The organism is Hymenobacter lapidiphilus, assembly GCF_013377885.1.
Taxonomy (GTDB): Bacteria; Bacteroidota; Bacteroidia; order Cytophagales; family Hymenobacteraceae; genus Hymenobacter; species Hymenobacter lapidiphilus.
The window spans coordinates 1-57671 of the sequence record NZ_JABKAU010000017.1; the positions used below are offsets into that span (position 1 = coordinate 1).

The following is a 57671-nucleotide window of genomic DNA, read 5'->3' on the forward strand; positions in this document are numbered from 1 at the left end:
GGGGGGGGGGGCTTGCCCCCGCCCGCCGTTGAACGGCTCAGGTCTGAATCGTTCAACGGCGGGCGGGGACAAGCCCCGCACCCTACATCGTTCGAATAGCAGTTCTACCTTCCCCAATCACAGCCGCAGCTCGCCTTGCACCACTACCACACCCTGGCCGCTGATGTGGACAGCCTCGATGGCTTCGGGAGGGCCCTGCACCGCTACATGGACTGTGCCGGGGCGGCCCATCCAGTGGCCCTGTTCGGCAATGAAATCGGGAGTGGAAAGCAGGCCGTAGTGCCAGAGGTAGGCGGCCATGCCGCCGGTAGCCGAGCCGGTTACCGGGTCTTCGGGCAGGTCGGGGGGTGTGCAGAAGTGGCGGGCGAAGGTGGTGCCGCCGGGCGTGGCCCCTTCGAGGCAAAACAGGTGGGAGCTGAAAAAGCCGCTGGCCCGGCGGTAAGCATCCAGCGCCATCGGGTCGGGTAGGTGGGCCCGCCGCAACGTGGCCGCGTCGCGCAGCGGCACCATAAGCTGGGGCGTACCGGTGCTCACCGTCTGCACCACGGCGCCGGGCAGCAGGTCGGCGGGCATTAGGCCGAACAGCGGCAGCACCTCGGCCGGCTCGTGCAGCGGCCCGAATTCGGGGCGGCGCTGGGTCATACGGATGAAGTGGGGCAGGCCGGCTTCGGCAGGCGAAACCCGGATGGCTACCGGGCCGTGCAGTAACTCCAGCTGTAGGTCGTGGGGGCGGCCATCGGTGGGGCGGGGCAGGCGGCCGGTGTGCAGCAGGGCCGTAATGGTAGCAATGGTGGGGTGGCCGGCCAACGGAATTTCCTCGCCCGGCGTGAAGTAGCGTACCCCGAACTCGGCCACCGCCGAGCGGCGTACAAAGGCCGTTTCCGACTGGTTGAACTCCTGGGCCAGGCGCTGCATTTGGGCGTGACTGAGGTCGTCGGCATCGAGCACCACGGCGCAGGGGTTGCCGCCCAACGCCGTATCAGTAAAGGCATCAACCAGCAAAAACGGGTAAACGGGCATGGTGTTAAAGCGAAAATGAGGCTTAAAGATAAACGGCCAGCTCTCCTTGCAGAAAGCCGGCCGACTTATGGAAACAGAACGTCATGCTGAGCGGAGTCGAAGCATCTCTCCCGCTTCGTTGAATTAGCACTGCAACCAAGCGGGAGAGATGCTTCGGCTGCGCTCAGCATGACGTTCCTTTTCTCACTTCTCACTTCTCACTTCTCACCTACGACGGGTCCGTCAACATGGCTACTTGGCGGCCGTTGGGGTCGTAGATTTCGCCCATCCGGCTGATGTAGAGGCGGCGTTGCTGGCCGTCGATAAGCACATAAGGGTAGCTGAGGCTTTCGGAGCGGGTGAGGCGGCCGACCACTTCGGCAGCCTGGCCGGCGCGGTCGAGGCGCACTACGCTTAGGCGGTCGGTCACGTAGAAATCGACCTCAGGCTTGGCCTGAAATGTTATTTTACCCAACACACTTACCGGCGCGGCGCGGCGGGCTACTACCTGCCGCACCGGCGCGGGCTGGGTAGTCATCATAGCAGGCTCGGCCGAAGGAGCAACTCCGCGAGTGCTGGCCGTAATTTGCTGGCTGGCCCGCTGCCAGCCCTGGCCGATAGCCGTCAGGCGGGTCCGACGGCCGGGGTGAGTGGGGGAGGCCTGCTCATCGGACACTACGGCCATGCCGGCCTGCGCCTGGGCGAGGCTGGCGCCCATCTTGCGCAGCACGAAGCCCGAAAACTCGTCGGCTTCCAACTCGTCGGTGGGGTTGGAGCCGCCGGCGCGCAAGGTGTGGCCGTTGAGGTGGTGGCCCATTTCGTGAGCCAGAATGCTGATGCCTGCCCAGTCGGTGCGGCCGGCCCGGTTCACGGCCGACACGAACTGCGGATTGTAGAGCAGATAGCGCTGACCACCATACACTACGGCCGCCGCGTTTTGCACCTCGCTGGTGGCACGCAGCTGGAAGCGGGGCTTCAGGCCCACCACATCGGTGATTTCGCGTAGCACATCGCGCTGGCCGCTGCCGCTGCTCTGGGCCGAAACGGTGCCGCCCAGCAGCAGGCCGGTAGCCAGCAGGCCGGCAAAGCGCCGGAAAAATCGAAGGTTGATAGTCATGGATAGGTGGAGTAGAGTGCGTTTGCAGGAAGGCAACTACCTTGCCGGAACGGCGCTAATAAGAGAGTATGGCAGTACCGGAAGGTTGTCAGTAGAACGACAACGGCGCCGAATTTATTCCGCCTCAGGCTGAAAAGATAGGTATGCAGAACGGGTAGGGTGCGGGGCTTGTCCCCGCCCGCCGCTAAACGAAACCACGCGTTACCGTTCAACGGCGGGGCGGAGACAAGCCCCGCACCCTACCCGTTTTGGCTCAGGTGGCCTCGCCGGCGGTGCTGGCAATCAGGCGGGTGCTGCCGGGCGGCATGGGCGTCTGGCCAGCTACCGGGTGGTAATGCTGGGCTAGCAGGTGCGACACGTGCGGCCGCCCGGGCCCCTCGTGCAGCTGGCGCAGACTCACTTTCAGCTTGGCCTCCTCGCGGCCCACCCCGCGCTGGTGCTGGCGCAAATACTCCTCCCACGACTCCGAGAGAAAGTATTCCATGAGCCGGTCGGGGTCGGCCAAATCAGCGTACAAGCCCCAGCCGATGGCTCCCTCGCGGCGGCGGATGCGCCCCAACTGCTCCATGTAGTAGGTGAAGGCCGCCCGGTTTTCTGGGGCCACGCGGTAGGTTGTAGTCGTGATGACCGGGCCCTCGGTGGGGTCGGGCTGCTCGGCCAGCACAGGCGCAGGGCGCTGGCGAGTGGGGGTATGGTCGAGGGCTTCGGGAGCCGTTTGCAGCGAGTAGCGACGGGCCAGCAGCAAGCTCAGCAGCAACCAGCCGGCCGAACCCGCCAACGCCACCGGCAGGCCCGCCCGCTCGGCAACCGCGCCCCACACCACGCTGCCCACCGCCATACCGCCCTGAATAACGAGCAGGTAAATACTGATGGTGCGCGCCTGCACCCAGCGCGGCACCACCGTTTGTACGCCCACACTGAACGAGTTGAGCACCAGCATCCAGGCCATGCCTACCAGCACCAGCGCCCCGTATAGTAGCCACGGCGCATCCACATAGCCCAGGCCCAGCAATCCGCCGGCAAACACGGTCGTGGCCAGCGCCACCCGACTATCAATGCTCAGGCGGCGGTTGAGGCGCGGCAGCAGCACGGCCGCCAGCACCGCGCCCAGGCCCATGCAGGTGAGCAGCAGTGAGTAGAACGACGTAGGTCGGAGCAGCCGCTGGGCTACCACGGCCGGCATCAGGGCAAACAGCGCACTACCCCCGAACGTGAAAGCGGCTCCGCGCAGCAAAATTCGCTGGACCGGGGGCGCGAAACGGGCGTAGCGCAGCCCGCCGCGCATGGCCATAACCAGCCGCTCGGTGGCCAGCGTGCTCACTGGCTGGGGCTGACGCTGCCAGCTGTACACCATGTAAATAGTGCCCAGAAACGACAGCCCGTTGAGCAGAAACGCCGCCCCGGCCGAGAAGTAGCCGATAACCAGGCCACCCAGCGCCGGCCCTATTGCCCGGGCCAGATTGAAACTGACGCTGTTGAGGGCAATGGCCTGGGGCAAATCGGCGGGCGGCACCACCTCGGGCGTTACCGACTGCCACACCGGGTTGTTGAGCGCCCCGCCCAGCCCCAGCAGAAACGTGAGGCTCAGCAGCAGCCAGGGCGAGGCAAATCCGCCGAAAGCCATGCCCGCCAGCAGCAAAGCCACCAAGGCCATCCAAGTTTGGGTGAGGATGAGCAGCTTGCGCCGGTCGAGCAAATCGGCCAGGGCACCGGCGGGTAAACTTAGCAGAAACACGGGCAGCGCCGAGGCCGTCTGGAGCAGGGCCACCAGCACGGGCGAATCCGTCAGCTCGGTCATCAGCCCCACGGCCCCCACGTTCTGCATCCAGGTGCCCACGTTCGACACGAACGAGGCAATCCAGAGCATCCGAAAAATCGGAGTTTTCAGTGGCGTAAACGGCGACGAAGAAGCCAAACGGTGAGTAGTAGGGTGATGAGGTGGTAAGTTTCTATTCAGGCGATGCCATAAGCTATGCGCACAACGCCGGCAGCTTCTAATACTTCCAAGCCCCACTCATACGGCTGTCAGCTCCTTTCGAACAATCCGCAACCACATCCACCGCAAAAAGGCCACCGTTACCCTTGCTGTAACACATGGCCCCTATCACCTCACCGCCTCACTGCTTAAGCAAAGTTGCACAGCTCGCCAGCACGACGTAGGGGCGGGGCTTGTCCCCGCCCGCCGTTCGCACCGCTACAACGGTAATCTTTCAACGGCGGGCGGGGACAAGCCCCGCCCCTACATCGTGCTGGCTACCGCGCAAAGTTATTCACCGGCCCACCGCTGCCAAGGGCCGCTCGCCGATTTGCTGGCGCCACATGGCGTAGTAGAGGCCGCGCTGTTCGAGCAGCTCGGCGTGGCGGCCGGCTTCCGCTACGTGGCCGCGTTCGAGCACAAAAATGCGGTCGGCGTGCAGCACGGTGCTCAGGCGGTGGGCTATGAGGATGGTGATGTGCTGGCGCGAGCCCGACAGTTCGCGCACCGTCTGGCTGATTTCTTCTTCCGTAAGTGAGTCGAGGGCCGAGGTAGCCTCGTCGAACACCAGCAGCGTGGGGTGGCGCAGCAGCGCCCGGGCGATGCTCAGGCGCTGCTTCTCGCCGCCCGAAACCTTCACGCCGCCCTCGCCAATCACCGTGTCGAGGCCCAGCGGGGCGCGGGCCAGCAACGACTCGGCTGCCGCCTGGTGTAGGGCTTCAATGCACTGCTCGTCGGTAGCGTTGGGGGCCACAAAGCGCAGGTTCTCGCGGATGGTGCCGGCAAACAGTTGCGTATCCTGAGTTACGAAACCGATCTGCTCGCGCAGGGTGTCAAGGTCGAGCTCGGGACCCGGGATGCCGTTGTAGAGAATCTGGCCCTCGGCGGGCGGATACAGGCCCACCAGCAGTTTCACGAGGGTAGTCTTGCCCGAGCCGGAAGGGCCCACGAAGGCAATGGTTTCGCCCAGCTTGGTGCGGAAGCTGATGCCGTCGAGGGCCGGCGCGCTGGCCGTGAGGTGCTGGAAACGCACATCGTCGAACTCCAGCGTTTCGATCTGGTCGATGACTTTGGGGTGGGTCGGCTTCACTTCCTTGGGCGTGTCAAGAATCTGCTGGTAATTGGCCAGCGAGGCCTCGGTTTCGCGGTATATATTGATGATGGTGCCCATCTCCTGGAGCGGCCCAAAAATGGCGAACGAGTAGATAAAGAACGAGAAAAACTCGCCCACCGAAATCGTCTGCTGTACCACCAGAAACAGCAGCATAAGCAGAATCAGGTTGCGCATCAGGTTCACGAACGTGCCCTGCACAAACGACAAGGAGCGCAGGTACCGCACTTTGCGCAGCTCCAGCTTCAGGATTTTCTCAGTCGTGGCATTCAGGCGCAGCGTCTCCTGCTGGGCCAGCCCCAGGCTTTTAATCAGCTCGATATTGCGCAGGCTTTCGGTGGTAGAACCCGCCAGCGCCGTGGTTTCGGCCACAATCGTTTTCTGAATCACCTTGATGCGCTTGCTCAGAAACAAACTCAAAGAGCCCAGCAGCGGAATGGTGAGGAAGTACACCGCCGCAATGGGCCAGTACACGCTCAGGGCATACCACGTTACGAAAACAATGCCCACCAGCGAGATAAACAGGATGTTGACGAAGCTCAGGATGATCTTCTCCACGTCGGTGCGTACCTTCTGGAGCTTGCCCAGCGTTTCGCCGCTCCGCTGGTCTTCGAACACCTGGTAGGGCAGCTCCAGGGAGTGGCGCAGGCCATCGGAGTACAGCTGGGCCCCGAGGCGCTGGGTGATGACGTTGGTATAATAGTCCTGGAAATTCTTGGCGATGCGACTCACCATCGCCACGCCCATCGCCTGCAGAATCAGCAGGCCCGCTCCACCGGTCAGGAAGGTCCAGAACCCGTTTTCGAGCACGTTGGTCCCGCCTTTCACCACATGCCGGTCAATAATCTGCCGGAAAATATAGGGGTCAAGGAGAGAAAAGACTTGGTTTATGGCGGCCAACAGCAGCGCCAAAGCCAATAGTCCCCGGTAGTGCCGGAGGTAGGAAAAAAGAATTTTCATGCAGAAGAGAGAGGAAGAATCGGAGAAAAAGCAGTAGGTCTGGCGGAAGGTTTTGCTATAGCTGTTCTGCTTTCACCCCAGCCGCAGACAATATCCGGCCGGCACGGCGAGGCTTCTGGTGGCAGCAAAGCTGTTTACAAAGTAGAAAGAACGTCATGCTTCGACTGCGCGGACGCCAGATGAAGCATGACGTTTCATAGGTGTCACTGAGTTTCTAAACAGTTTCAGCTTTAAACCGAAGATTTACTATATCCGTACCGTTGAGTAGCTGCGCACAAGTAATCGTACTGAATTCCGAACGTCATGCTCTGTCTGGCGGTCACTCAGTACCACGTTGCTGCCAGGCTGTGTTAAACGCTGTTGTTTCTATGAATGGGTGCTCAGGGTACCACCCAAACAACTTCTGCCGGATGCGCAGAGTGCTTTTCAATACTAATTTTGAAGCATTAAAGGTACCATCCGAATAGCTTCTACTTTCTCCCTTCATTGTTTGCTTCATGTTATTGAAAACCAAAATTCCCCTGCTTTATATATTTGGTGGAATAAAAACGGAATTGTTTTTTGTCTTTTTCTATGCCGGCCTTATTGCCCTCGAGGATAAATACATTCACCTGGTCACAATCTCCATTCCGCTGAGCGTGCCCATGGTTCTGGGCACGGTTCTGTCGTTGCTGCTGGCTTTCAAGTCCAACCAAGCCTACGACCGGTGGTGGGAAGCGCGCATTGTCTGGGGGGCCATCGTCAACGATTCCCGAACCCTGGTGCGGCAGATCCTGTGCTTCGCGGAAACCCCCTACGACTCCGATGAAATGCTGGAATGGCAGGCGCGGCTGACCAACCGGCAGATTGCCTGGCCTTACGCGCTGGGCATGACGTTGCGCAAGCAGATGGAGCTGGACAAAATCAGCCCCTATTTGTCGCCGGAGGAGTTGAAGTTCGTCGCCACGCACGAGAACATTCCTAATGCCCTGTTGCAGCTCCACGCCCAGGATCTGCGCCACGGCCTGCAACAGGGTTGGATCAACCGCTATCAGCAGATGGAAATAGACGGTACGCTGACCAAGCTGACCGACTCAATGGGGCGGTGCGAACGAATCAAGAATACGGTGTTCCCGGTAACATACTCTTTGTACACGCACTTTTGCCTGTTCTTTTTCGTAATGCTCCTGCCCTTCGCGCTCCTCGAAGTATTTGGCATACTGGAGGTATTCATCGTGCTGGCCATCTCGACGGCCTTTTTTCTGATTGAGAAAATGGCCATCCACCTGCAGGACCCCTTTGAAAATAAGCCCACCGATACGCCCGTAACGGCCATTGCCCAAACCATCGAGCGAAACCTGAAACAGATGGTTGGCGACCATCAGTCCGTGCATCAGGTGAAAGCACCCGATTCGCACTTTTATATGCTATAAACCGGCACTACCTAAAGCCTTACCCCGATGCCGGGGCCGAACAGGAAGAACATCTGGCCCTTGTTTACCAGATAGCCGGCCCCCAGGTACAGCGGAAATGTGAGTTTGGCGTCGGAGCGGGTGGGGTACACCGAGCCCAGCACCACGAGGCCCAGGTCGCGGGAGGCGTTGGCGTTGGAGCTGAGGTTGAAGGCGTTGAGGGCCACGAAGCCCGCGCCCACCTTGTAGGGCCGCAGCTTATTTATTTTGTTGGGGTTATAAAAGCTCAGCTGGGCCAGCGTGGCCAGGCTGATGCCGCTGAAGGCCGTGTAGTTGTTGGCTTCGCCACCGCCGAGCTGCTTGGTGAGCAAACCGGCCGGGAAACTGATGTCGATATCGAACTTCACGCGCCGCTGTAGTACCAGTTCCAGCCGCTGCGTAAAGCCGGGTTCCTGGTACTGGGCCTGCGTGTGCTTCACGGTAATAATAATCTTGCTCCAATCGTCGAGGTCGTAGCTTTTGCGGGCGCTCAGCAGGTTGTTGAGGCTGATGTTGCCCACCTGGCACTGCTTGTCCTGGTAGAACGGCGCGCGCACCGATTTGCCGTCGGGGCAGATGACCACATTATCAATAGTGCGCATCTCAATCAGGTCGCCCTTGGCGTTCTGGGTCCTGATTTCAAACGTCAGGTACTGCTTGCCATACAGCTGCTCGGGCGAGTCGATGGCCCCGGTATTGAAGCTGAACACCACGTCGCGGATGGTACGGTCGTAGAGGATAGGGCCGTTGAGGCGCGTAACGGGCCGAACGGCCTCCCCGAAGGTAACGCCCACAAAATCGAGCGGGTGGGGCTTCTGGAACTCACGCACCGCCAGCGCAAAACCGGTGTTCTGGCCGGCGTTATCAATGGCAATGCGCTTCTTGTCGATGCCCACCGGTACCTGCACCCGGTACACCACTGCCGCATCCGAGCGCACGCTGGAGTCGGAGGGCACTACGCGCACGTCTTCAAAATGAAAGCGGCCCCGCAGCAGGGCCACGCCTTCGAGGCGCACGTCCACGGTTTCGCCGGGGTTCACGGTGTTGGTGCTGGTCCAGTCGCCGCCGCGGTGGCGCACGCTCAGGCCCGTAACAGCCGTGGGGGGCGAAATATTGAAGTTGGTGATGTACTTGGCCTGGTCGTTTTCCTTGATGTAGAGGTAGCTGTCGGCCTGGCGGTGGGTGTTGTACACGCGCAACCAGCACAGCACCCGGTCGTTGGTCAAGTACTGGCGCGTAAACAGCTCGGCAATCAGCGTGCCGCCGGCCTCCTCCTGATCTTCGATGCGGTAGGTACGCTTAAGGTTGAAGCTGCGGCCGTTATCCAGAATCAGCTCCACGCCCTTGCGGCGCGACTCTTCATCGAGCGTAATCTCCTTTTTATCGACGCTCAGAAAGCGCAGGCGCGAGCTTTTTACGGTGAACTCCTGGCGCAGCGGGGGCAGGGCGTAGGTAACGCGGCGGTTACGGTCGGTGAGGAAGGGCTGCTCGGTTTGGGGCTGCAGCGTGAGCACCCGGCTGCCGGTGTTGTTGGGTAGCACGTGCAAGCGCAGGATGCCTTTCTCGCGGTCGAGGCGGTAGTCGATGTCTTGGCCACGGGTCCATTCGGGGCTCAGGCGAATGTTTTTGGAGTTGTTGCTGGTCAGCTCGAACACCTTTTCCTCACCCACAAACAGCTCCGTATCGGCGGGCCGCAGCTCCAGGGTGGTACTCGTTACGGGCAGCAGCTTCACTACCTGGGTGCGCGGGGCAAAGCCACCCGCCACGGCCGGCTGCTGAAATGTGAGGCTCAGGAAGCGGGCGTCGCCGAGACTGCGGAAGCGCAGCTTGGCCCGGTAATACTGCCCGCCGTCTACGGGTGTCAGCGAGTCGAGCAGCGTGAAATCGGCCGAGCGTTGCAGCTGCAAGGGGCCGGCGGCCGGGTCGGTGGGGGCCACCCGCAGCTCGGCCGCGTCGTCGCCGGGGCGGTAGCTGAAGTAGAGGTGGGGCTCCTCCTGCACTGTAGCCATATTGCGGCTCAGGTAGAAGGTGGTAGTATCGAGGCGCAGGCTCAGCTCGCGTAGCAGTGGGGCAGGGGCCTGCTGGGCGCGGGCGTTCAGGCACAGGCCAAGCACTAACAGCAGGGCGGGCAGCAGCTGGCCCGCCCGGAATCCGGACAAATAAAACACGGCAACAAGAGTAAAAACGGCTCCCGACCCACCGGTAGCCCGTGCAAAGGTAGGCGGCTGCGCCAAGCCGTTGCACAACAGGGCTCCTTTTCAACAGAAATCCCGTACCACAGGGCCGGAAAAGCAAAAAGGCTTTCCGCGTAGTGCGAAAAGCCTTTTTTGTAGTCCGTAGGGGAATCGAACCCCTGTTGGTAGAATGAAAATCTACTGTCCTAACCCCTAGACGAACGGACCGGTTAGAAAACGAAAGCGTTTTTCCGTTTTGGTGGTGCAAAGATACAGGCCAAATAATGCGGGGCAAGGGCAAGGCGTAAAAAAACCAGTAAAAGCCGATAAGTGATACAGAATCAGCGGAATTGTTTTGTCCGAACCAGCCCCGACAGCGCCCATCCGGGCAGGTGGGCGGAACTCGCACCGGCCCGAAACGGTACAAGTAGGGGGAAAGGCCACTTGGCCGGTGGGACATTACACCCTTTACCCCGACCTTTTTTGCACCTACTTATGATGAAACACACCTATGATATGGGCCTGATTGGCAACTGCGCCTTTCTGGGCCTGATTGGCACCGACACGGCCGTGCGCTGGCTCTGCTGGCCCCGCTTCGACAGTAGTTTCGTATTCGGCTCGCTGCTCGATGAGCAGAAGGGCGGCGAGTACAGCATCCGGCCCGTAACCGAGGGCGGCTTCGAGAGCCGGCAGTACTATGCGGCCAACACCAACGTGCTCGTAACCGAAATAACCACCGACGAGGGCCGCTACCGGGTTACCGACTTCGCTCCACGCTTCTCGCAGTACGAGCGTTATTATAAGCCGCTGATGTTTATCCGGAAGGTGGAGCCGCTGGAGGGCACGCCCCGCGTGCGGGTAACCTGCCGGCCAGTGGCCGAGTACGGCGAGCAGCAGCTCAGCCGCCGCCGCAGCTCCAACCACATTGCGTTTCTGGGCATGGAGGAGGAAATCCGCCTCACTACCAACCTGCCCCTGACTTACGTGCTCGACGAGGAAGCTTTCGGCCTCAACGAAACCAAATATCTGGTGCTCACCTACGGCGCGCCGCTCGAAGCCCCATTGGAAAGCACCTGTGAAACCTTTCTGCAGAACACGCTCGGCTACTGGCGGCAATGGGTGAAGAGCACCAGCATCAGCAACTTCCACCAGCCGGCCGTTATCCGCTCGGCGCTGGCCCTCAAAATGCACCAGTACGAGGACACCGGAGCTATTATTGCGGCCAGCACCACCAGCCTGCCCGAGGCCCCCGGCAGCACCCGTAACTGGGACTACCGCTACTGCTGGATGCGCGACACGTTCTACACGCTCACGGCCTTCAACAACATCGGCCACTTCGAGGAGCTGGAGCGCTACTTCCATTACATCGCCAACATTTCGAGCAGCATTACGGGTAAATACCAGCCGCTGTACGGCATCAGCGGCGCTTCGCAGCTCACAGAGCAGGAGCTGCCGCTGGCCGGTTACTTAGGCAACCAGCCCGTGCGCATCGGCAACGACGCTTACACCCACATCCAGAACGACGTGTATGGGCAGGTGCTGGTGGCTCTGCTGCCGCTGTACGTGGATGCGCGCTTCGTGAACCCCGAGCACCGCAACCCCGAAAAGCTGGTGTACGAGGCCCTGCATCAGATTGAAGCTACCATGGACCAGCCCGACGCCGGCCTGTGGGAGTTCCGCAATCTGGCCCAGCGCCACTGCTACACCTACCTGTTCCATTGGGCCGGCAGCCACGCCGCCTGCCACGTAGCCCGCTCGCTGGGCGATACTGAGATGGAGGCGCTGGCCTCCCGCCTCATGCAGGCCGCCGCCGACCGTATCGAGCAGTGTTTCAGCGAAGAGCAGCAAGCCTACACCAATGCCATCGGCTCGCCCCACCTCGACGCCAGCACCATTCAGCTGATCATGATGGGCTACCTCGACCCGGCCTCCGAGCGGGCCGCCCGCCACCTCGAAGCCCTGGAGCGCGCCTTGAAAACGCCCGAAGGCCTGTTCTACCGCTACCGCCACCCCGACGATTTCGGCACACCCGAAACCACCTTCCTCATCTGTTCCTTCTGGTACGTGGAGGCGCTGGCCTGCGTGGGCCGGGTAGATGAAGCTATTACCGAGTTCGAGCACCTGCTCACCTACACCAACCATCTGGGCCTGCTCTCGGAAGATGTGGACGCCAAAACCGGTTCGCAGTGGGGCAACTTTCCCCAGGCCTACAGCCACGTGGGCCTCGTCAACGCCGCCTTCCGCATCGCCAAAAAGCTGGATAGCCCAAGTTTCCTGTAGAACCCAGAACTGAGAAAAAAAGGTGTCATTCTGAGCTCCGCTCAGAATGACACCTTTTTTTCTCAGTTCTGGGTTCTACACCCTACATCAACATCTCCCGCAGCAGCTGGCGCACTTCGGTAGGCGAGTCTACGTGGTAGCGGGCCAGCGAGCGTGGGGCGGGGCCGACCTTGATGGTGTAGGCCTCGGGCGGCATCACGCGGAACGTGTCCTCGTCGGTGCGGTCGTCGCCGATGGCCAGCACGAAATCGGCGGGGTAGGTGGCCATCCAGCGGGCGGCGGCGGTGCCTTTGTTAATACCGGCCGTCTTGATTTCAATCACCTTGTTGCCTTCCATTACCTGTAAATCGGCATTGGCGGTGATAAAGGTGAGGTGGTTCATCAGCTCACGGGCCCGCATGTCGCCCAGCTCGGCATCGGCCCGGCGGAAATGCCAGACCAGTGAAAAGTCTTTTTCCTCGACGAACGAGCCGGCCGTGCGGGCCACGTACAGGTCGAGGATGGTGCGGATTTCGTCCTTCCAGTCGTTGTTGAGGGCCTGAAACAGCTGCCAGTCTTCGCCCACCGGCCGCAGCCACACACCGTGCTCACAAATAAAATCGACCGGTAGATGGCCCAGCCAGCCCTCCAGCGTGGCCCGGTCGCGGCCGCTGATGATGACAACGCGGTTTTGCGGAATTTCGGTGAGGGCGCGCAGCAACAGGCGCAGCTCCTCGTCGGGGCCCGCCTGCTGCGGGTCGTTATGGAAGGGGCTGAGCGTGCCGTCGTAGTCGAGCAGCAGCAGGCGGGCGGGGGCGGCGTGGTAGTCGCGCAGTAGTTGGGCAGTCAGGTCGGGGGAGAGCATGTCGGTATCGAGGGAAAGTTGCTGTTGTTTGGCGTAAGCCAGCCGGCTCATAAACAGGTTGGTCCAGGCAAATACGTCGTACTGGCGCACCAGCCGGCGCATGGCCCGCATGCGGCGCGCCTGCTCGTCGGCGGGCATCACCAGGGCCTCGTGCAGGGCGGCGGTCAGCTGGTCGAGGTCGGTGGGGTTGATGATGAGCGCGTCGGACAGCTCGCGGGCCGCGCCGGCCCGCTCGCTCAGAATCAGTACCCCGTGGTCGTTGGCCTTGGTGGCCACGAATTCCTTGGCTACCAGGTTCATGCCGTCACGCATGGGCGTTACCAGCCCCACTTCGGCCAGGCGGTAGAGCGAGGCCAGCTCATCGAGCGGGAACGAGCGGTAGAAGTAGTGGATGGGCGTCCAGCGCATGGTGCGGTAGGCGGCGTTGATGCGGCCCACCAGCTCGTCGATTTCCTCCTTCAGGGCCGCGTACTGGGCCACTTGGTCGCGCGAGGGCACCACCACCATAATCAGGCTTACCTGCCCGCGCCATTCGGGGTGGCGCACCAGCAACTGCTCGAAGGCTCGGAGCCGCTCGGCAATGCCCTTGGAGTAGTCGAGCCGGTCGATAGACAGAATCACCCGCATGTCGCCCAGCACCTGCCGGTAGCTGGCCTCGTGCTGCCGGGCCGATTCGGACGCGGCGGCCCCGGCGTATCGGTCGTAGTCGATGCCCATCGGAAAGGTATCGACCAGTACCGTGCGCTGCCCGACTTCAAGGCGACCATTATGGGCCGTAAAGCCCAGCAGGTGCGACACGGAGCTGAGGAAGTGGCGCATAAACCCGAAGGTGTGGAAGCCAATTAAATCGGCACCGAGCACGCCGGCCACCAGCTCGCGGGCCCAGGGCAGCACCCGGATCAGCTCGTAAGAGGGAAACGGAATGTGCAGAAAGAAGCCGATGGTGGCCCGGGGCCGGGCGGCCCGCAGCATGGCCGGCAGCAGCAGCAACTGGTAGTCGTGTACCCAAATGGTGTCGTCGGGGCCGGCCATGGCCAGCACGGCCTGGCAGAATTTCTCGTTCACGGCCACATAGGCAGCCCAGTGGGCGGGCTCGTAGGTGGCGTACTGCGGGAAGTAGTGAAAGGTAGGCCAGAGCGTGGAGTTGCTGAAGCCCTCGTAATAGTCGCGGATTTCGTCTTCGGTCAGAAACACGGGCTCCATGCTGTCCTGGCGCAGTTGCTCACGCACGTAGCCCTCCTCGGTGGCATCTTCCACAAACAGGCCCGGCCAGCCCACCCACACGTTGCCGGCCTGCTGGTAAATTGAACCGAGGCCCGTTGCCAGGCCGCCTTCGCTGGCCTGAAACGTGAGCGAATCATCGGTGCGAAGTACTTTGGTGGGCAGGCGGTTGGAAACGATAATAGTGCGGGACATCGGGCGGCGGTAAAGTAGTCGAATCCTTATGTTACGACACAAACCGGCGGGAGGTCATCAATTATCTTGCTTGTAGCCGCTACCTGGCCCGGCCAAAACGCTTGGTTCGGTACGGCCAACCATACCTAAGTGCGTGTGCCGGAAGCCGGTGGCGTATTTGAGGCCGTAGCCCAGCAGCCGGTCAAAGGCGGAGTGGAAAAGTAGCACCGTACCGGCCAGCAGCAGCAGAGGCTGGCCCAGCGCCCAGCCGGCCGTGCCCACTACCAGGGCCAGGGCTTTGTGATGGAGCAGATTGTAGGTAAAGGCCCCCAGGCGTGGGCCGGCCAGGTAGCCCACCATGCCCAAATCGGGCAGCAGGAACAGGGCTGGCAGCTGCCACCAGGGGTAGGGGAGGTGGGCGAAAACCAGGGTGGCCACCAGCAGTTCGGCCAGTTCTTCGAGTTTGAGCAGCGTTTTCATGGAGCGGCTAACCGGGGGTGAAACAACACCCCAAAGGTCCGGCCCGCACGGTACCTGAATCGTTAACAAACGCTAAGAAATACTGCCGTCGTGGCCCTGCACCCGCGCCCGGATGCGGCTCAGCGACACCGGCGTAACGCCCAGGTACGAGGCAATATAGTGCTGCGGAATACGCTCCAGAATTTTGGTTTTGTGGCTGGCCAGCAGGGCTTGGTAGCGCTGCTCGGGGCTCAGCAGCAGCAACTCGGCCAGGCGGGCATCGGTACCCAACAGGTGGTATTCAGCCAGCCGCCGCCCAAACCGCTCGTACACCGGAAATTCGTCGTAAAGCCCGCGCAGCACGGCGTACGGAAATATCAGCAGCTCGGTCGGGCCCAGGGCTTCGATGCCAAACGCGCTGGGCTGGCCGGTCAGGCAGCTGTGGTAGTCGCCCAGTAAATGATTTTCAAAGAAGAAGTAAGTGGTGCGCTCCTCGCCACTGGGGCGGGTATAAAACAGCCGGCAGCTACCAACCAGCACCAGGGCCAACTCCGCTGAGGGCGCGCCCTGCCTCACAAAAAGCTCCTTGCGCCGCAGCTGGCGCGGCCGCAGGGCGGCGGCCAGCGGGGCCCACTCGGCGTCGGTGAGAGGCACAAAACGGTGGATGTAGGCGCGCAGCGGGTGCATCGGGGCAAGGTACGCGGCCAGACCGAAAAAGCGAAAACCCGCTCCGTACTAGTACGGAGCGGGTTTTCAAGCGGTGGCCAAAACGAAGGCGGCGGAGTAGTCCGTAGGGGAATCGAACCCCTGTTGGTAGAATGAAAATCTACTGTCCTAACCCCTAGACGAACGGACCAGATAAGCAGGCCGCGGTGCGTTTTGGTGCTGCAAAGATAGATAGCCAATTGAGCGGCGCAAGGGGTAGGTTTGAAAAAAAGCGGCTCACCGACCTGAATAGACTGATTTTCAACCCGAAAAATTTGTTGTTGAGCGGCGGCTGGGCGTATTAGCCAAGGCCGGCGGTACGGTGGCGGCGGCGCAACCGGCTGCCGATTTGGGTATCCGCGCCCGGCCCATTACCTTCGTTGCGTGTTTTCACCCCGACCTTCGCGGTCGATAACCTTCCCACTTCCCCTACTACTATGGCCAAAATTAAAGTTGCCATCAACGGCTTCGGGCGCATCGGCCGCCTCACGTTCAAGGCGCTGCTCTCGCGCGACAACGTGGAAGTCGTGGCAATCAACGACCTGACCGACAACAAGACCCTGGCCCACCTGCTCAAGTACGACTCCGTACACGGCCGTTTCCCGGGTACGGTTGAGTTCGATAACGACAGCCTGACCGTAAACGGCCAGCGTATTGTGGCCCTGGCCGAGCGCGACCCCAAGCTGCTGCCCTGGGGCGACATGGGCGTGGACATCGTACTCGAATCGACGGGTCGCTTTGTAGATGAGGCCGGCGCAGGCCAGCACATCACTGCCGGTGCCAAGAAAGTTGTGATTTCGGCTCCCGCTAAAGGCAACATCCCCACGGTGGTACTCGGCGTGAACGAGGACATCCTGACCGGCGACGAAACCATCATTTCGAACGCCAGCTGCACGACCAACTGCCTGGCCCCCATGGCCAAGGTGCTCAACGACACGTTCGGCATCGAGAAGGGCTTCATCACCACGGTGCACGCCTACACCTCCGACCAGAGTCTGCAGGATTCGCCCCATTCGGACCTGCGCCGTGCCCGCGCCGCCGCTCTGAGCATCATCCCGACCAGCACTGGTGCTGCCAAGGCCGTTGGCCTAGTACTGCCCGAGCTGAAAGGCAAGCTCGACGGTATTGCCATGCGTGTGCCAGTTCCAGACGGCTCGACCACCGACCTGACCGTGCTGCTGAAGCGCGAGGCTACGGCCGAGGAAATCAACGCGGCCATCAAAAAGGCAGCTGACGGTGATATGAAGGGCATCCTGGAGTATAGCACCGATCCGTTGGTTAGCGCCGACATCGTGGGCAACCCCCACAGCTGCATCTTCGACTCGGAGCTGACTTCGGCCAACGGCACGCTGGTGAAAGTGGTAGGCTGGTACGACAACGAAGCCGGCTACAGCGCCCGCACCGCCGACCTCATTAAGATGCTGGGCGACAAAATGAACGCCTAGGTTTTTCTGAGCTGTTAGCTGAGAGCTTTTAGCTGTTAGCCTGACGTGCTGGATGAACCATACGTAGAACGTCATTCAGCGCGAAGCGAAGAATCTCGCGGACTATCATTGGAATAAGTTTCCAAGTGACGGCCTGCGAGATTCTTCGCTTCGCGCTGCATGACGTTCTTTTGTTGTCAGCTTTCGGCTCTCCAACGAAAAGCTGACAGCTACAAGCTCTCAGCTAACAGCTCCAAATAAAAATGCGTCTCTGCTTTATTCTCAACCCGACTTCGGGCACCAACCGCAGCCAGAACGTGGCGGCCCTGCTCACCGAGCACGCCACGGCGGCCGGGGCCGAGTTCGATATCATGCCCACGCAATATGCCGGCCATGCTGTGCTGCTGGCCCGCGAGGCTGCCGCGGCCGGTTGCCGGGTGGTGGTAGCGGTGGGCGGCGACGGGACGGTGAACGAGGTGGCCCGGGGCCTGCTGGGCACTGGCGCGGCGTTGGGCATCGTGCCCCGCGGCTCGGGCAACGGCCTGGCCCGCCACCTGCACGTACCCCTCGATTTGCCCGCCGCCGTGCGTCGGGTTTGCAACCCCACGTTTCAGCGCATCGACGCGGGCCAGATCAACGGGCACTGGTTTTTCTGCACCGCCGGGCTGGGGTTCGATGCCCACGTGAGCCGCCTGTTTGCCCAGGCCGGTACCCGCGGGCTGGCCACCTACGTGAAAGTGGCCCTGTGCGAATACCGCCATTACCGCCCTACGGCGGTGCAATTGACGCTGGAAAACGAAGCCGTGCGCGACACCCACTGCTACGTGCTGGCCTTCGCCAACGCTTCGCAATACGGCAACAATGCCTACATCGCGCCCCGCGCCAACATTCAGGACGGCCTGCTGGATCTGTGCCTGATTGATGCACTACCGCTCTGGCGGGCCGTGCGCGTAGGAGTGGGGCTGGCGCTGGGCACGCTGCCCAGCTCGGGCGGAGCGCAGTTCCACCGCAGCCGCCACATCCGGGTGCAGGCCGCCACTCCGCTAGGCTTCCACGTCGATGGCGACTACGTGGCCGACGCCACCGACTTCGAGGTGTTGCTGGAGCCACTGGTGCTGGAAGTGGCGGTGTAGGGAAGGTTGGTATAGGAGTGACCGAATGGATTGTTGAGCGACATTATAAAGCGTCTCTCATGCTGAGCGGAGCCAGAGGCGCAGTCGAAGCATCTCTACCGCTTCGTTGCCATCAACAGGAGTTACCATTGCAGTAGAGATGCTTCGGCTGCGCTCAGCATGAGAGGCGTATTATCCCTAATCCCTAATCCCTAACTCATGAAAATTAACCGACAGGGCGTGGTGTACTCCACGAATCCCGAATTCAGCTACGACGAACCCACTGAATCAACGGCTGCCACGCTGCCGCCCCAGCAGCAAAATTTACGTGTGCAGCTCGATAAGAAGGCCCGTGGGGGCAAACAGGTGACGCTGATAACCGGCTTTGTGGGCCAGGAAACCGATTTACAGGAGCTGGGCAAGCTGCTCAAAAGCCGCTGCGGCGTTGGGGGCAGCGCCAAGGATGGCGAAATCCTCATCCAGGGCGACTTTCGAGATAAAATGCTGGCCCTGCTGCTGGAAAAGGGCTACAAGGCCAAGAAAGCTGGCGGTTGAGGAAACTGACCGGTTGGCCGCAGATATGCTGTAACCGTACAATCACACCAACTTATCCCGCAATAGATGCCTGACGTTACGCTCCCGCCTGTTTCCAGTGCCTACACGCAGGTTGAGGAAGCCGTGGTGCATGTGGTGCTGTGGCTGAAGCTGGGGGCCGAGACGGTGGGAGCGGGCATTATTGTGCTGGGCATCGTGGTGGGAGGCTATCTGTTCGTCAAGGCGTTGGCCTCGCGCCGAACGGCCGATTTTACGGCCATCCGCCTCACCCTGGCCCGGTATCTGGCGCTGGCGCTCGAATTTCAGCTTGGGGCCGACATTCTTTCTACGACCATTGCGCCGAGCTGGGAGCAGATTGGCAAGCTTGGGGCCATTGCCGTCATCCGCACGGCTCTCAACTTTTTCCTCTCCCGCGAAATGAAGGATGAACACCGCGCTGCAGCCGAGCACCACGTGCAGCGCCAGGCTCGTCAGCACGACCAGCCAGAGTAGAGCTACTCATCGCCTAACTGGTCAATGGGGCGCGAAGAACGGGTAACGCACTGGTAGTCCGGGCAGCGGCGTCGGCCGAACTTGCGGCGGCAAAGGGCTACTTTGCCGATTACTGCTACTTCACCCCCTTCTTATGCCTACATCATCCTTTGTTTCCTGGCGCTTCGGCCGCGGCCTGTTGTTGCTGCTCACGTTTCTGTGGACCACTGCCACGCTGGCCCGCGCCGAAGAGCAGCTCCAGTCGCCCGATAAGCAGCTGACGCTGCTGGTGAACCTCACCGCCGACGGCACGCCCACGTACAGCCTCACGTACAAGGGCCGCGCGGTGCTCAAGCCCGGCCAGCTGGGCCTGGAGCTGAAGGGCACGCCCAGCCTCACCAGCGGCTTCACCCAAACCAGCGCCACTCGCAAGTCCATTGATGAAAGCTGGAATCCGGTGTGGGGCGAGGTGAAAACCATTCGCAACCACTACAACGAGCTGGCCCTCACGCTCACGCAGCCTGCCACCAAGCGCACGATGCTGGTGCGGTTCCGGCTGTTTGATGATGGCCTAGGCTTCCGCTACGAGTTTCCGCGCCAGCCCGAACTGGGCTACTTCGTGGTGAAGGAGGAGAAAACCCAGTTTGCCTTGGCCGGCGACCACAAGGCCTTCTGGCTGCCCGGCGACTACGACACCCAGGAGTACAGCACCGTCACCTCCAAGCTTTCGGAAGTGCGCGGGCTAATGAAGGCGGCCGTAACGCCCAACGCCTCGCAGCACACGTTTTCGCCCACCGGCCTGCAAACGCCGCTCATGCTGAAAAGCCAGGATGGGCTTTACATCAATATCCACGAGGCCGCGCTGGTCGACTACTCCACGATGTCGCTCGACCTCGACGACAAGACGTTCACGCTTAACGCTCACCTCACGCCCGATGCGCAGGGCAACAAGGGCAACCTGCAAACGCCCAACACCTCGCCTTGGCGCACGGTTATCGTCAGCGACCGGGCCGCCGGCATTCTCGAATCCAAGCTCGTGCTCAACCTCAACGAGCCCTCCAAAATCAAGGACACCAGCTGGATCAAGCCCATTAAGTACGTAGGCGTGTGGTGGGAGATGATTACGGGCAAAAGCTCGTGGTCGTACACCGACATGGAGAACATCAAGCTCGATTCCATCGACTACTCCAAGGTGAAGCCCAACGGCACGCACGCCGCCAATACGGCCCACGTGAAGGAGTACATCGATTTCGCTGCCAAGCATAAGATTGGGGGCGTACTGGTAGAGGGCTGGAATATCGGCTGGGAAGACTGGTTCGGCAAGCACAAGGAGTACGTGTTCGACTTTGTGACGCCGTACCCCGATTTTGATGTTGCCGAGCTCAGTAACTACGCCAAGGGCAAGGGCGTAAAGCTGATTATGCACCACGAAACCAGTGGCGCGGCTCGCAATTACGAGCGGCACCTGGACTCGGCCTTCCAGTTCATGAATAAGTACGGCTACGATGCCGTGAAGACCGGCTACGTGGGCGACGTGCTGCCGCTGGGCGAGTACCACTACAGCCAGTGGCTGATAAACCATTACAACTACGTACTGGAAAAGGCGGCCAAATACCGCATCATGGTTAATGGCCACGAGGCCGTGCGCCCCACCGGCCTATCGCGCACCTACCCCAACCTTATTGGCAACGAGGCGGCCCGCGGCACCGAGTACGAGGCTTTTGGCGGCAACAACGCCGACCACACCACCATTCTGCCCTTCACCCGCCTCGTGGGCGGCCCCATGGACTACACGCCGGGCATCTTCCAGACCAAGGTGAGTGCCTACAACCCGAAGAATAACTCCTTCGTGCACAGTACGCTGGCCCGGCAGCTGGCCCTGTATGTAACCATGTACAGCCCGCTGCAAATGGCCGCCGACCTGCCCGAAACCTACAACAAGTTCCTCGACGCGTTCCAGTTCATCGAAGACGTGCCCGTAGACTGGGATGACACCCGCATCCTCGAAGCCGAGCCCGGCGACTACATCACCATCGCCCGCCTGCAGAAGGGCGGCAGCAGCTGGTTTGTGGGCAGTACCTGCGACGAGCAGGGCCGCACCAGCACCGTTGACTTCAGCTTCCTGAAACCAGGCAAAAAATACGAGGCCACCATTTACGCCGATGGCAAGGGCGCCCACTACGAAACCAACCCGCAGGCCTACGCCATCCGCAAAATCACCGTCACCAGCAAGTCCAAACTCAAGCAGTACTGCGCCCCCGGCGGCGGCTACGCCATCAGTGTGGTGGAGAAGTAAGGATTCCAAGTTGTGGAGGTCGCTGTAGGGGCGGGGCTCGTCCCCGCCCGCCTTTGAACGACTGTTCGCATTCCCCGCACGTGTCGTTCAACGGCGGGCGGGGACAAGCCCCGGCCCCTACAGCGTACTGGCAAACTCACTCCGCAGCTTAAAATATCAAAGTAAAAATGGCCGTTGAGCGACTCCTAAAACGGAGCGTTCAACGGCCATTTTTAATGCCTGATTCAACTTCTGAGGAAACGAAGCGCCCGTTCCACGTCTTCCGGTGTGTCAATTCCTATAGTTTCCAGCGCTGTTTCGGCGGTTTGGATGGAGTAACCAGCTTCGAGCCAGCGGAGCTGTTCGAGGCTTTCGGCTAGTTCCAGGGGCGAGGGTGGGAGTTGGGTGAGGGCGCGTAGCACGGCGGGGCGGTAGGCGTAAAGGCCGATGTGGCGCAGGTAGCGGTGCTGGGCCAGCCACTCGCTTTGGGGGTACTGGCGCTGGTAGGGCAGGGGGTGGCGGCTGAAATACAGTGCCCGGCCCTGGCCATCGAGCACCACTTTAGGTAGGTGCGGGCTCAGCAGCTCATCCTCGCTGACAACTGGCTTCACCAGCGTCCCGATTTGGGTGGCGGGGTTGGTGAACAGGTCCAGCAGCGCGTTTATCTGGTCGGGATGAATGAACGGCTCGTCGCCTTGGATATTCACCACGCAATCGGCCGCTATGCCCAGCTGCTCGTAGGCGTCGCGCACGCGGTCGGTGCCGCTGGGGTGGTCGGGACTCGTGAGCACGGCCTCGCCGCCGAAGCCGCGCACGTGGTCGAGGATACGCTCGTCGTCGGTGGCCACTACTACCCGCTGCAGGTTGGCCTGTTGGGCCTGCCGCACTACGCGTTGTATCATGGTCTGGCCGCCGAGGTCAATCAGCGGCTTGCCGGGCAGACGGGTAGAGGCGTAGCGAGCGGGAATGATGCCGATGGCGAGCATAAGGAGAGGGGCAAGTGGATAGAGCGCAAGAAACGGCAAAAGCCGCGAACCGCCGGCCGTATTATGCCGGGCGGCCTCCGGGATAATCAGATTACAGGCCACACAGGTGGTGCTAAGGCCTGAATATGTAACTTTAGGCAAAGTTTATGCAGCTGCGCCGGTTCCGGTTTGCTCGTCTGCTTTGTGTACTGCTCTCCTATGTCCCGTTTTCCGTTGCTGACTGCTGCTCTCGTTTTCTCCGGCCTTTCTGCGTGGGCGGCTCCCGCGCCGGTAGCCCCGCCCGATTCCATCGGCGTCGAGTACCGCAACAACAAGCTGCTGATTCGCCACCGTGTAACGGCGGGCGAAACTATCTACGGCCTTTCGCGCCGCTACAAAGTGCCCGTTGAGGACATCGTAGAGGCCAATTCGGGCCAGAAAGGCCAGCTCAACATGGGCCAGATAGTACTCATTCCGCGCACTAGGGTGGTGCTTACGCCTGCCCCGGCTACCGCTGCCCGGGCTGCCACAACCGTTGCTGCTCCAACTGCGTCGGTGCGCGCGCTGCCCACCGATGCCGACGGCAACCGCTTGTACAAAGTGACGCCCGGCATGACGCTTTACGCCATTGCTCGCCGCTTCCAGACCACCCCCGCCGAGTTGGCTCGCCTCAACGGCTTCAGCGCCGACCATAGCGTGCGCGTTGGCGAAGTGGTGATTATAGCAGCTCCGGCCACCGGTGCGGCTGGCCCGCCCGCGCCCGTAACGGCTGCCGCCCGCCCCACGGCCCGCGAAAAAGCCGTGGCCCGCGACGCCGAGCGCGAGAAAGCTCGCGACGAGGCCAGCTCGCCGGCCGTAACGCCCGAAGCCAAGGACACCTCGGCACCCGCCCCAGCCCGCGTCAATGAGGCCGGCCGTCGCGTTACGGAAAGCGGCCTGGCCATGGTCATTCCCACCGATGCCTCGGACAAGTACCTGGCCCTGCACAAAACGGCTGCCGTGGGCACCATTATGGAGGTGCGCAACATCATGAACGGCCAGGCGGTGTACGTGCGCGTCATCGGCCGCCTGCCCGACACCGGCGAAAACGACAAGGTGCTGCTGCGCCTCTCCAAGCGCGCCGTGCAGCGCCTCGCCACTCCCGACCAGCGCTTCCGTGTAGAAACCAGCTACGTGCCGTAGGCTGGTGCTGAGTAGTGACATTACGCTTATCAGAACGCTGTAGGGGCGGGGCTTGTCCCCGCCCGCCGTTTGCGCCGGTTCAACGGTAATCGTTTAACGGCGGGCGGGGGCAAGCCCCGCCCCTACAGCGTACTATCAAACTCGCTTCACAACTTGGGGTAGCTGCTAGGGATTGGTGCAACCGGCCTTTGCTGATGCTAACGACTTCAAAGCGTTACTCTCATTACTCAATACCGAAACATGAACCACGCCCAGGTGCGGGCGCTGCTCGACGACAAGTACCGCCACTACGACCAGCCCGGCTTTATTGCCCTCGACCCCATCAGCATTCCGCACCAGTTCACGGCCCGGGCCAATGTGGAAATCAGCGGGCTATTTGCGGCCGTGCTTGCCTGGGGGCGCCGGCCCACCATCATCAGCAAGTGCCGGGAGCTGCTGCGGCGCATGGACGACGCGCCCCACCAGTTCATCACCCAGCACCACGACGACGACCTCAAACGCCTGCTGGGCTTCTGCCACCGCACCTTCTGCGACACCGACCTGCTGTACTTTGTACACTGGCTGCGCTGGTATTACGGGCAACACGCGTCGCTGGAAGACGCTTTCCTGCAGGGCACCACTCAGAAACAGCGGCTGGAGAACTTCCATAACCTGTTCTTCAGCCTCGACGATGCGCCCCAGCGCACCCGCAAGCATGTGGCCACGCCCGCCCGCGGCTCGGCCTGCAAGCGCCTGAACATGTACCTGCGCTGGATGGTGCGCCAAGATGAACAGGGTGTGGACTTCGGCCTCTGGACGCGCCTGTCGCCCGCCGACCTCATCTGCCCCTGCGACGTGCACGTGGAGCGCGTGGCCCGCCGCCTGGGTTTGCTGGAGCGCAAACAAGTCGATTGGCTGGCTGCCGAAGACCTGACAGCTCACCTGCGCACCTTCGACCCGCTCGACCCTGTGAAGTACGATTTCGCGCTGTTTGGGCTCGGGGTGGAGGGCGAAATGTAGCGTCGGTCGTATATAATTCTGGCCTACTAAGCACTTAGGCCACCGGCCTGAGTGGCGGACCTGGTTTGTTAAACGAAATCGGGCCGTAAGCGCGCTGTAAGGCTGTTTAAGCTAAACCGTAGCATTTTTATCAGGCGGGCCGTGGTGGGCGGCAAGTTGGTCGGATATGGGTTGAAAGCGGCACACTGAAATGTAACAGATTGATGGTCTGATGCGTACAAAAAAGCCTCAAGTAAATTGTATCACTACTTTAAAGTTTCAATTATGAACTTCAAACACCTAATCTTGGCCCTGGGCACTACGCTGCTTATGGCCGGCTGCAATGAAACCAAGCAAGCTGTAACCGTAGGCGCCGACGAGCGGGGCGGAGCAACCAACATACCGGGCTACGTTAATAATGCTACCGACGGCCCTGATTTCTCTAAGTACAAGAGTTACTCCTGGGCTTCACAATTGCAGGATGAGCAACAAAATACGTATTTCCTTAACGACCTGATTTTTAAAACTATGCTGCGCGATGCAGTATCCAATGAAATGGCTTCGCGGGGCTACAATTACATGCCTACCGGCGGCGATTTAATACTAAATTTCCGGGTATTCGAGGAGCCAGTTACGCTGAAAACTATGGATAACATGGGCACGGGCTACTGGGGGACTACGGAATCGTACGCCTATGATGTTAACCGCTTTGGGGAGGTGCAGCTTGATAAAGGCAGTATTATCGTGCAGATGATTGACCGTCAGAAGGGTCAGGAAGTGTGGCAGGGCTATGCTTCAGGCCTGACAGATGGCAACGTGTTCAACAAAAAAAAGGATAAAGTGTACTCCGCCGTTGGTGCTATCTTCCAAAAGTATGAGTACCGCGGCGACAAGCTGTAAAGCTGCATCAGTCTTGTGAGAGCCATAACGGGCCGGCTTCCGCATTTTGCGGGAGCCGGCCCGTTGGTGGTTAGTAGTGCGCCTTTGCCGAATCTTCTGCCGCGTTAAACTGTTGTATTCAGTCCCGTGAAGCCGCCGGCTCAGGACCGTTGCCGTATCTTCGCAGCGCCATTCAATTACCAGTACTTACTACCTAGCACCCAATTTGATTCTTCCCCAGAATTTCGAGCAGAAAATAGGCTTCTCCCAACTGCGGGACATGCTCAATGAGTTGTGCCTGAGTGGCTTGGGTCGGCACTTTGTAAGCAAGATGAGCTTCCAGACGCAGGCCGAGCAGCTCCAGAAGCTGCTGCTGCAAACCGACGAGTTCCGCCAGCTCCTCAACAGCGGCGTCGACTTCCCCGGCAGCCATTACCACGACGTGAACCCGTACCTGGTGCGGGCCAACCTGCCGGGCTCCTACCTCGATGTGTCGGCGTTTTTCGCCATCAAGATGAGCCTGCGCACCATCCGGGAGGCCCTAACGTTTTTCTCGCGGGCTGAAGATGACCTGTATCCCACGTTGCGCCTGCTGGGCATCGGCGTGCAGGTCGACCGTAACCTGCTGGCCGCCATGGACAAGGTGGTGGACGACGAGGGCCTGGTGCGCGACGACGCTTCGCCGCTACTGCGCCAGCTGCGCCAGGAGTTGATTTCGCGGCAGATGATGCTGCGCAAGCAGATTGGCAGCATTCTGCGCAATGCCCGCCAGCAGGGCTGGGTGCCCGAGGGCGCCGAGCCCACCATCCGGGGTGGGCGGCTGGTGCTGCCGGTGGTGGCCGAGCACAAGCGCCGCGTGAAGGGCCTGATTCATGACGAGTCGGCTACCGGCCAGACGGTGTACATCGAGCCCGAGGCCGTATTCGAGCTCAACAACGACATCAAGGACCTCGACAATGCCTATCAGCGCGAGCTGATGCGGATTCTCACCCAGCTCACGGCCCAGCTGCGTCCCCACATTCCGGATTTGCGCAAGGCTTACCAGTACCTGGGCCTCATCGACTTCATTCGGGCCAAGGCCCAGCTGGCCCGCCGCCTCGAAGCCACGCTGCCCGTGCTGCACCCGCAGCCGATGATGCGCTGGAAGCAAGTGCGCCACCCACTGCTCTACCTCACTTTCCTGGCCCACGCCAAGGACGACCCCCGTGAGGTAGTGCCGCTTGACATTGAGCTGACGACCGAGCAGCGGATTCTGCTGATTTCGGGACCCAACGCCGGCGGTAAGTCGGTGAGCATGAAAACGGTGGGCCTGGTGCAGTACATGCTGCAGTGCGGGCTGCTGATCCCGGCCGGCGAGAAATCGGAAGCCGGCATGTTCGATGATGTGTTCATTGATATTGGCGACGAGCAGAGCCTGGAAAACGACCTGAGCACGTACTCCTCGCACCTGCTCAATATGAAGCAGTTTATCACGCTGGCCAACAAGCGCAGCCTGGTGCTGATTGACGAATTCGGTACCGGCACCGAGCCCAGCCTGGGCGGGGCCATTGCCGAGGCCGTGCTGGAGCAGCTCAACCGCGCCCGGGCATTCGGTGTCATCACCACCCACTACACCAACCTGAAAAACTATGCCGAGCGCACGCCCGGCATCGTGAACGGGGCCATGCGCTACGACCCCGATAAGCTGCAGCCGCTCTACCGCCTCGAAATCGGTAAGCCGGGCTCCTCGTTTGCCATCGAAATTGCCCGCAAAATTGGCCTTCCCCGGCAGCTCGTGGAGCGGGCCAGTCAGCTTGTGGGCAAGGATAAAATCCGCTACGACCAGCTGCTCGAAGGCCTCGAAAAGGAGAAAACCGAGCTGGAGCTGCGCACCGCCGAAGCCGCCAAAGCCGAGCGCCGCCTCAAGAAAGCCGCCCAGGAGTACCAGGACCTCAAGCGCTTCCTCGACGATACCACCCAGGAAACCCTACGCACGGCCAAAGCCCAGGCCAAAACGCTGCTGCGCGACACCAACCAGAGAATCGAGGCCACCATCCAGGAAATCCGCCTGGGCCAGGCCGATAAGGAGCGTACCAAGGAGGCCCGCGGCAAGCTCGACACGTTTGTGCGCGAGAAGCTGCAGATTGAGCCGCCCAAAGCCCGCGCCACCCGCGAGCTGGCCGACGCCGCCACCCTCAAACCCGGCGATAAAGTGGCGTTGCTGGGCCAGGAGGGCCACGGCGAAATCATGGCCGTGAAAGGTAAAACGGCCGAAGTATCGTTCGGGGGCATGAAAACCATCGTCAAGATTGGCCAGCTCGAAAAGCTCACGCGCTCCGAAATTCGGGAGCGGGAGAAGCAAGCGGCCCGTCTGGCTCCGGCTCAGTATGCGGGCTCGGGCTTCAACACTACCGGCCGCATGGCCACCTTCAACCCCACGCTGGATTTGCGCGGCGAGCGGGCCGAGGACGCCGTAACCAAAATCCAGAGCTACGTCGATGAGGCCATCATGCTGGGCATCCCGGAAATCAGAATCCTGCACGGCCGCGGCAACGGCGTACTCCGCCAGATTGCCCGCGATTATCTGCACCGCACCCGCGAAGTGGCCAGCGTAGCCGACGAGCACGCCGACCGCGGCGGCGACGGCGTAACGGTGGCGGTATTGAAATAGGCAAATGATCAGGAAATAAGACCGTCATGCTGAGCGAAGGCGCAGCCGGAGTCGAAGCATCTCTACCGGAATGGTGAACCTAACGACAGGATTACTATTGCGGTAGAGATGCTTCGACTGCGGCTGCGCCTTCGCTCAGCATGACGGTGTTTCCAACAAGCACGACCACTCGCTTCAAACGCCGCCCTACAAAGCCGTAACTTGCCAAAAAGTACCCCAATTCTTCGGGCGCTTTCTCACTTTCAGTATCTAAGCTCTTGCATCCTCGCAACCCCCACAACGGCCGCTACGATTTCGCTCAACTCACGGCCGCCAGCCCCACCCTTGCGCCCTTCGTGGTGTCCAATCCGGCCGGTGACAACAGCATCGATTTCGCCAATCCCGCCGCCGTGAAGGCCCTGAACCAGGCGCTGCTGCGGCAGCACTACGACGTGCAGCACTGGGATGTGCCGGCCGGCTACCTCTGCCCGCCTATCCCCGGCCGCGCCGACTATCTGCATTACGCCGCCGACCTGCTGGCCACTGACAACGCGGGAATAGTGCCCACCGACAAAGCCGTGCACGTGCTCGACATTGGTGTGGGCGCGAACTGCGTGTACCCCATCATCGGCAGTAAGGCCTACGGCTGGCGCTTTGTGGGCTCCGAAACTGATTCGGTAGCCCTGAAAGCAGCCAAAAGCATGGTGGCGGCCAACCCGGCACTGGCAAACCGGGTGGAGCTGCGGGTGCAGAGCCATCAGGCTTTCGTGTTCGAGGACATCGTGAAGCCCCGCGAGGAGTTCGATCTGGTGGTATGCAATCCGCCCTTCCATTCCTCGGCTGAGGAGGCTGCCAGCGGCAGCCGCCGCAAGGGCCGCAACCTGGGCTACCCCAAAACGCCCGGCGGTGCGCCGGTGCTTAACTTTGGGGGGCAGAATACGGAGCTGTGGTGCGAGGGTGGCGAAGAGGGCTTCCTCAAGCGCATGGTGGCCCAAAGCGTGGCCGTGCGCGAGCGGGTGCTGTGGTTTAGCACGCTCATCTCCAAAAAGGAAACGCTGCCCAGCATCTACCACTTCCTCAAACTGGCCGGCTCGCCCGAAACCCGCACCATTGAGATGAAGCAGGGCCAGAAAATCAGCCGCATCGTGGCCTGGACCTTCCAGACGCCCGAGCAGCGCCAGGAGTGGGCCGCGCGGCGCTGGAAATGAAATATCACCGCATTTTTATAGGCTACGACGAACCTAGCTTCGATACATTCAATGCCGTATCTCAGCTTATGGGTGTAGAGCCGGAACCCTGGGAAAAGGACTGGTTTAGTCCGGAGGAACCTAACTCTTGGTCCTATCTAGTTTTCACCGACGATGACGCTCCTTACTTCGACTTTATCAACGTATTCCTGAATCTACTAGAGCCAAAGTTCGCCGCATTATTGCAGTTGGGTATAACAAAGGATCGTATCAGTTTAACCCTCGCCTATTTATATAAGCATCAATGTGCACTTGGGTTCGATGCGCAGGAGATGTTGCGATTGGGTGCAAGTGGTATAGGGTTAGCAATTGACTGTTTTGAAGAAAAAGAGAATATCCAACAATAAAAAAGGCGGCTCCCGATTTCGGGAGCCGCCTTTCATGCGTCAATAGAGCCGGTGAAAAGGTGCACTTCGCACCTCTCAGGACCTGACTTCTCTACTCCACTACTACGCGGCTGATCTGCGTGGCTTCAGGGGTTACAATCTGCACCATGTACAGGCCGGCTTTCAGGGCAGAAGCGTCTACGCTTACGTCCTGGCCGTTGAGAGGCTGGGTTTGGTCGAGTACCACGCGGCCGGTGGCGTCGCGCAGCACTACGCGGGCCGTGCGGGCGGCGCCCGTCTGCACGCGCAGGCGGAACTTGCCGGTGGTGGGGTTGGGGTACACCTGCACGCTGCTGCGCTGGATGCTGGCGTTTTTGGTGGCCAGCACCAGGTTGCACACCTGCACGCCGTTGTTCTGGTCGGCAATGCGCTGGGCAAACTCTTGGTAGTACTGGTTGGCAATGCGCTCATCGTGTACAATCAGCGTGTTCTCGTCGTTTTCGGTGTTGGCCGACAGGCTCCAGTTGTGCGAGCCCACGAACACCTGCGGGTCCGACTGCGGCGCGGTGGCGTCGATGATGGCGTATTTGTGGTGCATGATGCCGGTCGGGTTATCCAGCATGAGGCGCGTGCCGAGCACGGTTTTGATGTTGTCGAAAATGTCCTGGGCGGCGGAGTTGGCCTGAATACTCTCCATAAGCATCTCCGAGCAGCCGGCTATGTTTTTGGTCCGGATCTGATTGGCAATGGCGTTGCCGATATCGGTCTGGGTGAGCAGCATCGTGGCAATGTGCAGGTCCTTGTCGGCCGTCTGGATGGCGTCGATCAGGCGGCCGTTCACGTTGTCGGTGGGCGAGAACCACGATTCTACCTGCTTGCCGGCAATGCTGAAGTAGTGCGGCGTGTTGTCGGTTTTGCGCGAACCGAACAGGGCCGTGGCCTGGGTGCCGCCACCCCACATCTCATTGAACTCGACGGTGTAAGTGCGGGCCAGCGACTGGTCCTGCACGGCAATGGAGTTGTTGCGGTCGGTGCTGAGCTGGGCGGGCGTCCAGTTGGTCGAACCAGTCCACACCCAGGGCTGGTTGGGCTCGGTGCTGTTGGCGTCAATCACCACAAACTTGTTGTGCATGATGTTCTGCAGCGTCTGGCGCTTGATGCGCGGGATGGCGGGGTCGAGGCTGGAGAGGCTGATGTTGGCGTTTTCGCCTTCGTAGATAACGCGCACGGCCACGCCGCGGGTTTTGGCGGCATTCACGGCCGTTACAATTGTGGCGCTGTTCCAGTTATAGATAGCAATATCGAGCGTCTGCTTGGCCAGGCCAATGTAGCGGGCCACTGTGTCGGCCATGGCGCCATTGGGCAGGTACAGGGCAGTGTTACCGGGCAATGCCAAGGCCGCATTTACGGGGTTGGTGAAGTAGGTGCGCATCTTACCCGTCGAGCGCGAAGCCGTAATCATGGGTACTACCCGCGACTCGGATAGGCCCACGGCGTTGGTGCTGCTGGCCTTCACGTAGTAAATGGTGGCCGGCTGCAGGCCCGTGATGGCGAGGCTGTGGCTGGTGGTGCTGGCCGTGTTGTTCACGGCCGTAAACGGGCCGGCAGGGCTGGCGGCGTACTCCAGCTTGCTGCTGCCGGCGTTCTGGGTAACGAAGTTTACCGTGAAGCCGGTGGTGCTGATGTTGGTGGGGTAGGGCGTGGCCAGGAAATTAGGCGTGTTGCCCTGCCGGAAGTCGGCGTAGAGGCGCGGCAGCAGCTGGTAGCCAGCCGCGGCACCGCCGCCCGTTGGGGCCGTTGTGGTGAACTGGCTCATGATGCCAACCACATCGAAAACGCCGGTTGGCGAAGGCTTGCCCACCAGTCCGTCGGGACCATCGGAAGCCCGGTTCACGTACATCACAGTGGCGGCATTGCCACTCACGCGGTAAGAGGTGTTGGCCGAAAAGGCCGATACCGGCGCGCCCGCAACTGTGGTTACAGTGGTGGCATCCACCAGCTTCACCAGCTGGCCCTCGTACTGCTCGGCGTAGGCAGCGGTAGCAGTAGTTACCGAAAACTCGATGGGCTTAGGCAGCGGCCGGTTGCCGGCTACCACTTCGAGCGAGGTGATAGGGTCGATTTCGAGCAGCCCCCGGAAATCCTTGAGCACGCCGGTAACCAGAATGGAGTCGCCGGCTACTACTGAGCCGAGTTGGGTGGCCGAATACACGGCAATGCCGCCGGTGCCGTCCTGCATGTAGCGGATGGCTCCCAGTTCGGCGCCGTTGGTAACGATACCACGGAGCGTAACGGTGGCTCCCGAAGTGTTGAAGGCCGGAGCCTGGGCCCGGGCGGCCCCAATAGTAATGGCGGTTTGCGCCTGCGCCGACTGCCAGCTGGCTAGGCTCAGCAGCAACGCCAGCAAGGGTAATTTTTTCATCAAACGAGAAGCAGAAAAGGGGTGGGGAAAGCAGACTACCCGCAGGCAGGCATGAGACAAAGATCTTGATTTCAACGACAAAAAACGAGGCGGCCGGATGAAGTTTACATGATGCCGGCCTGGGCCCGCCCGCCGCTACATAATGTTCACTTCGGGGTGCAGCTCGATGCCGAATTTCTCGCGCACCGAGGCAATGATTTCGTAGGCCAGGTCGCGGATGTCCTGGCCCTGGGCGCCGCCGTGGTTCACGAGTACCAGCGCCTGCCGGTCGTGCACGCCGTGGGGGCCGCGGCGCAGGCCCTTCCAGCCGCACTGCTCGATAAGCCAGCCGGCGGGCACCTTCACGCCGCCCGGCACGGGGTAGCCTGGCAGGCCTTCAAACTGGCCTTTCAGCTCATCGAACTTGGCCTGCGAGACTTCGGGATTCTTGAAAAAAGAGCCGGCGTTGCCAATCTGGGCCGGGTCGGGCAGCTTGCTGCGGCGGATGCTGCTGACGGCCTCGCTGATGTGCAGCGGCGTAGGCTCGCCCTCGATGCCCATGTCCTGCAGGGTCGTCTGGATGTCGCCGTAGCGCACGTTGGGCCGCGCCTGCCGGTGCAGTCGCAGCAGCACGCTGGTCACGATAAACTGGTTTTTGAGCGGGCCCTTGAACACGCTCTCGCGGTAGCCGAAGCCGCACTCGGCCCCCGAAAACGTGCGCAGCCGGCCGGTAGCCAACTCCAGGGCTTCCAGCTGCTCGAACGTGTCTTTCAGCTCGGCCCCGTAGGCGCCGATGTTCTGGAGCGGCGCGGCACCCACCGTGCCCGGAATCAGCGACAGGTTTTCGATGCCGCTCAGCTCCTGACCCAGCGCGTACTGCACCAGCGCGTGCCAACTTTCGCCGGCTCCTGAACGCACCAAGGCCGTTTCGTCGTCCTGGTCCACCACTTCGAGCCCCCGAATTTCGTTTTTGAGCACTACGCCCTCGAAGTTGCGGGTGAAGAGCAGGTTGGAGCCGCCGCCGAGAATGAGCTTTTCGGCGGCCTGCACCTCGGGCAGGGCCAGCAGCGCCCGCAGTTCCTCAACCGAAGCAAAGCGGGCAAACCAGCGGGCCGTTACCTCCAGGCCAAACGTGTTGTAGGGGCGGAGCGAAACGTGGGCTTCGAGAACAGGAGCGGGGCTCATAGCAGCGGGCAAAATGGTGAGAGCCCAAAGGTACATTAGTTGCCAGATTGGCTAACTGCAGTCAAGCACGGTGTAGGGGCGGGGCTCGTCCCCGCCCGCCGTTCGCACCATTCCAACGGTAACCGTTCAACGGTACTCGTTCAACGGCGGGCGGGGACAAGCCCCGCCCCTACACCGTGCTGTTTCCGACCTGCCAGTAACTCCAGCCCCGATACAGCTGTTCAGGCTGTCTACTCCGTATATGCCAGCCTGGCACCACTAGCCGGGCACTCCACCGAACTTTTCCTTCTGATATGCAGCGTATTTCCCGCTTTACTTCCCGCCTGGCCTTGGGCACTTTGCTGACTGCCGGCGCGCTGGCTTCGGCCGGTTGCGGCTATGTGGGCTACCTGATTCCGCTCAACCCGACCTCGCAAAGCGGCCGCAGCCTCGACCATTCGGCTTGGGACGGGCTGCTGAAAAAGTATGTCGACGAGCAGGGAATGGTGAATTATAAGGGCCTCAAGCAGGATAGCGCTTCGCTGAACGCCTACCTGAAAACGCTCGGCGACAATCTGCCAGCCAAGAATTCGCCCGCCGATGAGAAGTTGGCCTACTGGCTCAACGCCTACAACGCCTTCACGCTGCAGCGCATCATCCGGGCCTATCCGGTGAAAAGCATTAAGGACCTGGGCGGCGACAAAATCTTCGTCAATACCGTCTGGGACCAGGATTTCATCCCGCTTGGCGGCAAGCGCTACACGCTCAACGACATCGAGCACCGCATCATCCGCAAGCAGTTCGACGACAACCGCATTCACTACGCGCTGGTGTGCGCCGCCATGAGTTGCCCGCCGCTGCGGCAGGAGGCGTATGTGGGGGGCAAAGTGCAGGAGCAACTCGCCGACCAGGGCCGCAGCTTCATCAACAACCCCCAGAAAAACGACCTCACGCCCGCCGCTACGCCCAAACTGTCGGCCATCTACAGCTTCTACCCCGGCGACTTCGAAAAGAACGGTAGCACCTCCATCCAGGACGCCGTCAACCGCTACGCCAAGCAGAAAATCGACCCCAACGCGAAGCTGAGCTACAAGGAGTACAACTGGAGCCTGAACGAGCAATAACGAGCTATGCGCTTACTGGAAGTTTAGAGAACGATGTAGGGGCGGGGCTTGTCCCCGCCCCTACATCGTTCTTCATTGCGCGTTGCATGACGTTCTAACTGCTAACCACGCTGCACCCGGTAGCCGTTCAGGGCATAGAAAAGCAGGTAGGCATAGCAGAGGGCCGGTAGCACGAAGGCCACGCGCAAGCCGCCGCCGTGGGTGGCCACCAAGCCCATGAGCGGCGGAATAATAGCCCCGCCCACGATGGCCATAATTAGATACGACGAGCCTTGTTTGGTGAAGCGGCCCAGTCCGGTAATGGCCAGTGGGAACACCACGGGCCAGATGATGGCGTTGCACAAGCCGCAGAGCACCACCAACCACAGAGCAGTTTCGCCCTGGCTGAAAATGGAGAGTACCACCAGCGCCACGCCCGCGGCGCACACGCCGGCCAGCAGCTTGCGGGCATCGAAGCGGCTGAGCAGCGGAATGCCGATGATGCGGCCCACCATTACGCCAAACCAGTAGGAGGCCACCAGCACCGCGCCCACGGCCTTGGTGAAACCGGCCGAAGTGTCGATGGCTTCGGGCGTGTTGCCGAACAGTGCGGCGGCCCAGTTGGTGGCTAAGCTGAGGATGCGCACCAACTCCTGGGTAAAGCCGCTGAGTTGGCGGATGTCCTGGGCCTCGCCGTAGCGGATGATGAACGAGCCGATGCCCACTTCTACGCCCACGTATACGAAAATAGCCACCACGCCCAGTGTGAGGTGGCGGAAGCTGAGGGCCGACGAACGGCCGGTTTCGGCGGCGGCCTGTGCTGCGGCAGCATCATCATCGGCGGGCAGGCTCTCGATTTCGGGCAGGCGCACCACAAAAAACAGCAGCGCCAGCACCGCCAGAAATACAGCCAGGCCGATGTAAAGCGGCTTTACCAGCGCGGCTTCCTCGTTCAGGCGCTGCTCCAGCGGTAGTTGGGCCAGCTGGGCCTTGAGTACCGTGGAGCCTCCGAACAGAATCAGGCCGCCTATTAGCGGCGAAAGGGTGCCGCCTAGCCCGTTGGCTACACCCACGATGCTCACGCGGCTGGCGGCGGTGCGCGCCGGCCCCAACACGCTCACGTAGGGGTTGGCGGCCACCTGCAGCAGCGTAATTCCGGCCCCCAGAAAGCTCAGCGCCAGCAGAAACAGCGAAAACGTGCGCGAGTTGGCCGCCGGTACAAACAGCAGCGCCCCCACGCCCATCACGAGCAGGCCCAGCACAATGCCGCGCTGAAACCCGAGCTTCTCCAGCACCCGTCCCGCCGGCAGCGACATCAGAAAATAGGCCCCAAAAAAAGCCGACTGCACGGCCGTCGACTGGAAATCGGTGAGCTGGCACACGTCCTTGAGGTAGGGCATGAGCACGTCGTTGAAGTTGGTGACGGCCCCGAACAGGAAGAACAGGGTGGTCATGAGCACCATCGGGCCCACGTAGGAGCGGGTGGCGGCCGGTGCGGCGGCAGTAGCGGGGGAGGAGGCGAGGGGAGCGGCCATGCAGGGAATCAGGGGAAATATGCGGCCTTAAAGATAGGCGGTTGCCCTATCTTCCTTTGTAAGCAGTTTGAATCAGTCGGTAAAGACGTTTGAACGATGTAGAGACGCAATATTTTGCGTGTCGTCGTTGCTGATGTTACTTTCGATATCCGGGCCGTTCAACGACGAGACGCAAAATATTGCGCCTCTACACTGTTCTTCCCAACCCGAGCAGCGCCAGCGTCTTGGCGTCAGGCCGACCATCATAGAACCGCTCCAGCACCCGCCCAAACACCGCTGGCGCACCCGGTGCAGCCCCGAACAGCGTCATAGAAGAGCGCAGCTTCAAATCGTCGGGGCTGCCGAAGATGCGGGTGGCGTCGGACGAATCCAGTTGCAGCAGCGCCTCGCAGATTTCGACCAGCCGCGGCCCCAGCACCGGGTGGGCCAGGTAGGCAGCGGCTTCGGCCGCATCTGTTATTCCGTAGAACCGGGCCGTTTCGCTGAAACCCAAGCCCCGCAGTTGCGGGAAAATAAACCACATCCAATGGCTGCGCTTGCGGCCGTTCCTGATTTCCGCCAGGGCGGTGGGGTAAGTGGCCTGCTGGGCGTCGAGGAAGCGTTGGAGGGTGGGCATGCAGTGGGATTGAATATATATTGAATATATGGATGATAACGGTTTGGCGCTTAGCGAAGAAGCGGATTTCGAAGCGCTAAATTGTCTGTCATCGTCAATTTGACACGAAGAACGATGCTTCATTTAAGTACTGAACCCGCTTTTTCCCCAAACGCATGTTAGTAATTATTTATTCTGACGGCGAATAAATAATTGCTAATAAAAATGGGATTGTAATAGCAATCGAGATAAATAAAGATTTCCAAATATTTTTGTATACGTGACTGTTATCGGGAAAATATTTTTTGAAGAAATATTCAGATAAAATTAATCCCCAGCCCATATTCAATAAATATGTCAATAAGCTTGTCGCCTTCTCCATACTATTAACAATAAGTATCGTCAATATAGTAAACAGAATCGAGGTAACTAGGACAATATTTGCTTCTTTTTTCTTGTTGTCGTCAATTAAGTTCTGACGCAATAAAACACCGCCAAAGATTGGAGCAAAAATTATTGAAAAACCCAAAATTGCCTTTTTTGAATAAATTTTAACTGCATTACCTTGATTCAGTTCTGTTGTAGTTGAATTATTTTCTTCTTTCATGATTTTGCATTAAAATATTTGTTTATGTTGTTCATTAAACTTACTGCTGACATTATGGTAAACGCAACTCAGTAGCGATTACCTAACCAACGGTAGCTGTACCCCCACCACCATCCGCCGCGCCAAGATACACGCTTGCCCCAGATTCCCGACCTTTGCGGCTTCACCTGATTCTACCCTATGTCTGCCAACCGCCGCGACCAGCCGTTTTACATGACCGCCACCACCCAGTTCGGGCTCGAAGAAGTGCTGGCCCAGGAGCTGCGCGAGCTGGGCGCAAAAATTGAGAAGGTTGGGCAGCGGGCTATCGAATTCAGCGGCAACCAGCAGCTGCTCTACGAAGCCTGCCTGTGGTGCCGCACGGCCGTCCGCATCCTGCGGCCCTTCGCCGGCTTCTCGGCCCCCGACGAGAAGTCCCTGTACCGCGAAGTAGGCCGCATCGACTGGAGCAAGTACCTGCGCCAGGACCAGACGTTTGCCATTACGGCCGTCGTCAACAAGTCCAACCTGGAGCACTCGTTGTTCGTGGCCCAGCTCACCAAAGACGCCATCGTCGACCAGTTCCGCAACCGCACCGGCGAGCGGCCCAACGTGGATCTGCGCAACCCCGACATCCGGCTGCACCTGCACATGCTGGAGAACGAGGTGGTGCTGAGCCTCGACGCCTCGGGCGAGTCGCTGCACAAGCGCGGCTACCGGCAGCAAACCAACGTGGCCCCGCTGAACGAGGCGTTGGCCGCTGGCCTGCTGCTGCTGTCGGGCTGGGATGGAAAAACGACGCTCGTCGACCCCATGTGCGGCTCGGGCACCATCCTTACCGAAGCCGCCCTCATCGCCCAGCGCATTGCGCCGGGGCTGTACCACCAGGGCAAGTTCGGGTTCGAGCACTGGGCCGATTTCGATGCGACCCTTTGGGAAACCGTGCAAATGGATGCGCGGCAAATGCGGCTCGATGAGCCCCAGTGCTACATCGGCGGCTCCGACCTAAGCCGCGAATTCATCGAGCTGGCCCGCGAAAACGTGGCCGCTGCCGACCTCGAAGACTTCATCCGCCTCGGCGTGCGTGACGTGAAGGACGCAGTTGCCCCACCCCGCGAAGAGCCCGGAATTGTGCTGACGAACCCGCCCTACGGCGAGCGAATCGGCGAGGAAACCGAGATGGACGAGCTTTACAAAACCATCGGCGATACACTCAAAACCGGTTTCCAGGACTACGACGCGTATATCTTCACCGGCAACCTGCAGGCCGCCAAGCGCGTCGGCCTCAAAGCCAGCCGCCGCATCCCGCTCTACAACGGCCCCATTGATTGCCGCCTGTTGAAATATGAGCTCTACCGCGGCACACGGAAAGCGGTGAAGGAAGACGAGGAGGGCGCCGGAGAGTAGCTGAGAATAGAGAAAGCCTGTCATGCTGAGCGGAGCGAAGGACCTTATCCCGTAGGTACGAGTCGTTACCACGATTTTTGTTCTCTTGGGATAAGGTCCTTCGCTCCGCTCAGTATGACAGTTTATTTCCGCATTATCTTGCCTCCTTACAACCTCACCCCGCTCATGAAAAAACTGCTCCTGCTGCTGTTGGTTCTGTTGCCGCTACTGACTATTGCTCAGTCCATCACCCGCGTGAACCCGACCAACTGGTGGGTGGGCATGCAGGAGCCCAAGGTGCAAGTGCTCGTGTACGGCCCGCAGGCCGGCACGCTGGCCTACTCGGTCAATCATCCGGGCGTTACGCTCACCGAAACCCACACCGTCGAGAACCCCAACTATGCGTTTCTCGACCTCACCATTGCTCCCGATGCCAAGCCTGGTACCGTGCGGCTGGTGGGCCGGAGCGGCAACAAGCTCATCACCCATAAATGGGAGCTGAAAGCCCGCGACAACCGTCCCAAGGGCCAGGGTGTAACCGATGCCGACCTGATTTACCTGGCCATGCCCGACCGGTTCGTGAACGGTGACCCGCGCAACGACAAGTACGCTGACCTGGCCGACCCCAACGCCGACCGCGCCAACCCCTTTTACCGCCACGGCGGCGACCTGCAGGGTGCGGCCCAGCGCCTCGATTATCTGCAAGACCTGGGCGTAACGGCCGTGTGGTTAACGCCCGTTATCGAAAACAACCAGCCCCTGACCGATGAGGGCGGCACCATGCGCTCGGCCTACCACGGCTATGGTTTCACCGACCATTACACCGTTGACAAGCGGCTGGGCGGTAATGCGGCCTACCTCAATTTCGTACAGAATGCCCATAGTCTGGGTCTGAAAGTGGTGCAGGATGCCGTGTACAACCATGTGGGCATCAACCACTGGTTTGTGAAGGATTTGCCCTCCAAGGACTGGCTGCACCAGTGGCCCAGCTACACCAATACCAGCTACCGCTATCAGCCCATTACCGACCCGCACGCGGCCAAAATAGATCGGTTGGTAACTACCGACGGCTGGTTCGTGCCCTTCCTGCCCGACCTCAATCAGCAGAACCCCTACGTGGCCAACTTCCTGATTCAGCACGCACTCTGGTCGGTCGAAAACTTCGGGGTGGATGCCTGGCGGATTGACACCTACCTCTACAACGACCAGCCGTTTATGAACCGCTGCAACGCGGCGCTGCTGGCCCAGTACCCCAACATCCACATCTTCGGCGAGTCGTGGGTGAACAACGTGGTGGACCAGGCTTACTATGTGCGCAACAAGATTGATTTCCCCTTCAAATCAAACCAACCCGGCGCCCTCGACTTTGTGCTGGAAGGCGGCATGCTGGCTGCCCTGAAGGAAGTGGGCACCCCCGGCGCTACCGGCTGGGACAACGGCGCCCAGCGTGTATACCAGGCCCTGTCCCAGGATGCCGTGTACCAGGACCCCGGCAAGCTGGTTACCTTCCTCGATAACCACGACCACAACCGCTACCTCTCGGAAGTAGGGGAGGATGTGGCCAAGTATAAAATGGGGCTGACCTGGATGCTGACCACGCGCGGCATTCCGAGCATTTATTACGGCACCGAAATCCTGATGAAGAACTACAAGGACCCCTCGGATGCTGAAGTACGCCGCGACTTTCCCGGTGGCTTCCCCGGCGACAAGGACGATAAGTTCACTGCCGCCGGCCGCACTGCCGCCGAAAACGACGCCTTCAACTTCGTGCGCACCCTGGCTACTTACCGCCGCGACCACCCCACGCTCAGTTCGGGCCAGCTGATGCAGTACCTGCCCGAAAACGGCCTCTACGTGTACTTCCGCTATGATGCCAACGGTACCGTAATGGTCGCCACCAACACCACCGACAAGGAGGCTGCATTGCCCACCGCCCGCTTCTCGGAGCGCATGAGCGGATTCACGAAAGCGAAAAACGTGCTGACGAGCGAGGCCGTAACCGACCTGAACACGCTGACTCTGCCCGCTAAAACGGCCGTAGTGCTGGAATTAGGGAAGTAACACGAAGCTACCAAAACGGAGTAGGGTGGGAGGCTCGTCGCCGCCCGCCGTTGAACGGTCCACCTGGGATTCGTTCAACGGCGGGCGGCGACGAGCTCCCCACCCTACTCCGTTTTGGTAGGAGGTTTTACTGCTTTAAAGCTATTTCTGGTAGCTCTTGCAAGCTTCCACGCAGGCGCGGCAGGCTTCGGCACACTGCTGGCAATGGTCATGCTTATGCTGGCCGCACTCGTCGGCGCACTTCTGGCAGATTTCGATGCACTCCTTGAGCACGTGCTGGGCGTGGTCGGAGCCGCGGGCGATAAAGGCGTGGGTGAGGCGGCAGATGTCGGCGCAGTCGCGGTCGAGGCGGATGCAGGGCACCATCATCTGGATGTTGTCCTCTTGCAGGCAGGCGGTGGCGCACATTTCGCAGGCGGCAATGCAGCGGGCGAGGGCGTCGAGAACCTGCTGGTTCTGGGTGGCGGAAGTGGTGGATTGGCTCATACTGAAATGGGAATAGATTAAATGAATTGTTAGCCTCTTGTACGGGAGCCTACTACGGCCGGACGTGCACGATTTTGCGGAACGTGTGCACGATTCCCGCTTTGCGCAGGTTCTTTTCCTGCTTTCCTCCGCCGCCATTTACCGTATCTTTACGCTATGTTATTCGCCGCCGAACCCCTCGCCCCGACCATCGAATCTGCCCGCCTCGTGCTGAAAAAGTACTACGGCTACGACACGTTCCGGCCGATGCAGGAGGACATTATCCGCAACATTATGGGCGGGCAGGATACGGTGGTGCTCATGCCCACCGGCGGCGGTAAAAGCGTCTGTTTCCAGGTGCCGGCCGTGGTCCAGGAGGGCGTTTGCATCGTGGTTTCGCCGCTGATTGCGCTCATGAAAGACCAGGTGGAGGCCCTGAAAGCCAACGGTATTTCAGCGGCCTACATCAACTCCAGCATCGGCGCAAGCGAGGCCAATAACATTGCCGCCGACTGCCTCAACGGCCACCTCAAGCTCCTCTACGTAAGCCCCGAAAAGCTGCTCTCCGACGGCTTTCTGAGCTTTTTGAAGCGGCTGAAAGTGAGTATGTTCGCTATTGATGAAGCCCACTGCATCAGCTCCTGGGGTCACGATTTCCGGCCCGAGTACACCAAGCTGCGCATCCTGCGCGAGCAGTTTCCCGAAATCCCCATCATCGCCCTCACCGCCACCGCCGACCGCCTCACCCGCCGCGACATTCAGCAGCAGCTGCGCCTGAGCAAGCCCAAGGTGTTCCTGTCGAGCTTCGACCGGCCCAACCTCAATCTCATCGTGCGGCCGGGACAGGACAGGGTGGGGGGCATTCTGGAGTTTCTGGAGCGCCACCAGGGCGAGGCGGGCATCATCTACTGCCTGAGCCGCAAGCAGTGCGAAACGCTGGCCCAGAAAATCCAGGCCAAAGGCATCAAGGCGGGCTACTACCACGCCGGCCTTACGCCCAACCAGCGCAGCGCGGTGCAGGAAGACTTTCTGAAGGACGATTTGCAGGTGATTGTGGCCACCATTGCCTTTGGCATGGGTATCGACAAGAGCAACGTGCGCTGGGTGATTCATTACAACCTGCCCAAAAACATCGAAGGCTATTACCAGGAAATCGGCCGCGCCGGCCGCGACGGGACGCCTGCCACGGCGCTGCTTTTCTACTCCTTCGGCGACGTAATGAGCCTGCGCGACATGCTCACCAAGGAAAACCCGCAGCTCACCCAGCTCAACCTGACCAAGCTGGAGCGCATGCAGCAGTTTGCCGAGGCCGCTGGTTGCCGCCGCCGCGTGCTGCTCAACTACTTCGGCGAAACCCTGGACCACGACTGCGGCAACTGCGACATCTGCCGCAACCCGCCCACCACCTTCGACGGCACCGAAATAGCCCAGAAGGCGCTGTCGGCGCTGGTGCGGGGGCGCGAGCGGCTCAGCATCAGCCTGCTGATCGATGTGTTGCGCGGCATGCGCAACCAGGCCGTGCTCAGCGGGGGCTTCGACCAGATAAAAACCTACGGCGCGGGCCGCGACTTGCCTTACCTCGACTGGTACAGCTACGTGCATCAGATGCTCAACGACGGGCTGGTATACATTGCTTACGAGGAAGGCTACGCGCTGAAAATCACGGACCTGGGCCGCGAAGTGCTGCTGGGCCAGCGTCCGGTGTCGATGAAAAAGTTTCAGCCCGCCGAGAAGGCCGAGAAAAAGCCCCGGGGCCGCAAAGCCGCCGCTGCTTCGGCTGCCGCGCCTGCTTCGCGCGAGGCCCAGCTGTTCGAGGCCCTGCGCGCCCTGCGCAAGCGCATTGCCGACGAGCAGGGCGTGCCGCCCTACGTTATTTTTACGGATGCCACGCTGACCGAAATGGCAGCCGAGCGGCCGGTAAACCGAGTGGCCATGCTGGGTATTTCGGGTGTGGGCATGAAGAAGTTCGACACCTACGGCGAGGCCTTCATCCGCGAGGTGATGGCCCACGGCGGCAACCCCGCCGCCCAGGCCGAGTTCGACGATGCGCTGCCCGCCGGCCTCGACCCCGACGACGCAGCGTCGCCCCGTGCCCCGCGCAAAAAGGAGAAAGTTAAGAAAGAGGCGAACACCGAGGCTGGCTCCACCGTCGAAACTACGTATCAGCTGCACCGCATGGGCCTGAGCCCCGAGGCCATTGCCGAGCGCCGTGGCCTTGCTCTGAGCACCATTCAAAGCCACTTAACCACGCTTTATACCAACGGGTTCGAGCTGCGGATGGAGGATTTTCTCTCGGCCCAGGACCTGGCCAACATCCAGACGGCCGTGGCCCAGCTCGGCGGCCAGCCGCTGCTGCGCGACCTGTTCGACCATCTGCGCGAAGATTACGACTACTTCCGGCTGCGGCTGGCCCAGCAGTATTTCCGGCGCCTGCGCGGAGAGTAGAACAGCGGGTGAGCTATTTGGAACGTCATTCTGAGCGAAGTCGAAGAATCTCGCGTGCAATGGTAACTCCTGACAGCAGTATTACTTTGGCACGCGAGTTTTTTCGATTTTGCCCAGGATGACCGTTCTTTTTTTGGTACCGCATTAGCTGCTATTCAGCTTGCCTGAGCTAGCGGACTTTCAGCCTATCGCAAAAATTTTAGTAAAATTTTCGGCTAATTGAATTAGTATTATCGCAACGGAGTTTCTATCTTCGTGAGCCGGTCCCTATGGGCCTTTTTTGTCCTGTTTTCCCGGCTTCTTCTGCGTTATGATCAATACGAACCTCAAATTCTGGCGACGCGAACTGAGCCTAACCCAGGCGCAGATGGCCGAAAAGCTTGGCATCAAACGCTCGTTGGTAGGTGCTTATGAGGAAGGCCGGGCCGAGCCCAAGCTGGCTACCCTCGTGAACATGGCCCGCCTGTTCGGCATCACGCTCGATGCGCTGGTAACCACCGACTTCAGCAAGAAAAAGAACGCCAAGGCCGCTGCCCAGTTGCAGGCCCAGAACGCCCAGATGGCGGCCACCGACACCAGCGCCGTGTATGCGGGTGGCGGCAAGCTACGTATCCTCGCTCTCACCGTCGACCGGGAGCAGAACGAAAACATCGAGCTGGTGCCCCAGAAGGCGGCTGCCGGCTACCTCAATGGCTACGCCGACCCCGAGTATCTGGAAGAGCTGCCTAAGTTCCGGTTGCCTATGCTGGGCAGCTCGGGCACATTCCGGGCCTTCGAAATTGCCGGCGACTCGATGCTGCCCATTGCCAGCGGCACCGTGATTGTGGGCCGCTACATCGATGACTGGCTGAACCTAAAGGACGGCACGCCCTGTATCATCGTCAGCAGCAAGGAGGGTATCGTGTTCAAGCGGGTCTTCAACCGCCTCAAAGACAACGCCATGCTGGCGCTGCACTCCGACAACCCGCTGTATTCGCCCTACGAAATCGATGTGGAGGACGTGGTGGAAATCTGGGAGGCCAAGGCTTACATCAGCAGCACCTTCCCCATTGCCGACCTTTCGCTGACCCGCCTGGCCAGCATCGTGCTCGACCTGCAGCAGCAGGTTTCCACCATGAAAAAGGTGTAGCGAATTGAGATAATGGCCGCAGGCCGCCCCCGCGGAATGAGGTCGATTTTAACGGACCATAAACAGAAGTGGTTGATCCGTTCTCCCATCCGGCCCCGTTGCCTTTACCGGCAGCGGGGCCGGCTCTTGAGAGGGTTACGCACACCCGGACCTAACTTCCGGGGGCGGGCTGCGTAAAATCGGGACACTACTCACCTGACTTCTCTTTCCCGATGCTGAAGCTGATTCCTGCCACCGACCGTTACCACGCCACCCCGACCAACTGGTTGAGCAGCTATTATCTGCTCAGCTACGCCGACTATAACGACCCCGATAACGAGCATTTCGGCCCGTTGCGGGCGTTCAACGACGCCACCATTCAGGGCAAGGGTGGCTATCCGCAACAGCCGCGCTCCGAGATGGAGATTGTGACGCTGGTACTCGATGGCGAGCTGCAGCACGACGACACGGTAGGCAACCGCGGAACCATCAAGAAAGGCGATGCGCAGCGTATTACGGCCGGTACAGGCCTGGCGCATGCCGAGATGAACGCCACCGATACGCCCACGCACATCTACCAGATATGGCTGCTGCCGAGCCAGAGCGGTCTGGCTCCCTGCTACGAGCAGAAGGATGTGAATCTGTTTGATGCTAGCAACAAGCTGGTTCCGATAGCCTCGGGCCAGAAAGTGCTCGAAGATCTGCTATACATCAACTCCAATAGCACTATTTACTGGTGCAACCTCGACGCCGATGAGACAGTGCGCTTTAAAACCTTTCCCATCCGGAACACCTTCATATATGTGCTTGAGGGGCATATTTTTGTAAACGGCCTCGATGTAGGTACCAGCGACCAGCTACGGGCCACCGATGAGCATGTACTCGAAATACAGGCGACGGCTGATGCCCGCTTTGTGCTGCTCGATCTGCCGGTTTCTCCGGCTAACTACTAAATTCACTGCATGAGCATTTCCTTTCCCGACAGCCTGATTCCAGCCGATGAGGCCGCCCGGCTGCGGGCCCTGCATCTTTATCAGATTGCGAATACACCTCCTGAACCCATCTTTGACGAATACGTTGCCTGGGCAGCGAAATTGTTCAGCACCCCCATTGCTGTAATTTCTCTGGTTGATGAAGAGCACGTTTGGTTTAAAGCGGCGGCCGGAGTCGATGGCGTGCCCCAGCTGCCCCGCAACTCCAGCCTTTGTTCGGCGGCCATTCTGGTCGATGTGCCTATCGTCACCTCCGACTACTCGCCCGACAGCTGCCAGATCATCAAACAAGATGTGGCTTTGCAGATGGGCCTGAACTTCTACGCCGGCGCGGCGTTACGTACGCCCGATGGTTCCCGCATCGGTATGATGGCCGTAATAGGGCAGGAGGAGCGGGTCTTGTCGGAGGCGGAAGAGGAAGTGTTGAAGCACTTGTCAGTACTCGTCAGCCGTACCATTGAACTGCGGTTCCAGTATCTGCAGGCTGAGCATAACGCCGACTGGGAGGCCGCTCAGCGCGAGCTTTCTGCTACCCTCGACGATAACGCGACGCTCACCCGTTACCTGATGGCCCGCAACAATGGCCTCAACCTCAACGACCCCGGAATACATACCCTCGTGGTTGCCCGCATGGCCGGTATGACCAAAGTTCTGGACCGCCGGATAGGCGAAAACGACGTGCAGTAGCAACCAGTTGCTGCGTGCTGCCAAAAAAAGACTGCTCCTCCCGGGCAGTCTTTTTTTTATTACAAATGACCTCGGATAACTTCTTATAATGAAGCTGTTTAGAAAGTCAAAAGAACGTCATGCTGAGTGTAGCCGAAGCATCTCTACCGTTTCGTTACAGTCATTTAGCGAAGCGGTAGAGATGCTTCGGCTGCGCGGACGCCAGATGAAGCATGACGTTCTGATTGATTCCGGGTACTTCCTAAACAGCTTCAATTCATGCAGTGGCACTGTAGCGCGAAGATCCGCTATGCCGCCACCGGGCATGCAAAGTACCGGCAGCACCCAATCGGGTGGGCCCGGGGGCGTGTACACGTTGATGCGCCGGGCTTCGCACAGCACCCGCGTGGCCAGCGTAAACGTCTGGCCAATGGTAAGCGCGGTGGCTGGGGCTGGTTGCTGCTGTGCCGTTGTGGGCAGGATAACGCCCAGCATCACCGTAAGCAGCGGAAGCGCCAGTTGGGCGCGGGCTGGAAAAGGACGGGAGGATTGCATGGCAGAAAGAGGTACGGTCCGGCAAAGCTGCCGGACCGTGGGAATTACATGGTGTACTTGCGGCCTTTGTTCTTCTCTTTGAGGTAGGCCATCAAAGGCTGGAAATACTCGACCATGGCGCGGGCCGAGAGGTCTTCGCCGGTTTTCTCCTTTAATACCGTGCGCCAGTCCTTGCTCGCGCCGGGCCGCATAATGTCGGCCAGGAACGTGCCGACCTCCTTGCTGCCGTAGTAGTTGGTGGCGTGCGGGTCCTGCTTGAGGATGTTTTTGGCAATGTGGTCGTGGAGCTGGAACAGGATGACGTAGCTCAGGGCATAGTCGTAGTACTGGGCCGGGTCGTCGTTGATGTGGGTTTTGGTGGCCGGGTCCAGGTACTGCTCGCCGCGGGTAGTGGGCGGCACGATGCCCTGATATTGCTTGGCCAGCTCCCACCAGCGGGCATTCAGTTGGTCGGCGGGCAAGTTGTCGGCGTAGAAGCTGTTTTCCCACTCGCTCATCACGCCCGAGGCAAACGGAATAAACACCACCGAGCCCAGCGCCTCCTTCAGCAACGACTGCATCTCGTCGGTTTTTACCTTGGGGTCAATCAGCCCCAGCCCGGCCAGAAACGGCTTCTGGCGGGCCGCCAGGCCCATCAGGCTGCCCATGGCCTCGTGGTAGGCGCGGTTGGCCCCGCCGCGCAGCAGCACCGGCACCTCGGGGTTGGTATAGCTGAGGTAGTAGTAGATGTGGCCCAGCTCGTGGTGGGTGGTTTCGTACCACTCGGTGTTGGGCTCCACGCTCATCAGGCTGCGCACGTCCTGCTCCAGGTTCATGTGCCAGGCCGAGGCGTGGTTGTTCTTCTTGTAATCAGCGCCCTTGGGCAGCGGGTACAGGCTGGATTTCTCGTAGAACACCGGCGGCAGCGCCGGGAAGCCCAGGCTCTGGTAGAACCGCTCGGCCTGCTGCACCTGCCACTCGGCCCCTTTCTTGGCCAGCACGGGGTCGAGGTCGAGGCCTTTTACGTCCACCATGCTGCTCCAGTCCTGGCCCCAGCGGTTGGGCAGCCACGAAGCCGGCAGGTAATCGGGTACCTGCTTCACGCCGTACTGTTTGGCCAGCTCGTAGCGGGCGTAGGTGTGCAGCTCGCGGTAGAGCGGGCGCAGCTCGTCGTTGAGCTGGCGTACCAGCGTCATCATCTCCTGCCGGTTCAGGCCGTAATCGGAGGCTTGGTAGGTGAAGTAGTCGGGGTAGCCCAGGGCCTGCACCGTCTGGTTGCGCAGGTCGCGCAGGTTCAGCAGGCCGGGTTTCAGCGTTGGGCCAATTTCCTTGCTGGCTTCCCAGAGCTGCTGGCGCTTGGCTGGGTTCTTCTCCTTCCGCAGCAGCTCGTCGAGGTCGTTGGTGGTTACCGACTTGCCCTGGTATTTGTAGTCGAAGCCGTAGAGCTTTTCGGTCTGTTGGGTTTCGGCCTTGATGCGGGCCTTCACCACGTCGGCAATGGTTTGGGGCGAGTTGGCGGCGTTGTACAGGGCCGTTTCGAGCTGCTTCACTTGCAAACCGGACAGCTCGGCTTTGTGCTCCAGCAGCTGGCGCAGGCGGGTAATGTTCTCTGTCGAGCCGGTGAAGGCAGCCATCCGCTCGTTGGCGCGGGCCGTAGCCCCGGCGTTGGCTGTATCGCCAGGTACGATATGCGTGTTGGAGCGCCATTCGGCTTCGGCCGACGCCGTGTACAGGCGCTGGTATTCACCCGAATAGTAGTTGAGGTAAGTTTCGGCCAGCGCGGGCCAGTGGGGCGCGGCCGGGGCCGGCTGGGTTTCGGGCGGTGCCGTAGCTACCGGAACCTGGGCAGTGGGGGCGCAGGCCGCGAGCAGCGTGGCGGTGGCGAGTACGGGGAAGAAGGACTTTTTCATGGGGGCGGGGCGAGAGGCAGCAGAGGGGGTGTTTTGAATAGCAAAGAAGCTGTTCGCGTCACTTTTTCGGGTTTCTGAACGCGTAGAACCCGGAAAAGGAACGCAAACAGCTTCCAAGTTACACGGCCAGCCGAAATGCCCTACGCTGCTGCCTGCTCCTGGGCCAGGTGGCAATCCTTGTATTTGCGGCCGCTGCCGCAGGGGCAGGGCGAGTTGCGGCCGAATTTGCGGCGGCTCCGCAGCGTTTTAAGCCACTCCCGCGGATCGACGGCGCGGCGCAGGAAACGACTTTTAGGGTTCTGGCGGAAGGCCAGCAGCAATAGGCCGTACAGCTCGGGGTGGTGCTGCTGCAGTTTCTCGGGCTTCTCGAAGAAGTACTCCGTAACCACGGCAAAAAACTCGGCCTCGTTGGTGCCCGCGTAGTCGTTGATTTCGGAGTTGCCGGCCCGGATGGCCTCAATTTCGCGCTTCATTACGGCTTCCCACTCGGGGCGCAGGGCCTCGGGCAGGGCTAGGCCGGGCACGCCGTCAATCACGCCGTCAGCCTCATCAAGCAGGTGGGCAAACTCATGAATGCCCACATTCTGGCGGTCGAGCGAATCCTGGAAACCCCGCTCCAGCGACGTTTTCGACAGGCGCATGTAGTGCGAGGTCTGGAAGCCCTGCACGCTACCGAGTAGGGTGCCTTCGAGGCCCACGTACTCCTTGTTGGGGTCGCGTTGCATCGTCCAGGCGTCGGGCACCACCAGCACCTCGCTCAGGTTGCCGTACTCCCAGTCAGGGAAGCCGAATACCGGAATAATGGCCGAGGCGGCTACCAGCAGCCGGGTGGCATCGTCCAGCTCGGTTTGTACGCCCGTTACGCGGGTCTGGGCCAGAAACAGCTGTACACGTTTCTCGAAGCGTGTTCTGTCGATTTCGGTAAGCGACAGGTAGAAGGCCACCCGCTCGCTGAGCACCAGCCGCCAGGCCGCCGGGAAGTCCTCGGCCAGGGCCGCCTTTTTAAGGCGGGTGTCCTGGGTGAGGTAACGATAGAAAAAGAAGCCCACCAGGGCCATCAGCGCGAAAAAGAACAGGTAAGGCATGAGGCGCTAAACGGCCGGCCGGTGCTCAGGGTTGGGCTTACTGTACAGGGCCGGCTCCCGGTCACGTTCATGCATTAGTAGATGCTTGAGTTAGCCGGCAGGTCGGGATGTTGAATTTCTGAGCAGCGTCGCCGATTTAAGTGTGCTGCCGGTTCGACTGATTGTCATTTTTTGCGTTACCAGTTCACATGCTTTTCCAGGCCGCCAGCTCCCACATATCTGTCGGCCTGCCAATGCTTCTTTCAATTCCCATCAATTCCCACTTTTTATGAAAATTCCCTTACTCGTTGTGGGGCCACCGGCCTTGCGCCGCGTGGCCCCCTGGCCCCTTTTGGGCGCGGTGCTGCTCGGCGGCAGTGGCCAGGCAACTGCTGCAGTCCAGTCGGTGGCCAACCTGAACATTCCCGGCCGGTCCATTGCGGACCCAACGGCCGCACAACCCGATGCACCCATAACGGGCCGGGTAGTGGACGAGAAGGGCGGTGGGCTGCCCGGCGTGAACGTGGTAGTGAAAGGCACCAACAACGGCACCCAGACCGATGCCGACGGCCGCTTCACCCTCACGGTGCCCGATAACGCCACGCTTATCTTCTCTTCCGTGGGCTACACCAGCCAAGAGGTGGCCGTTAACGGCCGCGCTACTCTGGACATCAGCCTGGCACCCGATGCGCAGGCACTGAGCGAGGTGGTGGTAGTGGGCTACGGCACGCAGCAGAAGCGCGACCTGACCGGCTCGGTGGCCCGCATTGAGGCCAAAGAGATTGTGAACCAGCCGGTGCAAACGCCTACCCAGGCGCTGCAGGGCAAAACGGCCGGTGTGCAGATTATCACCGACGGTACGCCCAATGCCCAGCCCACGGTGCGCATCAGGGGTACGGGCACGCTGCTGGCCGGGGCCAACCCGCTTTATGTGGTGGATGGGGTGCAGACCACGGACATCCGGAACCTGAGCAATTCCGACATCGAAACCATCGACGTGCTGAAGGATGCCTCGGCCGCCGCTATTTATGGTGTGCGTGGGGCCAACGGGGTAATTATTGTGACTACCAAGCAGGGTAAGCAGGGCAAGCCCGTGCTGAGCTACAATAATACCGTGGGCTTCAAGCAGGCCACCCGGCTGGTAGACATGGCCGACGCCGGCCAGTACGTGAACTACCTCAAGGATACGGCTCCTAACGTAACGCTGCCCGACTTTACGGGCAGCACCAACTGGTACGACCAGATTCTGCGCACTGCTACTTACCAAAACCACAACCTGGCCGTGTCGGGGGCCAACGAGAACGTGCGCTACTACTTCAGCGGCAACCTGCTGCAGGACGACGGTTTGGCCATTACCAACCGCTTCAAGCGGCTCACGGTGCGCTCGAACACCGAGTTCATCCTTTCTTCCAAGGTCAGCATCAGTTCGCAGGCGTCGTTCAGCCGGGCCGATACGCGTGATGTAAACTTTGCCACCGCTTTCCAGAACGCCTACCGGGCCTCGCCGCTGATTACCGCCAAGCAGGATGGGCGCTACGGCAACACCTCGGCTTTTGGCAACGTGGGCAACCCGCTGCTCGATATTGAGCAGAACAACAACAAGTCGCTTGAAAACCGCTTGCAGGGCAATGTGGGCCTCAACCTGACCCCGATCGAGGGCCTGACGCTGCGTTCGGCCATCAACGTAGACCTGAGCTACAACAACCGCCGGGTGTACAACTACCAGTACGCCAATGATGAGAAAACCTTTCTGAAAGCCGGCGGCAACCAGCGCAACGACCGGAGCGCCCTGTTCGTGACGCAGATAAACAGCACCCGCTACCTGTGGGAAAATACAGCCACCTACCAGCGGCTGCTGGGCGACAAGCACAACCTGACCCTGCTGGTGGGCACCGTGACGGAGGAAGGCCAGACCAATTCGCTGGCCGGCTCGCGCTTCGATGTGCCCGCCGACCCCAACCAGTGGTATCTGGGCACCGGCGACCCTAACACGGCCGTTAACAGCTCGCCAGCTTTGGGCAAAGACCGCCGCCTGTCAGCGCTGGGCCGCATCAACTACGTGTACGACGGCAAATACCTGTTCACGAGCAACCTGCGCTACGACGGAACGTCCAAATTTAACTCGGACCAGCGCTGGGGTCTGTTCCCGTCGGTGGGTTTGGGCTGGGTGCTTACCGAGGAAAGCTTCCTGAAAGACCAGCAGCTGCTGAGCTTTTTAAAGCTGCGGGCCAGCTACGGCCGCCTCGGCAACGACCAGATTGACCCCAACTCCTACATCACGACGGCCGATATTAACATCCCGTACGTGTTCAATTCCCGGCCGGTGCTCGGGGCCGTTATCAGCCAGATAAAGGACCGTAACGTGCGCTGGGAAGTCACCCGCGAGTACGATGCGGCCCTGGAATTCGGCCTGCTCGACAACCGCCTGAGCGGCGAGGTAACCTACTACGACAAGCTGACCACCGACGCGCTGATTCCGGTAAACATCCCGGCCTTGTTCGGCGACCCTGACAATCAGTACATCACCAACGCCGCCGACATCAGCAACCGGGGTCTGGAGGCGGCCCTGAACTGGCGCGCCAACGTGGGGGAGCGGTTTAGCTACAATTTTGGCGTTAATGCCACCTTCAATAAGAACCGCATTGAGAAGCTGAACGGCGGGCAGGCCCTGTTTGGGGGTGCCAACAACGTCACGCGCTCCGGCAACGGTGTGGCGGCCGGTACCTTCTACGTGCTTAAGGCCGTGGGCGTGTTCCAGAACCAGGCCGAAATCGATGCTTATCCTAAGTACACTTTTGAGACGCCGAAGCCCGGCGACCTGAAGTACGCCGATGCTAACGGCGACGGCACCATTGACCTGCGCGACCGGGTGAATGCAGGCTCTTACCAGCCGCCCATGTATTTCGGTATCAACGGCGGGCTCACCTTCAGCGGCGTCGACCTCTCGTTTGTGTTCAGCGGCAACGTGAACAACGACGTGTATAACCGCAAAAAACAGGCAACCGGACAGGTAACCGACAACATCGAGGCCGACTTCGCCGACAACCGCTGGACGCCGACCAACCCTTCGAACACCGATCCGGCCAGCATCCGCAACAACACGCCCAACTCCACTTACTTCATCGAGTCGGGCTCCTACATCCGGCTCAACAACTTGGTGCTGGGCTACACGCTGCCCACCGAGCTGGTTAAGAAGATCCGGATGTCGTCGTTGCGCATCTATGCCACGGCCCAGAACCTGTTCACGGTTACCAACTACTCAGGCTTTACGCCGGAGCTGCCGGGTGGCCCGCTGGATTCGGGTATCGAGGCTACCACATACCCCACCAGCCGCACGCTGGCCCTGGGCCTGAACGTTAACTTTTAATCTGCACCGCGCATGAAAACGATATTTCCTCGCCTGAACCGCCGCTTCCGGCTGGCCGCCCTCGGGCTGGCCCTCACCGTTGGGGCCGTGGGCTGCAAGGACTTCCTCGAGGTGGCCCCCCAAGGCCAGCTTACTGAAGACCAGATTAAAACCGACCCCGCCGCCGCCCAAAAACTAGTGGATGGCGTGTATAACGTGATGTATCTGGGCGGTTTCGGCTCCGATATCCACGGGCTGCAGTACGTGATGCTGACCGATGTGGCTTCCGACGATGCCGACAAGGGCAGCTCGCCCCAGGATTACGGCCCGGCGCTGGAGGTTGATAACCTAACCCTCAACTCCACCAACGACATCGTCAACAACGCCTGGCAGGGCTATTTCCAGGGCATCAACCGGGCCAACCAGGCCCTCGATAAGCTGCCGCTGAGCCCGGCTCCCGAGGCTACCCGCAACCGTCTGATAGGGGAGGTGCGCTTTTTGCGTGGCTACTTCTACTTCAACATGGTGCGCTTGTTCGGGGGCGTGCCCAAGCTTGATCGGGTGCCGCTGGCTTCGGAAATCAACGACCCAAGCCTGCAGAGGCGGGCCACGGCCGAAGAAATCTACCAGCTCATTATCGATGACCTGCAGTTTGGAGTAGATAACCTGCCGCTGAAAGGCGCCACCGAAACCGGCCGCGCTACCAAGGCTGCTGCCCAGGCGCTGCTGGCCAAGGTGTACCTCTACCAGAAAAACTACCAGAAAGCCTACGACCTGACCAGCGAGATTGTACAGGGCAAATCGGGCAACTACGGCCTGCTGCCCAGCTACGAAAACATCTGGCGCGAAGTGGGGGCCAACAGCGAGGAATCGGTGTTTGAAGTGCAGACCGGCATCAACGCGGCCTGCAACAACTCGGCCGTCAACCTGTACGTGGTTAGCCAGGGCCCGCGCTCGGGCGGCAAAGGCGGCTGGGCCGATCTGGGCTTCGGCTTCAACAACCCCAGCCAGCAGCTGGCCGACGCCTACGAGCCCGGCGACAAGCGCCGGGCGGGCAGCATCATCTTCATCACGACGGCCAAAACCGGCACCGTGCTCTGGGATGGGTTCCGCATTCCGAGCCAGGATTCGGTGGAGAACTCGCGCTACAGCTACAAGGCCTACCATAGCCGAACCAAGGAGAAAACCTGCGGCAACAACGACTACCTGCCCAAAAACATCCGCATCATGCGTTACGGCGAGGTGCTGCTGCTGAATGCCGAGGCGGCCTTCCAGCTGGGCAAAACGGCCGAGGCCACTACGGTACTTAACCAGCTGCGCGCTCGTGCTGGCCTGCCCGCCCGCACCAGCCTCACGCTGGCCCAGATCTGGCAGGAACGCCGGGTGGAGCTGGCTCTGGAGCACGACCGATTCTTCGACCTGGTGCGCCAGGAAAGCGTGCAGCCCGGCCGCATTGTGCCGCTGTACGCCGCCCACGGCAAAACCTTCCGCAAAGGCAGAAACGAGCTGTTCCCCATTCCGCAGCAGCAGATTGACCTAAGCGGCGGCGTGCTCACCCAGAACCCCGGCTACTAACCCTGGCCATAACGCGAAGCTCCCCTTCGCGCGTCGTTGCTGACTGCCAAACAACATCGTTCAACGGAGCACGAAGCCGGGGCTTCGTGCTCCGCCCATTCCTCACCTGGCCCGGTATGCGGCCCTGAGCCACGCACCTTGTGTGGCTCAGGGCCCTGCCGTGTCGCATCTCACTGCTATGAAGCTATTCTTTCTGTTTCTGCTGAGCTTTGTGCTGCTGCTGCCCGAACCCGGGCAGGCGCAGCGCAAGCCGGCCGCCAAAAAGGCCGCCCTGGCTACTGCTGCGGTAGGTATCACGCCGGCCGGCAGCGGGGTCAAGCGCCCCCGCAACCTCACCGATGAGCAGCTGCTGGACTTAGTGCAGCGCCAGACGTTCCGCTACTTCTGGGACTTCGGCCACCCCGTGTCGGGCATGGCCCGGGAGCGGAGCAACGTGAGCTTCGACTACGGCGACGAGGTAGTAACTACCGGCGGCACCGGCTTCGGACTGATGGCCATTATCGTGGCCGCTGAGCGCGGCTGGATTACCCGGGAGCAGGCCGCCGAGCGGACGCTTAAAATCGTGAACTTCCTCTGGAAGGCCGATATGTACCACGGCGTGTTTCCGCACTGGCTCAACGGGGCCACTGGCAAAACCATCCGTTTCAGCCCCAAAGACGACGGCGGCGACCTGGTGGAAACTTCCTTTTTGTTCGAAGGCCTGATTTGTGCCCGCCAGTACTACACGCGCGACACGCCCGCCGAAAGTGCGCTGCGCAACAAGATTCTCTGGATGTGGGAAGGCGTGGAATGGAACTGGCACCAGCAGGGCGGCCAAAACGTGCTCTATTGGCACTGGAGCCCCAACAACGGCTGGAGCATGAACCACCAAATTCATGGCTGGAACGAGTGCCTGGTGACCTACGTGATGGCCGCCTCCTCGCCCAAGTACGCCATTGATAAAGCGGTGTACGACCAGGGCTGGGCCACCGGCAACTACTTCAAGAACGGCAAGGAGTTCTACAAAACCAAGCTGCCGCTGGGCTTCGACTACGGCGGGCCGCTGTTCTTCTCCCACTACTCGTTTCTGGGCCTCGACCCGCGCGGCCTCAAAGACCAGTACGCCGACTACTTCGCCCAAAATAAAGCCCACACGCTCATCAACCGCGCCTACTGTATCGATAACCCCAAGCACTATAAGGGCTACGGGGCCGATACCTGGGGCCTCACGGCCTCCGACAGCTACAAAGGCTACGCAGCGCATTCGCCCACCGAGGATCTGGGCGTGATTTCGCCCACCGCCGCCCTCTCGGCCATGCCCTACGCCCCGGAGTTTTCGATGCAGGCCCTCAAGCATTTCTACAACGATTTGGGCGACAACATCTGGGGCGAGTACGGCTTCGTGGACGCATTCAGTGAGGAGCACAACTGGCAGGCCAAGTCCTACTTGGCCATCGACCAGGGCCCCATCGTGGCAATGATTGAGAACCACCGCACCGGCCTGCTCTGGAAGCTGTTCATGAGCAGCCCCGATGTGCAGCGCGGCCTCACCAAACTCGGCTTCGAAAGCCCGCACCTCAAAAAGTAAGGGGCAAGGCTCAGAAAATGAATGAGCAGTTGGGACGGCGTAGAGACGCATTATTTTGCGTCTCGTCGTTGAACGGCCGGGTTGGCTACTTGAAGCTGTTTAAGAAGTCAAAGGACCGTCATGCTGAGCGGAGCCGAAGCATCTCTACCGCTTCGTAGCAGTCGTTCAACGAAGCGGCAGAGATGCTTCGGCTCCGCTCAGCATGACGTTCTGATTGATTCCAAGTACTTCCTAAACAGTTTCCTTAACAGCAGCAACAGCAACAACGTAGAGACGCAAAATCTTGCGTCTCTACTACGCCGTCCCAACTGCTCAGGAGAATAACCGCATCGTACCGATGCTGTCCGAACAGCCAGGGCCGCAGATCGGGTTTGGCAAAGGCGCTGCCCCGTCTATTTTGGTTGACGCTGGAGTACTCGGTGTAGCGCGTCCGGCCCCTTTCTTCACTACTTCAATTCCTAACTCCTTATGAAACATCCGTTCCGCACTGCCCTGCTGATGGGCCTATGGTTGCTTACGCCCCTGCTCGACGCTCCCCAATCGGTAGCCGCCGCCACGGCCGTTGCCGCTACGCCCGGTTCAGCGGCCGACGACGACCAGGCCAAGATGAACAAGTTCATTGCTGACCTGATGCAGAAGATGACGGTGGACGAAAAAATCGGGCAGCTCAACCTGATTACCGTGGGTTTCGACGTAACCGGGCCGGTGGTAAGCAAGGACGTGGACGCCAGCATCCGGCGCGGCGCGGTGGGGGGCGTATTCAACACGTTCACGCCCAAGGCCGCCCGCAAGCTCCAGGAAATGGCCGTGAAGCAGACGCGTCTGCGCATCCCGCTCATGTTTGGCTACGACGTCATCCACGGCCACCGCACCATTTTCCCGATTTCGCTGGGCCTGGCCGCCAGCTGGGATTTGGCGGCTATTGAGCAGAGCGCCCGCATTGCGGCCGAGGAGGCTTCGGCTGATGGCCTGAACTGGGTGTTTTCGCCGATGGTGGACATCAGCCGCGACCCGCGCTGGGGCCGGATTTCCGAGAGTGCGGGCGAAGACCCCTACCTGGGCTCGGAGATTGGCCGCGTGATGGTGCGCGGCTACCAGGGCACCGACCTGACGAAAAACAACACCGTAATGGCCTGCGTGAAGCACTTCGCCCTCTACGGTGCCGCCGAGGGCGGCCGCGACTACAACACCACCGACATGAGCCGGGTGCGCATGTACAACGAGTACCTGCCGCCTTATAAAGCGGCCATTGATGCCGGAGCGGGTTCGGTTATGTCGTCGTTCAACGACATCAACGGCGTGCCCGCCACGGGCAACAAGTGGCTGATGACTGACTTACTGCGCAAGCAATGGGGCTTCCCCGGCTTCGTGGTGACCGACTACACGGCCATCAACGAAATGACCGCCCACGGCATGGGCGACGATGCCCAGGTGTCGGCGCTGGCCCTGAACGCGGGTATTGACCAGGATATGGTGGGCGAAATTTTCCTCAAGAACCTGGCCCGCAACCTGAAAGACGGCACTGTGCAGCAGGCGGATATCGACACGGCCTGTCGCCGGATTCTGGAGGCTAAGTGGAAGCTGGGTTTGTTCGAGGACCCCTACCGCTACACCGACGAGAAGCGGGCGAAGCAGACGATGATGAAGCCCGAGTACGTGGCCGCCGCCCGCGATAT

Annotated in this window: 41 protein-coding genes and 2 tRNA genes (1 of these 43 running past the window's edge); 24 read left to right on the forward strand and 19 right to left on the reverse strand. The window is 60.5% G+C overall.

The genetic code is table 11. The annotated features are described in order from the left end of the window. Nucleotides 1-117 precede the first annotated feature (117 nt). The 4 genes from HW554_RS10660 to HW554_RS10675 all read right to left on the reverse strand — a co-directional run bounded on the left by HW554_RS10660 (nt 118) and on the right by HW554_RS10675 (nt 6162). On the reverse strand, nt 118-1020 hold the full coding sequence (locus HW554_RS10660; protein ID WP_176908575.1) for a PhzF family phenazine biosynthesis protein: 903 nt from the start codon (nt 1018-1020) through the stop codon (nt 118-120). A 208-nt stretch (nt 1021-1228) separates the two neighbouring features. Further along, nucleotides 1229-2116: a M48 family metalloprotease gene (locus tag HW554_RS10665; RefSeq protein WP_176908576.1), complete on the reverse strand. Its 888-nt coding sequence runs from the start codon at nt 2114-2116 to the stop codon at nt 1229-1231. Between the two features lie 253 nt (nt 2117-2369). Continuing rightward, nucleotides 2370-4130, reverse strand: coding sequence for an MFS transporter (locus HW554_RS10670; RefSeq protein ID WP_317170868.1), 1761 nt, complete (start codon nt 4128-4130; stop codon nt 2370-2372). A 256-nt stretch (nt 4131-4386) separates the two neighbouring features. After that, the gene (locus tag HW554_RS10675; protein ID WP_176908578.1) at nt 4387-6162 is read right to left on the reverse strand and encodes an ABC transporter ATP-binding protein; all 1776 of its coding nucleotides are present in this window, start codon (nt 6160-6162) and stop codon (nt 4387-4389) included. 497 nt (nt 6163-6659) lie between these two features. On the opposite strand from HW554_RS10675, the gene HW554_RS10680 reads away from it, so the two are divergent. After that, entirely contained in the window at nt 6660-7574 is a 915-nt protein-coding gene (locus HW554_RS10680; protein WP_176908579.1) for a bestrophin family protein, read from the forward strand. Nucleotides 7575-7585: 11 nt separating this feature from the next. On the opposite strand, the gene HW554_RS10685 is transcribed toward HW554_RS10680, so the two are convergent. Together HW554_RS10685 and HW554_RS10690 are read right to left on the reverse strand one after the other, a co-directional pair. Continuing rightward, nucleotides 7586-9760, reverse strand: a complete 2175-nt coding sequence (locus HW554_RS10685; protein WP_176908580.1) for a hypothetical protein — start codon at nt 9758-9760, stop codon at nt 7586-7588. A gap of 162 nt (nt 9761-9922) precedes the next feature. Continuing rightward, nucleotides 9923-9994: transfer RNA gene (locus HW554_RS10690), tRNA-Glu, on the reverse strand. A gap of 267 nt (nt 9995-10261) precedes the next feature. On the opposite strand from HW554_RS10690, the gene HW554_RS10695 reads away from it, so the two are divergent. After that, entirely contained in the window at nt 10262-12046 is a 1785-nt protein-coding gene (locus tag HW554_RS10695; RefSeq protein WP_176908581.1) for a glycoside hydrolase family 15 protein, read from the forward strand. 82 nt (nt 12047-12128) lie between these two features. On the opposite strand, the gene HW554_RS10700 is transcribed toward HW554_RS10695, so the two are convergent. From HW554_RS10700 to HW554_RS10715, 4 genes are all read right to left on the reverse strand, one after another. Beyond that, nucleotides 12129-14306, reverse strand: coding sequence for a bifunctional alpha,alpha-trehalose-phosphate synthase (UDP-forming)/trehalose-phosphatase (locus tag HW554_RS10700; RefSeq protein ID WP_176908582.1), 2178 nt, complete (start codon nt 14304-14306; stop codon nt 12129-12131). 57 nt (nt 14307-14363) lie between these two features. Further along, nucleotides 14364-14765 carry a DUF4260 domain-containing protein gene (locus tag HW554_RS10705; protein WP_176908583.1) on the reverse strand — a complete coding sequence of 134 codons (402 nt, stop codon included), beginning with the start codon at nt 14763-14765 and terminating at the stop codon, nt 14364-14366. Between the two features lie 72 nt (nt 14766-14837). Continuing rightward, a complete protein-coding gene (locus HW554_RS10710; RefSeq protein WP_176908584.1) occupies nt 14838-15431 on the reverse strand; it encodes a Crp/Fnr family transcriptional regulator in 594 nt (197 codons plus the stop codon). A gap of 97 nt (nt 15432-15528) precedes the next feature. Beyond that, a tRNA-Glu gene (locus HW554_RS10715) sits at nt 15529-15600 on the reverse strand. A 286-nt stretch (nt 15601-15886) separates the two neighbouring features. Between HW554_RS10715 and gap the strand changes: the two genes are divergently transcribed. From gap to HW554_RS10740, 5 genes are all read left to right on the forward strand, one after another. Beyond that, nucleotides 15887-16894: a type I glyceraldehyde-3-phosphate dehydrogenase gene (gap, locus tag HW554_RS10720; RefSeq protein ID WP_176908585.1), complete on the forward strand. Its 1008-nt coding sequence runs from the start codon at nt 15887-15889 to the stop codon at nt 16892-16894. A 242-nt stretch (nt 16895-17136) separates the two neighbouring features. Further along, nucleotides 17137-18006 carry a diacylglycerol/lipid kinase family protein gene (locus HW554_RS10725; RefSeq protein WP_176908586.1) on the forward strand — a complete coding sequence of 290 codons (870 nt, stop codon included), beginning with the start codon at nt 17137-17139 and terminating at the stop codon, nt 18004-18006. 198 nt (nt 18007-18204) lie between these two features. Further along, a complete protein-coding gene (locus HW554_RS10730; RefSeq protein ID WP_176908587.1) occupies nt 18205-18540 on the forward strand; it encodes a translation initiation factor in 336 nt (111 codons plus the stop codon). 66 nt (nt 18541-18606) lie between these two features. After that, nucleotides 18607-19032, forward strand: coding sequence for a DUF1622 domain-containing protein (locus HW554_RS10735; RefSeq protein WP_176908588.1), 426 nt, complete (start codon nt 18607-18609; stop codon nt 19030-19032). A gap of 133 nt (nt 19033-19165) precedes the next feature. Continuing rightward, nucleotides 19166-21307 (forward strand): glycoside hydrolase family 97 protein, encoded by a 2142-nt coding sequence (locus HW554_RS10740; protein WP_218134692.1) that lies wholly within the window; start codon nt 19166-19168, stop codon nt 21305-21307. A gap of 224 nt (nt 21308-21531) precedes the next feature. Here the strand turns inward: HW554_RS10740 and kdsB are convergent, their stop codons facing one another. Then, nucleotides 21532-22272, reverse strand: a complete 741-nt coding sequence (gene kdsB / locus HW554_RS10745; RefSeq protein ID WP_176908589.1) for a 3-deoxy-manno-octulosonate cytidylyltransferase — start codon at nt 22270-22272, stop codon at nt 21532-21534. Nucleotides 22273-22470: 198 nt separating this feature from the next. Here kdsB and HW554_RS10750 point away from each other — a divergent pair, with 198 nt between their 5' ends. The 6 genes from HW554_RS10750 (at nt 22471) to HW554_RS10775 (ending at nt 29513) form a co-directional block, all read left to right on the forward strand. Next, complete coding sequence (locus HW554_RS10750; protein ID WP_176908590.1) at nt 22471-23433, forward strand: LysM peptidoglycan-binding domain-containing protein; 963 nt, start codon at nt 22471-22473, stop codon at nt 23431-23433. Between the two features lie 240 nt (nt 23434-23673). Further along, nucleotides 23674-24432 carry a TIGR02757 family protein gene (locus tag HW554_RS10755; RefSeq protein ID WP_176908591.1) on the forward strand — a complete coding sequence of 253 codons (759 nt, stop codon included), beginning with the start codon at nt 23674-23676 and terminating at the stop codon, nt 24430-24432. Between the two features lie 264 nt (nt 24433-24696). Then, complete coding sequence (locus HW554_RS10760; RefSeq protein ID WP_176908592.1) at nt 24697-25311, forward strand: DUF4136 domain-containing protein; 615 nt, start codon at nt 24697-24699, stop codon at nt 25309-25311. 205 nt (nt 25312-25516) lie between these two features. Continuing rightward, nucleotides 25517-27940 carry an endonuclease MutS2 gene (locus HW554_RS10765; protein ID WP_176908593.1) on the forward strand — a complete coding sequence of 808 codons (2424 nt, stop codon included), beginning with the start codon at nt 25517-25519 and terminating at the stop codon, nt 27938-27940. A gap of 257 nt (nt 27941-28197) precedes the next feature. Further along, entirely contained in the window at nt 28198-29127 is a 930-nt protein-coding gene (rlmF, locus tag HW554_RS10770) for a 23S rRNA (adenine(1618)-N(6))-methyltransferase RlmF (RefSeq protein ID WP_176908594.1), read from the forward strand. Beyond that, nucleotides 29124-29513 (forward strand): hypothetical protein, encoded by a 390-nt coding sequence (locus HW554_RS10775; RefSeq protein WP_176908595.1) that lies wholly within the window; start codon nt 29124-29126, stop codon nt 29511-29513. The genes rlmF and HW554_RS10775 overlap by 4 nt, the downstream gene beginning before the upstream one ends. A 91-nt stretch (nt 29514-29604) precedes the next feature. Here HW554_RS10775 and HW554_RS10780 read toward each other — a convergent pair whose 3' ends face one another. Next, nucleotides 29605-31914, reverse strand: a complete 2310-nt coding sequence (locus HW554_RS10780; protein WP_176908596.1) for a phospholipase D-like domain-containing protein — start codon at nt 31912-31914, stop codon at nt 29605-29607. A 135-nt stretch (nt 31915-32049) separates the two neighbouring features. Further along, nucleotides 32050-33078, reverse strand: a complete 1029-nt coding sequence (murB, locus tag HW554_RS10785; RefSeq protein ID WP_176908597.1) for a UDP-N-acetylmuramate dehydrogenase — start codon at nt 33076-33078, stop codon at nt 32050-32052. 293 nt (nt 33079-33371) lie between these two features. On the opposite strand from murB, the gene HW554_RS10790 reads away from it, so the two are divergent. Beyond that, complete coding sequence (locus tag HW554_RS10790) at nt 33372-34181, forward strand: DUF547 domain-containing protein (RefSeq protein WP_176908598.1); 810 nt, start codon at nt 33372-33374, stop codon at nt 34179-34181. Nucleotides 34182-34282: 101 nt separating this feature from the next. On the opposite strand, the gene HW554_RS10795 is transcribed toward HW554_RS10790, so the two are convergent. From HW554_RS10795 to HW554_RS10805, 3 genes are all read right to left on the reverse strand, one after another. Continuing rightward, nucleotides 34283-35695, reverse strand: coding sequence for a sugar MFS transporter (locus tag HW554_RS10795; RefSeq protein WP_176908599.1), 1413 nt, complete (start codon nt 35693-35695; stop codon nt 34283-34285). Nucleotides 35696-35882: 187 nt separating this feature from the next. Beyond that, nucleotides 35883-36311 (reverse strand): DUF1810 domain-containing protein, encoded by a 429-nt coding sequence (locus HW554_RS10800; RefSeq protein WP_176908600.1) that lies wholly within the window; start codon nt 36309-36311, stop codon nt 35883-35885. A gap of 169 nt (nt 36312-36480) precedes the next feature. Beyond that, entirely contained in the window at nt 36481-36897 is a 417-nt protein-coding gene (locus tag HW554_RS10805; RefSeq protein ID WP_176908601.1) for a hypothetical protein, read from the reverse strand. Between the two features lie 180 nt (nt 36898-37077). Here HW554_RS10805 and HW554_RS10810 point away from each other — a divergent pair, with 180 nt between their 5' ends. Both HW554_RS10810 and HW554_RS10815 read left to right on the forward strand, forming a co-directional pair. After that, the gene (locus tag HW554_RS10810) at nt 37078-38283 is read left to right on the forward strand and encodes a THUMP domain-containing class I SAM-dependent RNA methyltransferase (RefSeq protein WP_176908602.1); all 1206 of its coding nucleotides are present in this window, start codon (nt 37078-37080) and stop codon (nt 38281-38283) included. A 165-nt stretch (nt 38284-38448) separates the two neighbouring features. Next, a complete protein-coding gene (locus HW554_RS10815) occupies nt 38449-40323 on the forward strand; it encodes an alpha-amylase family glycosyl hydrolase (RefSeq protein ID WP_176908603.1) in 1875 nt (624 codons plus the stop codon). Nucleotides 40324-40464: 141 nt separating this feature from the next. Here HW554_RS10815 and HW554_RS10820 read toward each other — a convergent pair whose 3' ends face one another. Continuing rightward, nucleotides 40465-40809, reverse strand: a complete 345-nt coding sequence (locus HW554_RS10820) for a four-helix bundle copper-binding protein (protein ID WP_176908604.1) — start codon at nt 40807-40809, stop codon at nt 40465-40467. Nucleotides 40810-40965: 156 nt separating this feature from the next. Between HW554_RS10820 and recQ the strand changes: the two genes are divergently transcribed. The 4 genes from recQ to HW554_RS10840 all read left to right on the forward strand — a co-directional run bounded on the left by recQ (nt 40966) and on the right by HW554_RS10840 (nt 46020). Continuing rightward, nucleotides 40966-43233, forward strand: a complete 2268-nt coding sequence (gene recQ, locus HW554_RS10825; RefSeq protein WP_176908605.1) for a DNA helicase RecQ — start codon at nt 40966-40968, stop codon at nt 43231-43233. Nucleotides 43234-43543: 310 nt separating this feature from the next. Further along, on the forward strand, nt 43544-44362 hold the full coding sequence (locus HW554_RS10830) for a LexA family transcriptional regulator (protein ID WP_176908606.1): 819 nt from the start codon (nt 43544-43546) through the stop codon (nt 44360-44362). 212 nt (nt 44363-44574) lie between these two features. Beyond that, nucleotides 44575-45294, forward strand: coding sequence for a pirin family protein (locus tag HW554_RS10835; protein ID WP_176908607.1), 720 nt, complete (start codon nt 44575-44577; stop codon nt 45292-45294). Between the two features lie 9 nt (nt 45295-45303). Beyond that, nucleotides 45304-46020, forward strand: coding sequence for a GAF domain-containing protein (locus HW554_RS10840; protein ID WP_176908608.1), 717 nt, complete (start codon nt 45304-45306; stop codon nt 46018-46020). 578 nt (nt 46021-46598) lie between these two features. Here HW554_RS10840 and HW554_RS10845 read toward each other — a convergent pair. Continuing rightward, nucleotides 46599-48443 (reverse strand): M2 family metallopeptidase, encoded by a 1845-nt coding sequence (locus HW554_RS10845; RefSeq protein ID WP_176908609.1) that lies wholly within the window; start codon nt 48441-48443, stop codon nt 46599-46601. A 140-nt stretch (nt 48444-48583) separates the two neighbouring features. Continuing rightward, nucleotides 48584-49528 carry a M90 family metallopeptidase gene (locus HW554_RS10850; protein WP_176908610.1) on the reverse strand — a complete coding sequence of 315 codons (945 nt, stop codon included), beginning with the start codon at nt 49526-49528 and terminating at the stop codon, nt 48584-48586. 268 nt (nt 49529-49796) lie between these two features. Between HW554_RS10850 and HW554_RS10855 the strand changes: the two genes are divergently transcribed. The 4 genes from HW554_RS10855 to bglX all read left to right on the forward strand — a co-directional run. After that, nucleotides 49797-52874 carry a SusC/RagA family TonB-linked outer membrane protein gene (locus HW554_RS10855; RefSeq protein ID WP_176908611.1) on the forward strand — a complete coding sequence of 1026 codons (3078 nt, stop codon included), beginning with the start codon at nt 49797-49799 and terminating at the stop codon, nt 52872-52874. Between the two features lie 12 nt (nt 52875-52886). Next, nucleotides 52887-54428: a RagB/SusD family nutrient uptake outer membrane protein gene (locus HW554_RS10860; protein WP_176908612.1), complete on the forward strand. Its 1542-nt coding sequence runs from the start codon at nt 52887-52889 to the stop codon at nt 54426-54428. Nucleotides 54429-54606: 178 nt separating this feature from the next. Further along, nucleotides 54607-55995 carry a glucoamylase family protein gene (locus tag HW554_RS10865; protein WP_176908613.1) on the forward strand — a complete coding sequence of 463 codons (1389 nt, stop codon included), beginning with the start codon at nt 54607-54609 and terminating at the stop codon, nt 55993-55995. Nucleotides 55996-56463: 468 nt separating this feature from the next. Next, nucleotides 56464-57671: the 5' portion of a beta-glucosidase BglX gene (gene bglX, locus HW554_RS10870; RefSeq protein WP_246285194.1), read on the forward strand. Its footprint extends 1135 nt past the window's final position; the window shows 1208 of its 2343 coding nt (coding positions 1-1208); its start codon is at nt 56464-56466; the stop codon falls past the right edge of the window.

Coding starts and splice junctions, on each gene's coding strand:
- HW554_RS10660 (WP_176908575.1), bottom strand. CDS start 1,020: ATGCCCGTTTACCCGTTTTTGCTGGTTGATGCCTTTACTGATACGGCG.
- HW554_RS10665 (WP_176908576.1), bottom strand. CDS start 2,116: ATGACTATCAACCTTCGATTTTTCCGGCGCTTTGCCGGCCTGCTGGCT.
- HW554_RS10675 (WP_176908578.1), bottom strand. CDS start 6,162: ATGAAAATTCTTTTTTCCTACCTCCGGCACTACCGGGGACTATTGGCT.
- HW554_RS10680 (WP_176908579.1), top strand. CDS start 6,660: ATGTTATTGAAAACCAAAATTCCCCTGCTTTATATATTTGGTGGAATA.
- HW554_RS10695 (WP_176908581.1), top strand. CDS start 10,262: ATGATGAAACACACCTATGATATGGGCCTGATTGGCAACTGCGCCTTT.
- HW554_RS10700 (WP_176908582.1), bottom strand. CDS start 14,306: ATGTCCCGCACTATTATCGTTTCCAACCGCCTGCCCACCAAAGTACTT.
- HW554_RS10705 (WP_176908583.1), bottom strand. CDS start 14,765: ATGAAAACGCTGCTCAAACTCGAAGAACTGGCCGAACTGCTGGTGGCC.
- HW554_RS10710 (WP_176908584.1), bottom strand. CDS start 15,431: ATGCACCCGCTGCGCGCCTACATCCACCGTTTTGTGCCTCTCACCGAC.
- gap (WP_176908585.1), top strand. CDS start 15,887: ATGGCCAAAATTAAAGTTGCCATCAACGGCTTCGGGCGCATCGGCCGC.
- HW554_RS10725 (WP_176908586.1), top strand. CDS start 17,137: ATGCGTCTCTGCTTTATTCTCAACCCGACTTCGGGCACCAACCGCAGC.
- HW554_RS10730 (WP_176908587.1), top strand. CDS start 18,205: ATGAAAATTAACCGACAGGGCGTGGTGTACTCCACGAATCCCGAATTC.
- HW554_RS10735 (WP_176908588.1), top strand. CDS start 18,607: ATGCCTGACGTTACGCTCCCGCCTGTTTCCAGTGCCTACACGCAGGTT.
- HW554_RS10740 (WP_218134692.1), top strand. CDS start 19,166: ATGCCTACATCATCCTTTGTTTCCTGGCGCTTCGGCCGCGGCCTGTTG.
- kdsB (WP_176908589.1), bottom strand. CDS start 22,272: ATGCTCGCCATCGGCATCATTCCCGCTCGCTACGCCTCTACCCGTCTG.
- HW554_RS10750 (WP_176908590.1), top strand. CDS start 22,471: ATGTCCCGTTTTCCGTTGCTGACTGCTGCTCTCGTTTTCTCCGGCCTT.
- HW554_RS10755 (WP_176908591.1), top strand. CDS start 23,674: ATGAACCACGCCCAGGTGCGGGCGCTGCTCGACGACAAGTACCGCCAC.
- HW554_RS10760 (WP_176908592.1), top strand. CDS start 24,697: ATGAACTTCAAACACCTAATCTTGGCCCTGGGCACTACGCTGCTTATG.
- HW554_RS10775 (WP_176908595.1), top strand. CDS start 29,124: ATGAAATATCACCGCATTTTTATAGGCTACGACGAACCTAGCTTCGAT.
- HW554_RS10780 (WP_176908596.1), bottom strand. CDS start 31,914: ATGAAAAAATTACCCTTGCTGGCGTTGCTGCTGAGCCTAGCCAGCTGG.
- murB (WP_176908597.1), bottom strand. CDS start 33,078: ATGAGCCCCGCTCCTGTTCTCGAAGCCCACGTTTCGCTCCGCCCCTAC.
- HW554_RS10790 (WP_176908598.1), top strand. CDS start 33,372: ATGCAGCGTATTTCCCGCTTTACTTCCCGCCTGGCCTTGGGCACTTTG.
- HW554_RS10795 (WP_176908599.1), bottom strand. CDS start 35,695: ATGGCCGCTCCCCTCGCCTCCTCCCCCGCTACTGCCGCCGCACCGGCC.
- HW554_RS10800 (WP_176908600.1), bottom strand. CDS start 36,311: ATGCCCACCCTCCAACGCTTCCTCGACGCCCAGCAGGCCACTTACCCC.
- HW554_RS10805 (WP_176908601.1), bottom strand. CDS start 36,897: ATGAAAGAAGAAAATAATTCAACTACAACAGAACTGAATCAAGGTAAT.
- HW554_RS10810 (WP_176908602.1), top strand. CDS start 37,078: ATGTCTGCCAACCGCCGCGACCAGCCGTTTTACATGACCGCCACCACC.
- HW554_RS10815 (WP_176908603.1), top strand. CDS start 38,449: ATGAAAAAACTGCTCCTGCTGCTGTTGGTTCTGTTGCCGCTACTGACT.
- HW554_RS10820 (WP_176908604.1), bottom strand. CDS start 40,809: ATGAGCCAATCCACCACTTCCGCCACCCAGAACCAGCAGGTTCTCGAC.
- recQ (WP_176908605.1), top strand. CDS start 40,966: ATGTTATTCGCCGCCGAACCCCTCGCCCCGACCATCGAATCTGCCCGC.
- HW554_RS10830 (WP_176908606.1), top strand. CDS start 43,544: ATGATCAATACGAACCTCAAATTCTGGCGACGCGAACTGAGCCTAACC.
- HW554_RS10835 (WP_176908607.1), top strand. CDS start 44,575: ATGCTGAAGCTGATTCCTGCCACCGACCGTTACCACGCCACCCCGACC.
- HW554_RS10840 (WP_176908608.1), top strand. CDS start 45,304: ATGAGCATTTCCTTTCCCGACAGCCTGATTCCAGCCGATGAGGCCGCC.
- HW554_RS10845 (WP_176908609.1), bottom strand. CDS start 48,443: ATGAAAAAGTCCTTCTTCCCCGTACTCGCCACCGCCACGCTGCTCGCG.
- HW554_RS10850 (WP_176908610.1), bottom strand. CDS start 49,528: ATGCCTTACCTGTTCTTTTTCGCGCTGATGGCCCTGGTGGGCTTCTTT.
- HW554_RS10855 (WP_176908611.1), top strand. CDS start 49,797: ATGAAAATTCCCTTACTCGTTGTGGGGCCACCGGCCTTGCGCCGCGTG.
- HW554_RS10860 (WP_176908612.1), top strand. CDS start 52,887: ATGAAAACGATATTTCCTCGCCTGAACCGCCGCTTCCGGCTGGCCGCC.
- HW554_RS10865 (WP_176908613.1), top strand. CDS start 54,607: ATGAAGCTATTCTTTCTGTTTCTGCTGAGCTTTGTGCTGCTGCTGCCC.